General features: G+C 69.1%; 58 protein-coding genes and 1 tRNA gene (2 of these 59 only partly in view). 27 read left to right on the top strand and 32 right to left on the bottom strand.

What is annotated here, in order from left to right; all coding sequences use genetic code 11:
• Positions 1 to 191: the 5' end (the start) of an aminopeptidase P family protein gene (locus DRW48_RS01200; RefSeq protein WP_114074821.1), read on the bottom strand. 1,030 nt of this gene lie to the left of the window's left edge; only the first 191 of its 1,221 coding nucleotides appear in the window; it begins with the start codon at positions 189 to 191; its stop codon lies beyond the left edge, outside the window.
• Between the two features lie 277 nt (positions 192 to 468).
• Between DRW48_RS01200 and DRW48_RS01195 the strand changes: the two genes are divergently transcribed.
• The 4 genes from DRW48_RS01195 (at position 469) to DRW48_RS01180 (ending at position 5,565) form a co-directional block, all read left to right on the top strand.
• A complete protein-coding gene (locus tag DRW48_RS01195; protein WP_114074820.1) occupies positions 469 to 2,100 on the top strand; it encodes an MFS transporter in 1,632 nt (543 codons plus the stop codon).
• A gap of 122 nt (positions 2,101 to 2,222) precedes the next feature.
• The gene (locus DRW48_RS01190) at positions 2,223 to 3,170 is read left to right on the top strand and encodes an ABC transporter permease (RefSeq protein WP_114074819.1); all 948 of its coding nucleotides are present in this window, start codon (positions 2,223 to 2,225) and stop codon (positions 3,168 to 3,170) included.
• On the top strand, positions 3,167 to 3,982 hold the full coding sequence (locus DRW48_RS01185; RefSeq protein ID WP_114074818.1) for an ABC transporter permease: 816 nt from the start codon (positions 3,167 to 3,169) through the stop codon (positions 3,980 to 3,982). The genes DRW48_RS01190 and DRW48_RS01185 overlap by 4 nt, the downstream gene beginning before the upstream one ends.
• The gene (locus DRW48_RS01180) at positions 3,979 to 5,565 is read left to right on the top strand and encodes an ABC transporter ATP-binding protein (RefSeq protein WP_114074817.1); all 1,587 of its coding nucleotides are present in this window, start codon (positions 3,979 to 3,981) and stop codon (positions 5,563 to 5,565) included. The genes DRW48_RS01185 and DRW48_RS01180 overlap by 4 nt, the downstream gene beginning before the upstream one ends.
• 14 nt (positions 5,566 to 5,579) lie before the next feature.
• Here DRW48_RS01180 and DRW48_RS01175 read toward each other — a convergent pair whose 3' ends face one another.
• Complete coding sequence (locus DRW48_RS01175) at positions 5,580 to 8,057, bottom strand: lytic transglycosylase domain-containing protein (RefSeq protein WP_114074816.1); 2,478 nt, start codon at positions 8,055 to 8,057, stop codon at positions 5,580 to 5,582.
• A 126-nt stretch (positions 8,058 to 8,183) separates the two neighbouring features.
• Here DRW48_RS01175 and dapA point away from each other — a divergent pair, with 126 nt between their 5' ends.
• The 7 genes from dapA (at position 8,184) to DRW48_RS01140 (ending at position 13,545) form a co-directional block, all read left to right on the top strand.
• Positions 8,184 to 9,059: a 4-hydroxy-tetrahydrodipicolinate synthase gene (gene dapA / locus DRW48_RS01170; protein WP_114074815.1), complete on the top strand. Its 876-nt coding sequence runs from the start codon at positions 8,184 to 8,186 to the stop codon at positions 9,057 to 9,059.
• 101 nt (positions 9,060 to 9,160) lie between these two features.
• Positions 9,161 to 9,655 (top strand): crossover junction endodeoxyribonuclease RuvC, encoded by a 495-nt coding sequence (ruvC, locus tag DRW48_RS01165; protein ID WP_114074814.1) that lies wholly within the window; start codon positions 9,161 to 9,163, stop codon positions 9,653 to 9,655.
• The gene (gene ruvA / locus DRW48_RS01160) at positions 9,652 to 10,323 is read left to right on the top strand and encodes a Holliday junction branch migration protein RuvA (protein WP_114074813.1); all 672 of its coding nucleotides are present in this window, start codon (positions 9,652 to 9,654) and stop codon (positions 10,321 to 10,323) included. Before ruvC ends, ruvA begins: the two co-directional genes overlap by 4 nt.
• 2 nt (positions 10,324 to 10,325) lie before the next feature.
• On the top strand, positions 10,326 to 11,177 hold the full coding sequence (locus DRW48_RS01155; protein ID WP_114074812.1) for a M48 family metalloprotease: 852 nt from the start codon (positions 10,326 to 10,328) through the stop codon (positions 11,175 to 11,177).
• A gap of 85 nt (positions 11,178 to 11,262) precedes the next feature.
• A complete protein-coding gene (gene ruvB, locus DRW48_RS01150; RefSeq protein WP_114074811.1) occupies positions 11,263 to 12,285 on the top strand; it encodes a Holliday junction branch migration DNA helicase RuvB in 1,023 nt (340 codons plus the stop codon).
• On the top strand, positions 12,278 to 12,691 hold the full coding sequence (locus tag DRW48_RS01145; protein ID WP_114074810.1) for a PaaI family thioesterase: 414 nt from the start codon (positions 12,278 to 12,280) through the stop codon (positions 12,689 to 12,691). The genes ruvB and DRW48_RS01145 overlap by 8 nt, the downstream gene beginning before the upstream one ends.
• Positions 12,688 to 13,545 carry an NAD(P)H-binding protein gene (locus tag DRW48_RS01140; protein ID WP_114074809.1) on the top strand — a complete coding sequence of 286 codons (858 nt, stop codon included), beginning with the start codon at positions 12,688 to 12,690 and terminating at the stop codon, positions 13,543 to 13,545. Before DRW48_RS01145 ends, DRW48_RS01140 begins: the two co-directional genes overlap by 4 nt.
• 3 nt (positions 13,546 to 13,548) lie before the next feature.
• Here the strand turns inward: DRW48_RS01140 and DRW48_RS01135 are convergent, their stop codons facing one another.
• The 7 genes from DRW48_RS01135 to DRW48_RS01105 form a co-directional block, all read right to left on the bottom strand.
• Positions 13,549 to 14,670 carry a cation diffusion facilitator family transporter gene (locus DRW48_RS01135; RefSeq protein ID WP_114074808.1) on the bottom strand — a complete coding sequence of 374 codons (1,122 nt, stop codon included), beginning with the start codon at positions 14,668 to 14,670 and terminating at the stop codon, positions 13,549 to 13,551.
• Positions 14,667 to 15,560 (bottom strand): methionyl-tRNA formyltransferase, encoded by an 894-nt coding sequence (gene fmt, locus DRW48_RS01130; RefSeq protein ID WP_114074807.1) that lies wholly within the window; start codon positions 15,558 to 15,560, stop codon positions 14,667 to 14,669. The genes DRW48_RS01135 and fmt overlap by 4 nt, the downstream gene beginning before the upstream one ends.
• A 37-nt stretch (positions 15,561 to 15,597) precedes the next feature.
• Positions 15,598 to 16,095: a peptide deformylase gene (gene def, locus DRW48_RS01125; RefSeq protein WP_114074806.1), complete on the bottom strand. Its 498-nt coding sequence runs from the start codon at positions 16,093 to 16,095 to the stop codon at positions 15,598 to 15,600.
• Complete coding sequence (locus DRW48_RS01120) at positions 16,092 to 16,598, bottom strand: peptide deformylase (RefSeq protein ID WP_114074805.1); 507 nt, start codon at positions 16,596 to 16,598, stop codon at positions 16,092 to 16,094. The genes def (DRW48_RS01125) and DRW48_RS01120 overlap by 4 nt, the downstream gene beginning before the upstream one ends.
• 80 nt (positions 16,599 to 16,678) lie before the next feature.
• On the bottom strand, positions 16,679 to 17,428 hold the full coding sequence (locus DRW48_RS01115) for a class I SAM-dependent methyltransferase (protein WP_114074804.1): 750 nt from the start codon (positions 17,426 to 17,428) through the stop codon (positions 16,679 to 16,681).
• Positions 17,425 to 17,985, bottom strand: coding sequence for a L,D-transpeptidase family protein (locus DRW48_RS01110; protein ID WP_241963324.1), 561 nt, complete (start codon positions 17,983 to 17,985; stop codon positions 17,425 to 17,427). Before DRW48_RS01110 ends, DRW48_RS01115 begins: the two co-directional genes overlap by 4 nt.
• On the bottom strand, positions 17,982 to 19,166 hold the full coding sequence (locus tag DRW48_RS01105; protein ID WP_114074803.1) for a MalY/PatB family protein: 1,185 nt from the start codon (positions 19,164 to 19,166) through the stop codon (positions 17,982 to 17,984). The genes DRW48_RS01110 and DRW48_RS01105 overlap by 4 nt, the downstream gene beginning before the upstream one ends.
• 105 nt (positions 19,167 to 19,271) lie before the next feature.
• On the opposite strand from DRW48_RS01105, the gene def (DRW48_RS01100) reads away from it, so the two are divergent.
• The 3 genes from def (DRW48_RS01100) (at position 19,272) to DRW48_RS01090 (ending at position 21,904) form a co-directional block, all read left to right on the top strand.
• Positions 19,272 to 19,793 (top strand): peptide deformylase, encoded by a 522-nt coding sequence (gene def, locus DRW48_RS01100; protein WP_114074802.1) that lies wholly within the window; start codon positions 19,272 to 19,274, stop codon positions 19,791 to 19,793.
• Positions 19,794 to 19,904: 111 nt separating this feature from the next.
• Positions 19,905 to 20,753, top strand: a complete 849-nt coding sequence (prmC, locus tag DRW48_RS01095) for a peptide chain release factor N(5)-glutamine methyltransferase (protein ID WP_114074801.1) — start codon at positions 19,905 to 19,907, stop codon at positions 20,751 to 20,753.
• Positions 20,754 to 20,974: 221 nt separating this feature from the next.
• Positions 20,975 to 21,904: a DUF4167 domain-containing protein gene (locus tag DRW48_RS01090; protein ID WP_114074800.1), complete on the top strand. Its 930-nt coding sequence runs from the start codon at positions 20,975 to 20,977 to the stop codon at positions 21,902 to 21,904.
• Positions 21,905 to 21,938: 34 nt separating this feature from the next.
• Here DRW48_RS01090 and rsmA read toward each other — a convergent pair whose 3' ends face one another.
• From rsmA to lptF, 6 genes are all read right to left on the bottom strand, one after another.
• On the bottom strand, positions 21,939 to 22,802 hold the full coding sequence (rsmA, locus tag DRW48_RS01085) for a 16S rRNA (adenine(1518)-N(6)/adenine(1519)-N(6))-dimethyltransferase RsmA (RefSeq protein ID WP_114074799.1): 864 nt from the start codon (positions 22,800 to 22,802) through the stop codon (positions 21,939 to 21,941).
• Positions 22,799 to 23,770, bottom strand: a complete 972-nt coding sequence (gene pdxA / locus DRW48_RS01080; RefSeq protein ID WP_241963323.1) for a 4-hydroxythreonine-4-phosphate dehydrogenase PdxA — start codon at positions 23,768 to 23,770, stop codon at positions 22,799 to 22,801. Before pdxA ends, rsmA begins: the two co-directional genes overlap by 4 nt.
• Positions 23,771 to 23,834: 64 nt before the next feature.
• Complete coding sequence (locus tag DRW48_RS01075) at positions 23,835 to 25,187, bottom strand: peptidylprolyl isomerase (RefSeq protein WP_114074797.1); 1,353 nt, start codon at positions 25,185 to 25,187, stop codon at positions 23,835 to 23,837.
• 35 nt (positions 25,188 to 25,222) lie between these two features.
• Positions 25,223 to 27,610 (bottom strand): LPS-assembly protein LptD, encoded by a 2,388-nt coding sequence (locus tag DRW48_RS01070; protein WP_162784654.1) that lies wholly within the window; start codon positions 27,608 to 27,610, stop codon positions 25,223 to 25,225.
• Complete coding sequence (gene lptG / locus DRW48_RS01065) at positions 27,607 to 28,704, bottom strand: LPS export ABC transporter permease LptG (protein WP_114077265.1); 1,098 nt, start codon at positions 28,702 to 28,704, stop codon at positions 27,607 to 27,609. Before lptG ends, DRW48_RS01070 begins: the two co-directional genes overlap by 4 nt.
• Positions 28,701 to 29,849: an LPS export ABC transporter permease LptF gene (lptF, locus tag DRW48_RS01060; RefSeq protein ID WP_114074795.1), complete on the bottom strand. Its 1,149-nt coding sequence runs from the start codon at positions 29,847 to 29,849 to the stop codon at positions 28,701 to 28,703. Before lptF ends, lptG begins: the two co-directional genes overlap by 4 nt.
• Positions 29,850 to 30,040: 191 nt before the next feature.
• Here lptF and DRW48_RS01055 point away from each other — a divergent pair, with 191 nt between their 5' ends.
• The gene (locus tag DRW48_RS01055) at positions 30,041 to 31,705 is read left to right on the top strand and encodes a leucyl aminopeptidase (protein ID WP_114074794.1); all 1,665 of its coding nucleotides are present in this window, start codon (positions 30,041 to 30,043) and stop codon (positions 31,703 to 31,705) included.
• Positions 31,705 to 32,196, top strand: a complete 492-nt coding sequence (locus DRW48_RS01050; RefSeq protein ID WP_114074793.1) for a DNA polymerase III subunit chi — start codon at positions 31,705 to 31,707, stop codon at positions 32,194 to 32,196. Before DRW48_RS01055 ends, DRW48_RS01050 begins: the two co-directional genes overlap by 1 nt.
• 1 nt (position 32,197) lies before the next feature.
• Here the strand turns inward: DRW48_RS01050 and DRW48_RS01045 are convergent, their stop codons facing one another.
• Entirely contained in the window at positions 32,198 to 32,779 is a 582-nt protein-coding gene (locus DRW48_RS01045; protein WP_114074792.1) for a retropepsin-like aspartic protease family protein, read from the bottom strand.
• A gap of 188 nt (positions 32,780 to 32,967) precedes the next feature.
• On the opposite strand from DRW48_RS01045, the gene DRW48_RS01040 reads away from it, so the two are divergent.
• The 4 genes from DRW48_RS01040 to DRW48_RS01025 are packed head-to-tail and all read left to right on the top strand — an operon-like array spanning position 32,968 to position 35,537.
• Entirely contained in the window at positions 32,968 to 33,267 is a 300-nt protein-coding gene (locus DRW48_RS01040; RefSeq protein ID WP_114074791.1) for a twin-arginine translocase TatA/TatE family subunit, read from the top strand.
• A gap of 15 nt (positions 33,268 to 33,282) precedes the next feature.
• A complete protein-coding gene (tatB, locus tag DRW48_RS01035) occupies positions 33,283 to 33,798 on the top strand; it encodes a Sec-independent protein translocase protein TatB (protein WP_114074790.1) in 516 nt (171 codons plus the stop codon).
• Positions 33,799 to 33,804: 6 nt separating this feature from the next.
• Positions 33,805 to 34,698 (top strand): twin-arginine translocase subunit TatC, encoded by an 894-nt coding sequence (tatC, locus tag DRW48_RS01030; RefSeq protein ID WP_114074789.1) that lies wholly within the window; start codon positions 33,805 to 33,807, stop codon positions 34,696 to 34,698.
• The gene (locus tag DRW48_RS01025) at positions 34,695 to 35,537 is read left to right on the top strand and encodes an ATP-binding protein (protein ID WP_114074788.1); all 843 of its coding nucleotides are present in this window, start codon (positions 34,695 to 34,697) and stop codon (positions 35,535 to 35,537) included. Before tatC ends, DRW48_RS01025 begins: the two co-directional genes overlap by 4 nt.
• Positions 35,538 to 35,540: 3 nt before the next feature.
• Here DRW48_RS01025 and DRW48_RS01020 read toward each other — a convergent pair whose 3' ends face one another.
• The 3 genes from DRW48_RS01020 to DRW48_RS01010 all read right to left on the bottom strand — a co-directional run bounded on the left by DRW48_RS01020 (position 35,541) and on the right by DRW48_RS01010 (position 37,069).
• Positions 35,541 to 35,873: a VOC family protein gene (locus tag DRW48_RS01020; protein WP_338418427.1), complete on the bottom strand. Its 333-nt coding sequence runs from the start codon at positions 35,871 to 35,873 to the stop codon at positions 35,541 to 35,543.
• Between the two features lie 80 nt (positions 35,874 to 35,953).
• The gene (locus tag DRW48_RS01015) at positions 35,954 to 36,358 is read right to left on the bottom strand and encodes a group III truncated hemoglobin (RefSeq protein WP_114074787.1); all 405 of its coding nucleotides are present in this window, start codon (positions 36,356 to 36,358) and stop codon (positions 35,954 to 35,956) included.
• Positions 36,359 to 36,409: 51 nt separating this feature from the next.
• Positions 36,410 to 37,069, bottom strand: coding sequence for an arylesterase (locus DRW48_RS01010; protein WP_114074786.1), 660 nt, complete (start codon positions 37,067 to 37,069; stop codon positions 36,410 to 36,412).
• A 138-nt stretch (positions 37,070 to 37,207) separates the two neighbouring features.
• Between DRW48_RS01010 and DRW48_RS01005 the strand changes: the two genes are divergently transcribed.
• Positions 37,208 to 37,777: a L,D-transpeptidase gene (locus DRW48_RS01005; RefSeq protein WP_114074785.1), complete on the top strand. Its 570-nt coding sequence runs from the start codon at positions 37,208 to 37,210 to the stop codon at positions 37,775 to 37,777.
• A gap of 7 nt (positions 37,778 to 37,784) precedes the next feature.
• Positions 37,785 to 38,846: a tRNA 2-selenouridine(34) synthase MnmH gene (gene mnmH, locus DRW48_RS01000; protein ID WP_114077263.1), complete on the top strand. Its 1,062-nt coding sequence runs from the start codon at positions 37,785 to 37,787 to the stop codon at positions 38,844 to 38,846.
• Here the strand turns inward: mnmH and DRW48_RS00995 are convergent.
• The 8 genes from DRW48_RS00995 to DRW48_RS00960 all read right to left on the bottom strand — a co-directional run bounded on the left by DRW48_RS00995 (position 38,843) and on the right by DRW48_RS00960 (position 46,252).
• Positions 38,843 to 39,649 carry a purine-nucleoside phosphorylase gene (locus DRW48_RS00995; RefSeq protein WP_114074784.1) on the bottom strand — a complete coding sequence of 269 codons (807 nt, stop codon included), beginning with the start codon at positions 39,647 to 39,649 and terminating at the stop codon, positions 38,843 to 38,845. The two genes, mnmH and DRW48_RS00995, sit on opposite strands and share 4 nt — an antisense overlap.
• The gene (locus tag DRW48_RS00990) at positions 39,649 to 40,614 is read right to left on the bottom strand and encodes an ABC transporter permease (protein WP_114074783.1); all 966 of its coding nucleotides are present in this window, start codon (positions 40,612 to 40,614) and stop codon (positions 39,649 to 39,651) included. Before DRW48_RS00990 ends, DRW48_RS00995 begins: the two co-directional genes overlap by 1 nt.
• Positions 40,614 to 41,693 (bottom strand): ABC transporter permease, encoded by a 1,080-nt coding sequence (locus DRW48_RS00985; RefSeq protein WP_241963424.1) that lies wholly within the window; start codon positions 41,691 to 41,693, stop codon positions 40,614 to 40,616. The genes DRW48_RS00990 and DRW48_RS00985 overlap by 1 nt, the downstream gene beginning before the upstream one ends.
• A 148-nt stretch (positions 41,694 to 41,841) precedes the next feature.
• Positions 41,842 to 43,449 carry an ABC transporter ATP-binding protein gene (locus DRW48_RS00980; RefSeq protein ID WP_114074781.1) on the bottom strand — a complete coding sequence of 536 codons (1,608 nt, stop codon included), beginning with the start codon at positions 43,447 to 43,449 and terminating at the stop codon, positions 41,842 to 41,844.
• Positions 43,449 to 44,438, bottom strand: coding sequence for a BMP family lipoprotein (locus DRW48_RS00975; RefSeq protein ID WP_114074780.1), 990 nt, complete (start codon positions 44,436 to 44,438; stop codon positions 43,449 to 43,451). The genes DRW48_RS00980 and DRW48_RS00975 overlap by 1 nt, the downstream gene beginning before the upstream one ends.
• 79 nt (positions 44,439 to 44,517) lie before the next feature.
• Positions 44,518 to 44,988 (bottom strand): GNAT family N-acetyltransferase, encoded by a 471-nt coding sequence (locus tag DRW48_RS00970; RefSeq protein ID WP_241963322.1) that lies wholly within the window; start codon positions 44,986 to 44,988, stop codon positions 44,518 to 44,520.
• Positions 44,989 to 45,006: 18 nt separating this feature from the next.
• Positions 45,007 to 45,699: a tRNA (adenosine(37)-N6)-threonylcarbamoyltransferase complex dimerization subunit type 1 TsaB gene (gene tsaB, locus DRW48_RS00965; protein ID WP_114074779.1), complete on the bottom strand. Its 693-nt coding sequence runs from the start codon at positions 45,697 to 45,699 to the stop codon at positions 45,007 to 45,009.
• Entirely contained in the window at positions 45,692 to 46,252 is a 561-nt protein-coding gene (locus DRW48_RS00960) for a NifU family protein (protein ID WP_114074778.1), read from the bottom strand. The genes tsaB and DRW48_RS00960 overlap by 8 nt, the downstream gene beginning before the upstream one ends.
• 265 nt (positions 46,253 to 46,517) lie before the next feature.
• On the opposite strand from DRW48_RS00960, the gene DRW48_RS00955 reads away from it, so the two are divergent.
• A complete protein-coding gene (locus DRW48_RS00955; protein WP_114074777.1) occupies positions 46,518 to 47,324 on the top strand; it encodes a sugar transferase in 807 nt (268 codons plus the stop codon).
• Here DRW48_RS00955 and truA read toward each other — a convergent pair.
• From truA to DRW48_RS00935, 4 genes are all read right to left on the bottom strand, one after another.
• The gene (gene truA / locus DRW48_RS00950; protein ID WP_114074776.1) at positions 47,321 to 48,100 is read right to left on the bottom strand and encodes a tRNA pseudouridine(38-40) synthase TruA; all 780 of its coding nucleotides are present in this window, start codon (positions 48,098 to 48,100) and stop codon (positions 47,321 to 47,323) included. The two genes, DRW48_RS00955 and truA, sit on opposite strands and share 4 nt — an antisense overlap.
• A gap of 25 nt (positions 48,101 to 48,125) precedes the next feature.
• The gene (locus DRW48_RS00945) at positions 48,126 to 49,121 is read right to left on the bottom strand and encodes a 5-bromo-4-chloroindolyl phosphate hydrolysis family protein (protein WP_114074775.1); all 996 of its coding nucleotides are present in this window, start codon (positions 49,119 to 49,121) and stop codon (positions 48,126 to 48,128) included.
• 156 nt (positions 49,122 to 49,277) lie between these two features.
• Positions 49,278 to 49,351: transfer RNA gene (locus DRW48_RS00940), tRNA-Gly, on the bottom strand.
• A 133-nt stretch (positions 49,352 to 49,484) separates the two neighbouring features.
• A complete protein-coding gene (locus DRW48_RS00935; protein ID WP_114077261.1) occupies positions 49,485 to 50,492 on the bottom strand; it encodes a YeiH family protein in 1,008 nt (335 codons plus the stop codon).
• A gap of 94 nt (positions 50,493 to 50,586) precedes the next feature.
• On the opposite strand from DRW48_RS00935, the gene DRW48_RS00930 reads away from it, so the two are divergent.
• Positions 50,587 to 51,489, top strand: coding sequence for a LysR substrate-binding domain-containing protein (locus tag DRW48_RS00930; RefSeq protein WP_114074774.1), 903 nt, complete (start codon positions 50,587 to 50,589; stop codon positions 51,487 to 51,489).
• On the opposite strand, the gene DRW48_RS00925 is transcribed toward DRW48_RS00930, so the two are convergent.
• Positions 51,443 to 52,366, bottom strand: coding sequence for a LysR family transcriptional regulator (locus DRW48_RS00925; protein ID WP_114074773.1), 924 nt, complete (start codon positions 52,364 to 52,366; stop codon positions 51,443 to 51,445). The two genes, DRW48_RS00930 and DRW48_RS00925, sit on opposite strands and share 47 nt — an antisense overlap.
• Positions 52,367 to 52,461: 95 nt before the next feature.
• Here DRW48_RS00925 and cuyB point away from each other — a divergent pair, with 95 nt between their 5' ends.
• The 3 genes in view from cuyB to cuyA (DRW48_RS00910) are tightly spaced (at most 28 nt apart) and all read left to right on the top strand, a layout consistent with a single transcriptional unit that may run on beyond the window.
• The gene (gene cuyB, locus DRW48_RS00920) at positions 52,462 to 53,241 is read left to right on the top strand and encodes a cysteate racemase (RefSeq protein ID WP_114074772.1); all 780 of its coding nucleotides are present in this window, start codon (positions 52,462 to 52,464) and stop codon (positions 53,239 to 53,241) included.
• 3 nt (positions 53,242 to 53,244) lie between these two features.
• Complete coding sequence (gene cuyA / locus DRW48_RS00915) at positions 53,245 to 54,279, top strand: D-cysteate sulfo-lyase (RefSeq protein WP_114074771.1); 1,035 nt, start codon at positions 53,245 to 53,247, stop codon at positions 54,277 to 54,279.
• 28 nt (positions 54,280 to 54,307) lie between these two features.
• Positions 54,308 to 54,323 carry the 5' end (the start) of a D-cysteate sulfo-lyase gene (gene cuyA, locus DRW48_RS00910; protein ID WP_114074770.1) on the top strand. Its footprint extends 1,073 nt past the window's final position, so only the first 16 of its 1,089 coding nucleotides appear in the window; the start codon lies at positions 54,308 to 54,310; its stop codon lies beyond the right edge, outside the window.

Raw genomic sequence — 54,323 nt, 5'->3', positions numbered from 1 at the left:
TAGAGAAACCCCGAATAATAGGCGATGTTGTGCATCGAGGTCAGGACCGCGGCATCGAGGCCGTCGCGGGCGAGGATCTCGCGCAGGCCCTTGAGGCGGGCGTCATACTCCGCCGGAGCAAAGGGCAGCTTTGCCTTTTCGCCGTTGTGAAAGCGGTACATTTCCGGACGGGCGGTGGATGGGTTAGGCATGTGCATGGATCCCCAGGAAAGGGCGGGGCGGATGGAGAGCCCCGAAAGACCTCCCGGCGTGCAGGACTATAGGGCCGGAAAGATGCGGCGACGCCATCGCCGCGGCCCATGCGGCCAGCTAGCCGGGGCGGCGGCCCACGCGCAAGCACGATGATAGTAGGGGCGCGGAGTTGGTACGATTGCACCCCCGGTAGCGCCTTGGTCCGCCACAGGAGTTCTGGGCCGTTGCACACCGGCGGGCTGCGCCATATCGTCGCCCGACCAACGCAGGTGAGCCGTGTCCGAGCGCCATTCCGTTTTCTACCCCCTGCGGTATCGAGAATACCGGGCCTTGTGGGGCGCGTCGGTGCTGTCCAACTTCGGCGGTCTGGTGCAAGGGGTCGGCGCCGCCTGGCTGATGACCCAGTTGACCACCTCGGCGACGCTGGTTGCGCTGGTGCAGGCCTCTACAACGCTGCCCTACATGATCTTTGCGCTGATGGCGGGGGCGCTAGCCGATCTGTTCGACCGCCGGGCCCTGATGCTCGCAGCGCAGGCCTTCATGCTGCTCGCCTCGATCACGCTGGCGGTGATCGGCTGGACCGGCGGCCTGACGCCCTGGCTGCTGCTGTCGCTGACCTTTCTGATTGGGGTCGGCGCCGCGATCTATAACCCGCCCTGGCAGGCGAGCATGGGCGATCTGGTGCCGCGCGCCGAATTGCCCTCGGCGGTGACGCTGAACTCGGTCGGGTTCAACCTGATGCGCGGTGTCGGTCCGGCGGCGGGTGGTCTGATCGTCGCTGCCTGGGGGGCGGCGGCTTCGTTCACCGTTAACGCGCTCAGCTACCTGCCGCTGATCTTCACGCTGCTGCGCTGGCGGCCGCCGGCGCAAGCCCGCAGTGTCGCTGCGCGCGAGCCATTCCCCAGCGCGGTCCGCGCCGGGCTACGCTACGTCGCCCTGTCGCCGAACCTGCTCCGTGTCCTCGGCCGGGGCGGGCTGTTCGGGTTCGCCGCAATCTCGGTCCTGGCGCTTTTGCCGCTGGTGGCGAAATCGCACACCGAGGGCGGCTCGCTGCTCTATGGTCTGCTGCTGGGCTGCTACGGCCTTGGCGCGATCATCGGCGCGGTGCTGAACCCCCCGATGCGCGAGCGTTTCGACAACGAGACAATCGTTCGCCTCGCCTTTGCCGGCTTTGCGCTGGCGGCGACGGTGCTCGCCACGACCGGAAGCGTCTGGCTGCACGCTCTGGCGCTGCTGCCGGCCGGGGCCGCTTGGGTCCTTGCGCTGTCCCTGTTCAACGTGACCGTACAACTGTCGACGCCCCGCTGGGTCGTGGCGCGGGCATTGGCGCTGTACCAGACCGCGACCTTCGGCGGCATGGCTGCGGGCAGCTGGTTGTGGGGTTGGATCGCCAATGGCTATGGCTGGCAAACCTCGCTGTTGGCTGCCGCCGTCGTCTTGTTCGCTGGGGCGCTGGTCGGCTTTTGGTTCCGCGCGCCCGAGTTCGGGGCCGCGAACCTCGACCCGCTGAACCAGTTTCGCGCCCCGGCGCTGGGCCTCGACCTGCGAGGCCGTTCCGGGCCGCTGTTGATCATGGTCGATTACGAGATCAACCAGGGCGACGTGCCTGAGTTTCTGCGCCTGATGCAGCAGCGCCGCGCCATCCGCCGCCGCGATGGCGCGCGCGGCTGGACCCTGTTGCGCGACATTGAGCAGCCATCGACCTGGGTCGAGAGCTTTCACATCGCCACCTGGGACGAATATGTGCGCCACAACCTGCGTCGCACAACGTCGGAGGCCGAGGTCACCATCGCGCTGCGCGCGCTGCATCGCGGGACCGGCGATCCCATCGTCCACCGCATGATCGAGCGCCGCACTGTCCCCGCGCATGAGGACGTGCCGCTGGTCGGCAAGGCCGACGTCCTGTGACTGGCCTCTCCGGCACCTCACGCTGCGCTTTTCCCGATACCAGGGTCGTGGGTGGCCTCGCGATGCCGATGCCGATGCCTATGCCGGTGCGCGCAGGCCAGAACACGGACCGGCCCTGAGCCATGGGCCGCTATGTCCTGCGCCGGGCGCTGTCGCTGATCATCAGTCTGCTGGTGGCATCGGTCGCAATTTTTTCCATCGTCGCGCTGGTGCCTGGCGATCCCGCCAGCTTCATGCTGGGCACCGGCGCGCAGCCTGACACGCTGGCGGCGCTGCGCGCGCAACTCGGCCTCGACCAGCCATGGCCACTGCGCTACGCGGCATGGATCGGCGGCATCTTGACAGGCGATCTGGGCACCAGCTTTACCTACAAGACCCCGGTCGCGGCGCTGCTGGCCGACCGTATCGTCGTCTCCCTGCCACTCGCTTTGATGGCGTTAGCGCTGGCCGTGGTGATTGCCTTTCCCATTGGCATGATCGCGGCCGCGCGTCGCGGCCGGGCAGCGGATGTGGCGGTCATGGGCGGCACTCAGTTGGGCATCGCGGTGCCGAACTTCTGGTTCGCCATGATCCTGGTGCTGATTTTTGCGGTCAAGCTGCGCTGGCTGCCAGCCGGCGGCTTTCCTGGCTGGGATCACCCCCTCGCCGCGCTGCGCGCGCTGCTACTGCCGGCCATTGCGCTGGCGCTGCCGCAGGCCGCGATCCTCGCGCGGGTGCTGCGCAGCGCCCTGATCGAAACGATGGGTCAGGACTACATCCGCACCGCGCGGGCCAAGGGCCTCAGCGCCGGGCAGGCGCTGCGCCGGCACGGGCTGCGCAACGCCATGATCCCGGCGCTGACCATCATCGGGTTGCAATTCAGCTTTCTGCTGGCCGGCGCCATCATCATCGAGAACGTGTTTTACCTGCCCGGCCTCGGCCGCCTGATCTTTCAGGCGATCACCCAGCGGGACCTGATCGTGGTGCAGTCGGCCGTACTGGTGCTGGTCACGGCCGTCATCCTGATCACCTTCCTCACGGACCTGGCGTACGCCGCTGTGGACCCCCGCCTGCGTAGGGGCCGAACATGAGGTGGGGGTTGATCCTTGGCGCTGCGCTTGCCGGGCTGGCGCTGGCGGCGGCGTTGGTCTCGTTCGTCTGGACGCCCTATTCGGTCGAGGCGCTGGATATCGCCGGCAAGCTGAAGCCCCCGTCCGCGGCACATTGGCTGGGGACGGACCAGTTGGGGCGGGACATCCTCAGCCTCGCCATGGCCGGGGCGCGGACCTCTCTGGCGGTGGCGCTGGTTGCGGTCGGCATCGGCATGGGCGCGGGCGTGCCGCTGGGCCTGACCGCCGCTGCCCATCGCGGCGGCTGGCTAGACGAGGTCATCATGCGCGGCGGCGATCTGATCTTTGCCTTTCCAGCGCTGGTGATCGCCATCCTGATCACTGCGGTGTTCGGCCCTTCGGCAGTCAACGCGATCATCGCCATCGGCATTTTCAACATCCCGGTGTTCGCGCGCGTCGCCCGGGGCGGCGCGATGCCGCTTTGGACGCTGGATTTCACCCGCGCGGCCGAGGTCGCCGGCAAGTCCCGCGCCCGCATCAGCGCCGAGCATATCCTGCCCAACATTGCCAATCTGCTGATCGTGCAGGGCACGATCCAGTTCAGCCTCGGGATCCTGGCGGAGGCCGGGCTCAGCTACGTCGGCCTCGGCGCGCAGCCCCCGACCCCTAGTTGGGGCAGGATGCTAGCAGAAGGGCAGACCATGGCGATGATGGCGCCGCATGTGGCGCTGATCCCGGGCCTCGTGATCGTGCTGACGGTGCTGGGTCTGAACCTGCTGGGTGACGGGCTGCGCGACGCGCTGGACCCGCGGCTGCGGGCGCGAAGCGCATGACCGGCGAGCCGACGTCAGGCGACCCGCTGCTGGACATCCGCGGACTGTCCGTTGCGATCGGCGGCCGGCCGGTGCTGGACGGGGTCGACCTGGCCCTGCGTCGTGGCGAGGTGCTGGGGCTGGTGGGCGAAAGTGGCTCCGGCAAGTCGATGACTGCGCTTGCGATCATGGGGCTGCTGCCCCCCGGAGCCGAACGGCGCGGGCAGGCCCTGCTGGGCGAGACCGACCTGCTGGCGCAGGACGAAGCCACCCTTTGCCGCCTGCGCGGCCGTCGTATGGGCATGATCTTTCAGGAGCCGATGACCGCGCTGAACCCGCTGATGACCATCGGCGATCAGGTGGCCGAAGTGCTGCGCCTGCACCGCGGCCTGCCGCGCGCGGCGGCGCTGGCCAAGGCCCGCGACAGGCTCGACCGGGTCGGCCTGCCCGGGCCGCGCTTCCACCTCGGGCTGTGGCCGCACGAGCTGTCGGGCGGCCAGCGTCAGCGCGTTGCCATTGCCATGGCCATCGCCCTGCGGCCCGACCTGCTCATCGCCGACGAGCCGACCACCGCGCTTGATGTCACCACGCAGGCGCAGATCCTCGATCTGCTGGCGGGACTGGTTCGGGACGAGGGGATGGGCCTGCTGCTGATCACACATGACCTCGCGGTGGTTGCAGGCCGAGCGGACCATGTGGCTGTCATGCAATCGGGGCGCGTCGTCGAGGCCGGTCCGACCGAGGCGCTGTTCCGCCGCCGCAGCCATGCCTACACCCGCGCGCTGTTTGCCGCCTCGACCCACATGCCCGCGCGCCACGCGGCCCCGGACCCGGCCGTGCCCCTGCTGGAGGTGCGGGGTGCGGTCCGCGAATACCGGCTGGCGCGCGGCGCCTTGCGCGCGGTCGATGGGGTCAGCCTGACGGTGAACGCGGGCCAGTCCGTCGGCCTCGTCGGCGAGAGCGGGTGCGGAAAGTCCACCCTGACCCGCGCGATCCTCGGCCTCGATCCGCTGCAGGGCGGCGAGATCCGGCTGGGCGGGGTGCCGGTGGCGGCCGGACACCAGATGCCGCGAGGGCTGCGGGCGCGGATGCAGGTGGTATTTCAGGACCCCTTCGCCAGCTTCGATCCGCGCTGGCGGGTCGAACGGCTGGTGGCAGAGCCGTTTCACCTGACCGGCCGCCCCCCAGACTGGCGCGCCCGGGTCGCCGCCGCGCTGGCCGAAGTCGGCATTGCACCGGATAGCGGAAAGCGTTTTGTGCACGAGTTTTCTGGCGGACAGCGCCAACGCATCGCCATCGCCCGCGCGCTGATCATCCGCCCCGCGCTGATCGTGCTGGACGAGGCGGTCAGTGCGCTCGACGTGCGCGTGCGCGCGCAGGTGCTGGACCTGCTGGCCGCGCTGCGCGCCAGCCATGGGCTGTCTTACCTGTTCATCAGCCACGATCTGGGCGTCGTCCGCGCGATCACCGACCATGTGCTGGTGATGGAGAAAGGCCGCATCATCGAGGCCGGCCCAACCGAGGCGGTCCTGTCCGACCCGCAAGACGTCTATACTCGCAAGCTGCTTGCCGCGACGCCGCGCATTCCTGACGGTTGGATCTGAAGCAGGGCGTCCGCCTACTGGGGCGGCGGCGGGATGGAGGGCAGAGTTTTCACACTCGGGTTCTGCACCTGCAGCAGGGCGGCCGGCGCGGCGCGGTCTGCTGCTGAGGGCGTTGCGGCCTGCCGCTCGTCCATCGCAACGCTCGCGCCGGTTTCGCGGGCGGCTGGCGTAGGCCGGGCGGTTGAGACAGGCACAGGGGGCGCCGTCGCGGCAGAGGCCGTCGGTGCGGCGACTGACTGGACAGAAGCCGTCGAACCGGTGGTCGCCGGGGCAGCAGCCGAAGCAGAAGCCGGTGGGGCAGGCGCAGCGGGAGTAGCGGCAGCCGAAGCCGCTGGTTCAGCAGTAGTCGGGGCGGCAGCCTCGACCGCCCCACCCTCAGCAGCGCCAGCTGCCGCGGGGGCCGCCGGATCGCCCATCACCGCCTCGCGCGCGGCCCAGATCACGCCGCGCGGGTTTGGCGGCGGGGGCAGCGAGGCGGTCAACGTCAGGATCGGGCGGGGGATGGGGATGCTGACCACGCCGCCGCCGGTCAGGTCCTCGGTCGGGGTCAGCGGCACCGGCGCGCCCGCGATCCGGGCGCGATAGATCGGCAGCGCCTCGGCCACGCGCATCACGTAGTTGCGGGTCTCGTCAAAGGGGATCGCCTCGACCCATTCCACCGGATCGGCGCCGGAGCGGATCTCGCCCAGCGATTTCAACCACTGTGCCGAACGCCCGGGTCCGGCGTTATAGCCCGCCGCGACCAATGCGATCGATGGGCCATAGCGGGCGCGCAGCCGCGCCAGATAGGTCGCACCATAAAGGGCGTTGTAGTCCGGGTTGCGCGACAGCTGGTCGAGATCGAAGGGCAAGCCGACCTCGACCGCAATCTCGCGCGCGGTGGCGGGCATGACCTGCATCAGCCCGCGCGCCCCGACGCCCGAGGCTGCACGCGGGTTGAACTCGGATTCGCGCCGGGCAATCGCCAGAGCCAGTTCGGGCGGGATGCCCAGGTCATCGGCCTCCAGCCCCGTCAGCGGGAACAGCGCGGCAGGATAAACCGCGCCCTTTTGCGCGGCCACCTTGGCCAGGCGCAGGGAATGGTGGGTCTGGCGAAACTCGGCCATCAGGCGCGCGAGGCGGCCGATGTCCTCGGCCGAGGCGGTCTCGCTGACCTGCAACAGGAACCGCTGGGCAAGGTCCGGCTGGCGGGCCAGCATCAGCCAGATCGCCGCCTGCACGCGATCGTCGCGCAGCACCGCGCTGGCGCGCCAGTTGGGCAGCGCGGAAGGGCCGCCCCCGACCAGCTGCGGGTCCATCGGCACGCCCGCCGCCTCGGCCGCGAGTTGGCCATACCATGTCGTCTGATGGGTCGCCGCCCGCCGCATCAACGCGTCGGCGCCCGGCTGGTCGCCCCTACGCGCCGCGGTCAGTGATTGCCAATAGAGCGCGCGCGACTGGGTGATTGCGGCGGCAGAGCCGGCGCCCAGAGCTTGGAACCGCGCCGCGGCCGCTGGCCAGTCGCCGGCGCGATAAGCAGCATACCCAGCCAGCCATTCCAGATCGGTCCACAACGGATCATCTGTTTTCAGCCAGTGGCCCGATGCCAACTGTTGCGCGCGCTTCGGATCGCCGGCGCGCAGTGCGGCACGCGCATAATCGGCGCGGACCCGCGCCCATAGTGCCGGATCACGCAACGCCTCGGCAGAGGTGGACTGCGCCAGCATCAGCGCCTCGGCCTCGGCGCGGTCCTTGGCTTTCACCGCGGCGCGGAAATGGTCCAGCGCAAGGCCGGCGTCCTCGCGTGCCCAGCGCGGCAGTTGGGTCAGCCGCAGGGCGAGGTTCGGCACCGTGCCTGCCTGCAGGTCGGCGCGCAGCGTGGCGAGCGCGCGGTCGTCACCGGTCAGGCGCGGCAGCATCCGCCGCGCGGCCTGCCATTCGCCACGATCCAGCAGGGCGGCGGCGCGGGCCTTGTTCTGCGCGGCCAGCACCGCCCCCCATTCCGCCAGCAGGGCAGACTCGTCCTGAGGCGACAGGGCGCCCGCGCCGCTGGCCCAGAGCGCGGCGAGCCGCGCGCCGGCAGCCTCGCGGCCCTTCGCGGCGCTGAGCGCGGCGATCAGGCGCCGCATTCCGGTCCCGGTCAGGGGCGCGTCCTCGCCGAACCATGCCAGCACCTCGGCCGCAGGCGCGGTGGCAGGGATGGCCGCCGCCTCGGCCCGCTCGCGCATCAGTGCGAGGCCAGGCCAGTTGGGGTGGCGGTGCATGAAGTCGGTATATTCGGCCAGGCTGCCCCGCCCCGCGCGCAGCTGGTGCCAAGCGACGATGTCGGCCGCCAGCGGCCCCGACGCGCGGGCCGCGTCCTGCGCCCCTGCCCAATCGCGGGCGGCGATATCAGCCATCGCACGGCGCAGCGCCACCGCATCCTCGGCCCGCGCCGCCGGCGGGGCGGCGGCACCAAGGATCACGGCAAGCCCGCAGGCAAGTCCGGCGGATCTGAGGCCAAGCGAGCGCATCGGGTCATTGTCGGGCGGCGGCAGGCCGGGGGCAACTCACATCTTCACCAGCCCGCGCGACTGCGCGGCTTGGCAAGGGCCGCGTCGGGGTCTAGGGAAACCCGTACGCCAAACGGAGCCAGCGTCATGTTCAAGGGTTCGCTTCCCGCCCTCGTCACCCCGTTCACCGAGGACGGAGAGCTGGACCTCAAATGCCTCGAGGCGCTGGTCGAATGGCAGATCGCCGAGGGCAGCCACGGCCTTGTCCCGGTGGGCACCACCGGCGAGAGCCCGACCCTGACCCATGACGAGCATCGGCTGGTCATCGCCGAGGTGGTTCGCATCGCCGCCGGGCGTGTGCCGGTGATCGCCGGCGCCGGCTCGAACAGCACGCGCGAGGGCATCTCGCTGATCCAGTACGCGCAGGAGGTCGGTGCCGACGCCGCGCTGGTCGTCACGCCCTATTACAACAAGCCGACGCAGGCAGGCTTGATCGCGCATTTCACCGCGCTGCACGACGCCAGCGATCTGCCGATCATCATCTACAACATCCCCGGCCGCAGTGTCGTCGACATGATGCCCGACACGATGGGCGAACTGGCCCGGCTGCCGCGCATCATCGGTGTCAAGGATGCCACGGGCAAGCTGGAGCGGGTGTCGTGCCAGCGCATGAGCTGCGGTCCGGATTTCGTCCAGCTGTCGGGCGAGGACGGAACCGCGCTGGGCTTTAACGCCCACGGGGGCGTCGGTTGTATCAGCGTCACCGCCAATGTCGCGCCGCGCCTCTGCGCCGAGTTCCAGGAGGCGACCTTGCGCGGCGATTACGCTGCCGCCCTGGCGCTGCAGGACCGGCTGATGCCGCTGCATGTCGCGATCTTCCTCGAACCGGGGCTGGTCGGGGTGAAATATGCCCTCAGCCGCATTGACCGCTGCAATCCGCGCGTCCGCCTGCCGCTGGTCGCTCTGACGGAGGAGACCAAGGGCCGGATCGACGCGGCGATGGAATTTGCCGGGCTGATCTGAGGCAGAACGGTTGGGGGCGTCCGCGCCTGCCGCTGACCCCTACCCAAATGTTCACGCTTCGTGCTAGCCTACGGCAAAACAAGACCAGTTGGGGGCAGCAGATGCGCGTCTTGGGGATCGACCCTGGCTTGCGGAACATGGGCTGGGGGGTGATCGCGGTCGATGGCCCGCGGCTGACCCACATTGCCAATGGCGTGATCCGGTCCGAGGCGGGCGATCTGGGGGCGCGGCTGGTCACGCTGTATCGCGGCCTCTGCGCCGTCATTGCCGCCCATGCGCCCGACGCGGCGGCCGTCGAGCAGACCTTTGTCAACAAGGACGCAACCGGCACGCTGAAGCTGGGGCAGGCGCGCGGCATCGCCATGCTCGCCCCGGCCGAAGCCGGCCTTGCGGTCGGGGAATATGCCCCCAACGCCGTGAAAAAGGCGGTGGTCGGCGTCGGCCACGCGCAAAAGGGTCAGATCGAGCATATGGTCCGCTTTCAGCTGCCGGGGATCGTGCTGGCCGGACCGGACGCGGCCGATGCGCTGGCCATCGCAATCTGCCACGCCCACCACCTGCAGGGCCGCGCACTACGCATCAAGGTGGTCGCATGATCGGCCGCATCGCCGGGATCATCTTGCACCGTGCCGCCGATCACGTGCTGATCGACGTGCGCGGCGTCGGCTATATCGTGCATGTCAGCGAGCGCACCGCTGCAAGCCTGCCGCGCGTGGGCGAGGCGACCGCGCTTTATACCGATCTGCTGGTGCGCGAGGATCTGTTGCAGCTGTTCGGCTTTGCCTCGCTGCTGGAAAAGGAATGGCACCGTCTGCTGACCTCGGTCCAGGGGATCGGGTCAAAGGCCTCGCTGGCGATCCTCGGCACGCTCGGGGCCGAGGGGCTGGGCCGGGCCATCGCGCTGGGCGACTGGGCGGCGGTGCGCAAGGCGCCGGGCATCGGCCCCAAGCTGGCGCAGCGGCTGGTGCTGGAGTTGCGGGACAAGGCGCCACAGGTCATGGCCATGGGCGGCGCGCTGACGGTCGATCTGGGCGCACCGGTGATCGAGGCTGACGGTCCCGCGCCTGCGACGCCCCCGCGCACCACGCCTGCCCCGAAAGGGAACGCCAATGCTTCGGCCGAGGCGCTGTCGGCATTGTCCAATCTGGGTTATGGTCCGTCTGAGGCCGCCGCGGCGGTGGCCGAGGCCGCCCAGGCGGAACCCGAGGCCGCGACCGCGGCGTTGATCCGCGCCGCCCTGCGGCTGCTGGCACCAAAGGAATAGTCATGGGAAACGCGCGCACCTTCATCCTGATGGCCGTGATGACGGCGCTGTTGATGGGCCTTGGCGCGCTGTTGGGCGGCCGCGGCGGGATGATGTTTGCGCTGCTCTTTGCAGGCGCCACGAACCTCTGGGCCTGGTGGAACAGCGACAAGGCCATGCTGCGCCAGAACGATGCGGTCGAACTGACGCCCGAGAGCGGCGGCGATCTGCTGGCCTTGGTCCGGGAGCTGGCCGACAACGCCGGCCTGCCGATGCCGCGCGTCTACCTGCTTCCGACGGACCAGCCGAACGCCTTTGCCACCGGCCGCAACCCGGCCAATGCGGCCCTCGCCGTGACGGCCGGGCTGGTGCGCCTGCTGCCGCGCGACCAATTGGCGGGGGTGATCGCCCATGAGTTGGCGCATGTGCGCAACCATGACACGCTGACCATGACGGTGACCGCGACCATGGCCGGCGCGATCTCGATGCTGGGCAACATGGCGATGTTCTCGCGCAACAATCGCGGCGGGGGGCTGCTGGCGATGCTGGTGGCCCCGCTCGTCGCGGGGCTGGTGCAGATGGCCATTTCCCGCACGCGCGAGTTCGAGGCGGATCGCGAGGGCGCGGAAATTGCCGGGCAGGCGCGCCCGCTGGCCGGCGCGCTGGCCAGCATTGCCTCGGCCGCCGGGCAGGTGCCCAACCTCGCGGCTGAGCGCAACCCGGCCTCGGCCGCGATGTTCATCATCAATCCCCTGACCGGCGGCCTGCGCGGCCTCTTTGCGACCCATCCCCCGGTGGAAAAGCGGATCGCGCGGCTGGAGGCGATGGATTTGCCGGCGCAAGGCATCAGCGGCTTTCCGCGGGTGGGCAGGTGATGCCCGCTAAGCTCTCGGATCGGGCGGGATGTGCGCCTTGCGGACAGGTCGATAGCGCCATCCTGGGGGGGACACCCTGCCGCCCATGCTGAACCCGGTCCTTTCCCCCGAGCCACTCGAGACCGACAGCGAAGATCGCGCGCTGCGACCGCAGAACCTGGACGAGTTCATCGGTCAGGCCGAGGTGCGCGCCAACCTGAAGGTGTTCATCGAATCCGCCCGGCGGCGCGGCAAGGCGATGGACCACACCCTGTTTCACGGCCCTCCCGGCCTCGGCAAGACGACGCTCGCGCAAATCATGGCGCGCGAGCTTGGGGTCAGCTTCCGCATGACCTCTGGCCCGGTCCTTGCCCGCGCCGGCGATCTGGCGGCAATCCTGACCAACCTTGAGGCGCGGGACGTCCTTTTCATCGACGAGATCCACCGCATGAACCCGGCGGTCGAGGAGATCCTGTATCCGGCGATGGAGGATTTCGAGCTGGACCTGGTCATCGGCGAAGGGCCGGCGGCGCGCACCCTGCGGATCGAGCTGCAGCCCTTTACGCTGGTCGGGGCGACCACGCGGATGGGCCTGCTGACCACCCCGCTGCGCGACCGCTTTGGCATCCCGACGCGTCTGCAATTCTACACCATCCCCGAGCTTGACATGATCGTCAGCCGGGGCGCGCGTCTGCTCGGCGTGCCCGCCGCGCCCGAAGGTACGCTGGAGATCGCGCGCCGCGCGCGCGGCACCCCGCGCATCGCTGGCCGTCTGCTGCGGCGGGTGGTGGACTTTGCGTTGGTTGAGGGCGACGGCACGCTGACCCGCGCCATTGCCGACCGGGCGCTGACCCGGTTGGGGGTGGATCATCTGGGCCTCGACGCCGCCGACCGGCGCTACATGACGCTGATGGCCGAGCATTATGGCGGCGGCCCGGTCGGAATCGAGACGCTGTCCGCCGCGCTGTCCGAAAGCCGCGACAGCATCGAGGAAGTGACCGAACCCTATCTGCTGCAACAGGGACTGATCCAGCGCACGCCCCGCGGGCGCATGCTGGCGCAGGGAGGCTGGCGGCACCTCGGGCTGGACGCGCCGAAAACCGCGCAAGGGGCGCTGTTCGATGAGTGATTTCGACCCCGCCCCCATCCGCGCCAGTTTTGCGCGGCAGTCGATGATGACCACCCTTGGCGCGACGATGGAGGAGGTCGAGCCCGGCCGGGTGGTCATTCAGGCCGAGGCGGCGCCGCATCTGGCCCAGCAGCAGGGATTTGCCCATGGCGCGCTGACCTTCGCCATTGGCGATTCGGCCGCCGGCTATGCCGCGCTGACGCTGATGCCGCCGGGCACCGATGTTCTGACCATCGAGATGAAGATCAACATGCTCGCCCCGGCGCGGGGGCTGCTGCGGGCCGAGGGCCGGGTCATGCGTGCAGGCAAGCGAATCGTCGTCGTCACGGCCGAGGTGACTTCGGGCGGCAAGTCCGTTGCCCTCATGCAGGGCACCATGATCCCGGTCGAGGGACCAGCGGCATGATCGTGGTCACCGGCGCGACCGGGCGGCTGGGCGGGGGCATCGTCGCCGCGCTGCTGGCGCGGATGCCGGCCGAACAGATCGGTGTCAGCGCGCGCGATCCGCTGGCCGCCACTGACTTGGCCGAACGCGGGGTGCGCGTGCGGTTCGGCGATTTCGCCGAGCCCGACTCGCTGGGCCCGGCATTCGAGGGTGCGCGCCAATTGCTGCTGGTATCCTCGAACGCCGAGGCACAGGGTGGCGATGCCGTGGCGCAGCATCGGGACGCGATCGCGGCCGCAATGGCCGCAGGGGTGGAGCGCATCGTCTACACCAGCCATATGGGCGCCAGCGCAACCTCGGCCTTTGCGCCGATGCGCGGCCATGCCGCGACCGAGGCGCTGCTGGCGCGCTCCGGCCTGCGCTGGACGGCGTTGCGGAATGGCTTTTACGCCAGCACCGTGCAGGCGATCCTGCAGACCGTGCCGGGCGATCTGATCGAGACGCCGCAGGACGGCAAGGTGTGCTGGACCGCCCATGCCGATCTGGCCGATGCCGCCGCCGCCGTGCTGCTGGACGAAGGCCGGTTTGACGGCCCCACACCGCCGCTGACCGCCGCCGAGGCGCTGGACTTCGCCGACATCGCGCGAGTGCTGACCGGCCTGCGCGGCAGTCCGGTGGTCTGGAAGGCCATTCCCGATGATGCGTTGCAGGCCCGGCTGCGCGGGCTTGGCGTTTCTGACCGGGTGATCGACGTTATGCTGGGGCTTTATCGCGCCGCGCGCGCGGGCGATTTCGCGGCAACAGACTCGACGTTGGGTGCACTGATCGGACGGCAGCCGAGGACGCTGGCCGAGGTGCTCGCCCGGCCGGTTTAGAGTTCAGTGATCCACCGCGGCGATCCGGCCGGGCGGGTCAACCTGGACCGTCACGTGATCGATGCTGTAGCGCTGGCGCAGATGCGCGGTGACGATCTGTGGCAGTTGCAACGGATCGACTGACCCATCCGGGCAGACATGGATCGTGGCAATGCTCTGCTCGTCTGTCAGCGTCCAGGCGTGGAAATGCCCCGCCTCGGCCACACCGCCCAACGTCGCGACCTCGGCCTCGGCCGAGGCGGCGTCGACCCCGCGCGGGGTCGCCTGCAGCAGGACATCGATCGCATCGCGCACCAGGCCCCAGGCCGAGCGCAGGACCAGCACCGCCACCAGCACCGACAGCGCCGGGTCCAGCCACAAGCGCCCGGTCAGCATGATGCCGATGGCAGCGGCGATGGCGCCGACGCTGCCCAGCAGATCACCCAGCACATGCAGATAGGCCCCGCGCAGGTTGGCGTCGTGGCCCTCGCCGCGCGATAGAACCACGGCCCCGATGATGTTGACTATCAGCCCGACCACCGCCACGGCCAGCATCGGCCCGGCCATGACCTCGGCCGGGTGGCGCAGGCGGGCGATGGCCTCCCATGCAATCCAGGCAACCAGGACCAGCAGGGCGACGCCATTGGCAAGCGCCGCCAGCACCCGCACCCGGTGAAAACCGTAGGTCCGCCGCCCGTCCGCGCGCCGCGCCGCCAGCCGATAGGCCATCAGCGCCAGCAGCAGCGCAGCGGAGTCCGAGATCATGTGCCCCGCATCCGCCACCAGCGCGAGCGATCCCGACAGCCAGCCGCCAATTGCCTGCACCAGCGCGTAGCTGGCGGTCAGAGCGAGGATGATGGCCAGCCGCCGCTCGTTCGCCGCGGTCACGCGCGGGGCGTGGCTGTGGCCGTGATGATCGTGGCCGTGGCCATGCCCGTGGTCGTGCGGATCACCGCCTGTTGCGGAGCCATGGGTATGGCCGTCACGGGCGCATCCGGTGCCATGGGCGTCGCCCACATGAGCATATCCGGGTCCGGGCTCGGCACGAGCGTCGTGACCCGAAGCACCATGGGGGTGGCCGTCATGGCCATGCCCCTCATGCCCATCGCCGGCGTCGTGGCCGTGGCGGGTGCGAGGGCCGCTCATTGCAGGACCCCGGGCGTGGCCCAGCCGCGCAGGACCTCGGCCGCGAGCGTGGCGCGCTTGCCCTCGCGCTGCGCCTCCAGCACCTCGATGGCACCGGTGCCACAGGCGATTTTCAGGCCATCCAGCATCGTCCCGGGCGCACCGCTGCCGGGTACGACGCGCGAGCGCAGCAGCTTGAGCCGCTCGCCTCCCGCCATGGTCCAGGCGCCAGGGAAGGGCGACAGGCCGCGGATCAGCCGGTCCACCTCGGCCGCCGGACGGGACCAGTCGATCCGCGCCTCGGCCTTGTCGATCTTGGCTGCATAGGTGACGCCCTCGGCAGGTTGCGGCACTGCCGGCAGGGGCAGGCGATCCAGTACATCGACGATCAATTCCGCCCCCATGGCCGAAAGCCGATCATGCAGATCGGCGGTGGTGTCCTGCGGACAGATTGTGGTGCGCGCCTCGGCCAGCACCGGGCCGGTATCGAGGCCGGCCTCCATCTGCATGATGGCGACCCCGGTCTCGGCATCGCCGGCAAGGATCGCGCGGTGGATCGGTGCGGCGCCGCGCCAACGCGGCAGCAGCGAGGCGTGGATGTTCAGGCACCCGAGACGCGGGGCGTCGAGGATCGCTTGCGGCAGGATCAGGCCATAGGCCGCGACCACCGCGACATCTGCGCCCAGTGCGGCGAATTCAGCCTGCGCCGGGGCGTCGCGCAGCTTGGCCGGGGTGCGCACCTCGATCCCAAGCGCCTCCGCCGCGCGTGCGACGGGCGAGGGTCGTGGCACCTGTCCTCGGCCCGCCGGGCGCGCCGGCTGGGAATAGACGCAGACGACGTCATGCCGGGCGGCGAGGGCGCGCAGGGCAGGGACGGTGAAATCGGGCGTTCCCATGACGATCACTCGCATACGGTGTCCCCCAAGCGATCCTCGCGGCGGCGCCCCTTCACTTGCGGCCCAGTTTGGCCGAGCGGGCCACCAGCATCTTGCGCCGCAGGGGGGACAGGTGATCGACATACAACTTGCCATTCAGATGGTCGATCTGGTGCTGGACGCTGGTCGCCCAGAGACTGACGAAATCGCGCTCCTCGACCTCGCCCTGATCGTTGAGGAACCGCACGGTGACTGCGCGCGGCCGCTCGATCCGGGCCGAGACGCCGGGCAAATGCGGGCTCGCCTCGTCATGAGCGCGGCTGTGGATGCTGGCGTGCAGCACCTCGGGGTTGGCCATGCGTACCGCTTGCCCGCGCTTTTCGCTGGCATCTACCACCGCAAGGCGCAGCATGATCCCGATCTGCGGCGCGGCGAGGCCCACTCCGGGCATCGCCTCCATCGTGTCGATCATGTCATCCCAGATCATGCGCACGGTTTCGGTGACCTCGGCCACCGGCTCGGCCGGGCGGCGCAGGCGCGGATCGTCATAGGGCAGCACGGGGCGGATCATGCTTCGGCATCCTCGGGGCGCTCGTGATCGAGGATCAGGATTCCGTCCAGATGGTCGTATTCGTGCTGAGCGCAGGTGGCGGCAACGCCGGTGAGGCGCTGACTGCGGCGGTTGCCGGCGAGGTCGGTCCAGTGCAGCGTCACCTCGGCCGGGCGGGTCACGAGGACCGGGTGGTCGGCGATTGACAGGCAGCCCTCGGACCGGGTCACGGTCTCGGCCGAGGGATCGCTGAGCGCGGGGTCGAGGGCGATCAACGGTGCCGGGCTACCGGACTTCCAGTCGACATCCATGACGAACATCCGCCACGGCAAACCGAGTTGCGGCGCGGCGAGGCCACGGCCCGGCGCAGCATACATGGTGGCGAGCATGTCCAGCGCGAGCGCTTCCGGATCATCCGGCAGGCCGACACAGACTTGGCGCAACGCGGGGTCGGGATATTGCACGACGGGCCGAACGGCGCCGGATGTCGGGGGCGGGGGGCAGTCTGGCAGCGCGTCGCTCATGACGCGGTTTTGCCATGGAAGCCGCGTTGAGGGAATGACCGCCGCTGTCGCAACCGGGATTAAAATGGGGGACCGAGGCCTCAGCCGATCCGGCCGGCCCTGACCGCAATCGGAAATCGCAGGTGCACCTCGCTGCCCGCGGCCGCGCGGACTGCGGCGGCAAAGGCGTCGATGCCGGCGCCGTCACCGGCGGCGCGGGCCCGGCGAGTGCCGGACCAGGTCTCGACATAGCCGGACAACTGCTCGGCGGGCCAGCAGACCTCGATCGCCAGCCGTGGCAGATCGACGGGCGGGAAGGGGAAGGGCAGGTCGCGATAGCCTGTCTCGACATGGATACGCTCAGCCGGCCAATGGCCGGCGACGACGTCGCGCAGGCGGGCAAAGGCCGGGGCGAGGGGGCCATCCACCTCGGCCGGGCCATAGCTTGCCAGGGCCAGCAGCGCGCCGGGGCGGGCGATGCGCACGGCCTCGGCGTAAAAGCGCGGCAGGTCGAGCCAGTGGGCCGCCTGCGCGACGGTGATCAGCGCCGCCGTGCCGTCGCACACCGGCAGCGCCTCGGCCGCCGCTGCCGCGTAGATTACGCCGGCCGCTGGTTCGGCTGCCGCCAGCTGGTCGGGTGAGACATCAAAGCCGAGGACGCAATCGAACAGCGGCCCGAGTTGCGTCGTCAACTGGCCGCTGCCGCAGCCGACATCGACGGCAAGGCTGCGTTTGGGCGCCGCCGCCGCCAAAGCTTCGGCCATGGCGCGCGGCCAGCGCGGGCGAAAGGTGGCGTAATCGGCGCCCCCGGTGCTGAAATGCTGGCGTGCGGCGTCTGAGGGCGTGGTCATGGCCGGATCTCGACTTCCGTGCCGACAGGGGTGGCGGCGAACAGCTCTTCGATCTCGCCGTCGGACAGGGCCACGCAGCCGTCGGTCCAGTCGGTCGTGATTCGATACCCCGGGGCGACGCGGCCATTGGGCTGGCCGTGGATGAAGATATCGCCGCCCGGATCGATGCCCGCGGCCTTGGCGCGCGCCCGCTCGTCGGGCTTGGGATAGTCGATGCCAAGGGACAGGTGGAACTGGCTGCGGTCGTTGCGGCGATCGACGTGGTAGATGCCTTCGGGCGTGCGGCCATCGCCCTGGCGCTGCTTGTCGCCCTCAGGCGACTTGCCCAGCGCCACGGTATAGACGCGGGCCGGCTTGCCGTCCTGTACCGCGATCAGCATCCGGTCGGACTTGTCGATCACGATTCGGTCGACCGTGCCCTTCAGCGGGCCCGAGGGCACGCTGATTTCCGGCGGACGCAGATCCGGCAACCAGTCCTTGAGATCGCCGGGCAGATCGACAAGGCCCTGCCAGAACGCCAGCAGCAGCCACATGGCGATGACCGCCAGGACGATCACTGCAGATCGGCAAAGGCTGCCTGCAGCCGCTCGACCGCCTCGGCCACGCGGGCGCGGGGCGTCGCGAGGTTGAAGCGCACGAAGCTCTCGCCGCCCGCGCCGAAGCTGCTGCCGTGGTTGGCGGCGATGCCGGCCTGACGCTCGATCCGGGCGTTGAATTCCTCGGGCGACATGCCGGTGCCCGACAGGTCGACCCAGGCGAGGTAGGTCGCCTGCAGCGGCATCGAGGAAACGCCGGGGATCGCATCGACCCCGGCGTCGAACAGCTGTCGGTTACCGTCGAGATAGGCGTTGAGGGCATCGACCCATGCCGCGCCTTCGGGCGAGTAGGCGGCGGTCACCATCGGCAGGCCGAACAGGCCCGGCGAGATGCCCAGTGCCATCATCTGTGCCGCATAGCGGGCCCGCAGGTCGGGATCGGTGATGATCGCGTTGCCGATGTGCGCGCCGGCGATGTTAAACGTCTTGGTCGCCGCGGTCAGCGTGACCAGCCGGTCGGCGATGTCCGGCGCGACCGTCGCGGTGACGTGATGCGCCGGGCTGCCGGGCAGCACCAGGTCATGGTGAATTTCGTCGCTGACAAGGATCAGGTCATGGGCGCGGCAGAAATCGGCGACCTCGCGCAGTTCGGCCTTGGACCAGACCCGACCGCCCGGGTTGTGCGGTGAGCACAGGATGAACATGCGCTCGCGTCCCGTTAGCACGCTCTCCCACGCCGGCCAGTCGAAATTGTAGCGGCCATCGTCGTTGGCCAGCGGCAGTTCGGTGACCGTGCGGCCCGAGGCTTTGATGATGCGGGCGAAGGCGTGATAGACCGGGGTGGTCAGGATCACCGCGTCATCCGGCTCGGTAAAGGCTTGGACGGCAAGGGCGGTACCGTTCACCAGCCCGTGCGCCGACAGAATCGCCTCGCGCGGGATGTCCCAGCCGTGGCGGTTGGCCATCCACCAGCGGATCGAGTCGAGATAGGGCGTATTCGCGCCCGGATAGCCAAAGATGCCGTGGTCGATGGTGTCCCGAAGCGCCGCCGTCACGGCGGCCGGCGGGCGAAAGTCCATGTCGGCGACCCACATCGCCAGCGCGTTCTGGTCGGGGACCGGATAATAGGACTTCATGTCGTCCCATTTGGAGCAGAGCGAGCCACGCCGCTCGATGATCTCGTCGAAATCCGGTTGCGCCATCCTGTCCTCCCAGCACGCATCTGTCCGGCCCAACGCGCAGGGCCGACAGGGCCGGAGGTTAGCGGGGTCGTTGCAGAAGGGAAATGGCTGGCCTAGATCACCGCCATGAATCTGCGCTCTATCCTGCTGCATCCCGACCTGCGCCTGCGCAAGACCTGCGCCGAGGTCGGCCGCGTGACCCCCGATATCGATGCGCTGGCCGCCGACATGCTGGCCACCATGTATGACGCCCCCGGCATTGGTCTTGCAGCGCCGCAGGTCGGCGTGCTGTCGCGCCTGCTGGTCATGGACTGCACCAAGGACCCCACGGCCGAGCGCCAGCCCATGGTCCTGATCGATCCGCAGGTCGAATGGTCGTCCGAGGCCCAGAACGTCTATGAGGAGGGCTGCCTGTCGATCCCGGACCACTACGCCGAGGTGACCCGCCCGGCGGAGGTCCGCGTGCGCTGGACCGGCCTCGATGGTGCCACGCATGAGCGCGAGTTCGACGGGCTGTGGGCGACCTGCGTGCAGCACGAGATCGACCACCTGAACGGCAAGTTGTTCATCGACCACATCGGCCCGATGAAGCGGCAGATGATTACCCGCAAGATGGAAAAGCTGAAGCGCGAAATGGCGCGCGGCTAAGCCTTGCATGCGGCGGGGCACGTTCGCCTGGCCTATCCTCACGCTGTTCTGCTCGCGCTTCCTCTTAATCCGCAACGGCCCTGGCCCGCTCCTGGGGATGTCTCTCGCACCATGACCCTGCCGCCCTACACCGTCGCCGATGCCCTGCGGCGTATTACCGCAGACCTGACCGAGGCTGCGATCCCGGACGCGCCCGGCGATGCCCGGCGGCTGATGGCCCACGCGCTAGGCTGCGATTCCGGGCGGCTGACGCTGCTGGCGCGCGACCCTTTGCCGCTGGAGGCGGCGGCCCGCCTCGATGCCGCGCTCAGCGCGCGGCTGGCGCGTCGCCCGGTGGCCCAGATCATCGGCCAGCGGCTGTTCTGGGGCCGGTCGTTTCGCGTGACGCAAGACACACTCGACCCCCGTCCGGAGACGGAAACCCTGATCGCCGCCGCGCTGGAGGCGCCGTTTTCGCGCCTTCTGGACCTCGGCACCGGGACCGGGGTGATCCTGCTGACGCTGCTGGCCGAACAAACCGACGCAACAGGGCTTGGCACCGACCGCTCGGCTGCCGCGCTGGCGGTGGCGCGCAGCAATGCGCAGGCGCTGGGACTGACCGACCGCGCTCGACTGATCGAGGCGGATTGGTTCGACGCAATAAACGGTCACTTCGATCTGATCATCTCGAACCCGCCTTACATCGCCGCCGATGAAATGCCCGGGCTCTCGCCCGAGGTTCGCCTATGGGAGCCGGCGATGGCCCTGACCGATGGAGGCGACGGCCTCGGCGCCTACCGCGCGATTGCCGGGGGGGCGGCGGCGCATCTGACCGGAGGTGGCCGCTTGCTGGTCGAGATTGGCCCAACGCAGACAAATGCGGTCGGAAAGCTGTTCGCGGAAGCGGGTCTGGTTCAGATCGCCACGCTCAAGGATCTGGACGGTCGGGACCGGGTGATAAGCGCCGTTTTGCCAGCCTAGGCGGGCGTTTTTCCGCCTCTGCGGCAAGATTCCCGCTTGCCAGCGCGCCGCCGGCGTGTTTACTCGGTCACGTGACGGGGGCGTATTCGCCCGCCGCACGGGTCTGCCGAAACGTGTGCCCAGGATGGCCGGGGGGTTGAACCCGGATCGCCTTGCATCATCCGCGCGGACCCGAACCTCCAGACCATTCCCGGCTGGACCTGACCTGAATTGACGAGCATATGAGATCATCCAAGTCCCGTTCGCGCAACAAGTCGAACCGCCAGCGTACGCTGGGCAATGTCGTCAACCGTGTCTTCGACAGTTCCGGTCCCGAAGGCAAGGTACGTGGCACCCCCCAGCAGATCATCGAGAAATATCTCGCGCTGGCGCGTGATGCCCAACTGAGCAACGACCGCGTAGCGGAGCAGAGTTTTTTCCAGCATGCCGAGCACTACACGCGGATGCTGGGCGAGGCGATGCGCGAGCAGGCCGAACGTCAACAGCAGCAGCCTTACGCCGGCAACGGCGGCCCGCAGCGCGACGACGATAGCGACGCCCCGCAGCCCCAACAGAACCATCAGCAACAAAATTCCCAACGCCGTGACGATGACCGCGGCGAGCGGCAGGACCGGGATCGCAACGACCGCCAAGACCGCAGCGACCGTCAGGACCGTAACGATCGGCAGGACCGCAACCGCCAGCCACGCCGCGACGATCAGCGCCGCGATGAGCAGCCGCGCCGGGACGACTACCGCGCGAGCGAATCCCGCCAGGACGATCTGCGCCAGGACGACCGTCGCGAGGACGTGGCGCGCCCGAACGACACCCGCGAGGAGTCGCGTCAGACCAGCAATCACCCGGCCGATACTGCCGAGGGCGAACTGCCTTGGCAGGGCTGGGCCGCGCGCAGTGCCGCGCCCGCTGATGTCGCCGAGGCCGCCCTGCCCGCTGCGCGCGAGCGCGACGAGGATAGCGGTCCGGTAGAGTTGCCCGAGAACCGGGTCGAGCAGGCGCCCGCCGAGGCCGCGGCCAGCGAAACTCCCGCTGCCGAGGATACCCCCGCGCCGGCGCCCCGTCGGGCCCCGCGTGCCGCCGCTGCGCCGCGCCGGACGCGCAAGCCTGCGCCTGCGAACGACGCGCCGCCGGCAGGTCAGGCCGCGTCGGAATAAGCCGTCCGAAACTACAGGAACCCCGCCGCGGCCCTCAGGTCGCGGCGGCGTTTTGGCGTGCGCGCGCGACTGTGCGGGCCAGGGCGCACCACGCCTCGATACCGATTTCCTCGGCGCGGGCGGTGGGGGGGATTCCGGCACCCAGCAGCAGATCTTCGATCCCGGGCGCGATGCCGCGCAGGCTGGCGCGCAGCATCTTGCGTCGCTGGTTGAACCCTGCGGCGACGATCTCGGACAGGATGCGCGGGTCGGCCGGAAAGCGCGGCTCGGGCAGGGCGCTCAGGTGCACGACCGCGGAATCGATCTTGGGCGCCGGGACAAATGCCTGCGGCGGCAGGGTCAGCACGATCCGCGCGTCAGTCCGCCACTGCGACAGCACCGCCAACCGGCCATAGGCTTTGCCCCCGGGCTTCGCCACGATCCGATCGGCGACCTCACGCTGGAACATCAGCGTCAGCGATTGCCAAAAGGGCGGCCAACTCGGCGGTGTGAGCCAGCGCACCAGCAACTCGGTCCCGACGTTGTAAGGCAGGTTGGCCGCAATGCGGATGGGCGGGTTCAGATATGCCAGCGGGTCGATCTGCAGCGCATCCCCCTGGATCACCTCCAGCCGGCCGGGATAAGCCTCCGCGATCTCGGCAAGCGCCGGCAGGCAGCGCGCGTCCTTTTCGATGGCCAGCACCCGGCGCGCACCCTCGGCCAGCAGCCCGCGGGTCAGGCCGCCGGGACCGGGCCCGACCTCCAGCACGTCGCAATGGCTCAGATCGCCCGCGGCTCGCGCGATGCGCGCTGTCAGGTTCAGGTCCAGCAGGAAGTTCTGGCCGAGTTGCTTTTTCGCCTGCAGGCCGTGCGCCGCGATAACCTCGCGAAGGGGCGGCAGCCCGTCGATTGCGCTCATGTCGTGGCCGACTCGCGGGCGCTCGCCCGGGCCCCGACCATGGCCCGCGCCATTCGCAGCGCGGCGATGATGCTGGCGGCATCGGCGCACCCCTGGCCGGCGATGTCGAAGGCGGTGCCATGATCCGGCGAGGTGCGCACGAAGGGTAGGCCCAAGGTGACGTTCACGCCGCCTGCGAAATCCAGCGTCTTGATCGGGATCAGGGCTTGGTCGTGATAGGCGCAGACCGCCGCATCATAGCGTGCGCGGGCCGGAGCGTGGAACATCGTGTCGGCGGGCAGAGGGCCGGTGAGGTCGAACCCCTCGGCCCGCAGCCGGTCCAGCAGCGGCGCCATCCAGTCGACCTCGGCCCGGCCCATCGCGCCGCCCTCGCCGGCATGGGGGTTCAGCCCGGCAACCGCGATGCGCGGGCGGGGCAGGGCGAAATCGCGGCGCAGACCCGCGTCGGTCAGGCGAATGGCGGCCTCCAGCGCGTCGGGAGTCAGCGCGGCGGGAACCTCGGACAGGGCGATATGGATTGTCGCGGGCACCACGCGCAGCGGCGGCTCGACGCTGGTCGAGGCGAGCATCATCGCCACCGGCACCCCGCCCGCCAGTTCGGCGAGGTATTCCGTATGGCCGGGAAAGGCGAAACCGGCGCCCTGCTTCAGTGCCAGCTTGTTGATCGGCGCAGTGACGATGCCGTCGGCAGCGCCGGACTGGGCCAGCGCAACAGCGCGGGCGATCACGTCGATCACGGCAGCCGCGTTGGCCGGATCAGGGCGGCCGGGCAGCGCCGGTCCCGGAAAATCATGGCGCAGCACTGCCAGCGTTCCGGGCGGGACCCGATCGCCGGGTGCCGCGACCTCTGCCCAGTTGGTACCGGACGGCAGATGCGCCGGATCGCCGAGCCAAGTGAAATCCTCGCCCGCGGCTCGGGCGAGGGGCGCGAGTTCTGGACCGATGCCCGCCGGCTCGCCGCAAGTCATGATCAGACGCGGCGGCGTTCGGTCAGGCGGGCGGGGCGGGACCAGATTTGCGGCCGGCACCGGGTCAGGGCCGGCGGATGATGGCATTGGCCCGCAGCTCGGCCAGCAGCGCCGCGGCCGAGGCCTCGACCTTGCGGTTGAAGAGCGCATCTCGCGCCTCGCCGGCGGAGGGCACCGGGCCAAAGCCATCGGCCTCGCCGGGGATGCCGACCTCGGCCGCACCGCCCGCGACGGGGGTGCCGGCCGGGGCCGCCGCCTCGGGCGCGGTTGCGCGGGGCGTCAGTGACGTGGGCAGGCCGGGGATCGGCGGGTTGTCAAAACCGCCATCGGCCTCGGCCAGCAGGGTCGGGGCGCGCTGGCAGAGCATCACCAGATCGACCGCGCCGCCGCGGTTGATGATCGCCGTCTCGTTCGGATCGAGGCGCGAGAGGACCTGCGCGATATCCCCGGGCACCGCGCCCGAGGCGACCGTCTGGCGCCGCACCGGCCGCCCGCGCGCCGCTGCCATCATCATGTCGCAGGTGTCGGACCGCGCCTGAATGGCGGCGGCATCGGCCGCGCTGGGCAGGGTCACGCGCTGGTACTCGACGGTCTCGGCCTTCGCGCCCGGACGCTGCACGCCGCGCGTGTCGCGCAGATAGAACAGCACCACGGCGCCCGGGATGGTCAGCGGCTGCGTGACCTGCCCCGGCTTCAGCGCCAGCAGGATCGGCGCCAAACCCTGCGGCAGGCGCGAGATGGGGGTCCAGTTCAGCCGCCCGCCATTGGGGGCCGAGGCAGTCGCCGAATAGCGCCGCGCAGCGGCGGCAAAGGCAGCCTCGCTGCCGATGGTGCGCGCCAACTCGTCCGCGCGGGCCAGCACCCGCGCCTCGCTGCCTTGCGGCGCGGGCATGATCAGCTCGGAAATCAGGACCTCGGAGACGCGCGGCTCTTCGATGGCGCGTTTGCGGGCCTGGGCGACTTCGCGGTCGCTGACGCTGACCGAGGGCGCGATGCGGGCCCGCAGGACCTCGCGCCACAAGGCGCCGGCAGTGACGAAGTCCCGGAAGGTCTGGGCGTCAATGCCGGCCCGCGCCAACTCGGCAGTGAAAGTCCCCGCGTCCATGTTGGCCCGGCCGGCGAATTCGGTCATCGCGGCCTGGATCTGCTGCTCGGTCACGGCGATGCCCATGCGCCGGGCCTCCTCGACCTCCAACCGCTCGTCGATCAGCGATTTCTCGGCGGATGCGGCGTCCGCGCCGGGGGCGCGCAGTGCCTGCATGAATCGCAGTCGCTGGTCCAACTCGTAGCGGGTTACGGCGCGGTCGTTGACGATCACCACCGGGCGCAGGTCCTGGGCCAAGGCCACGCTGGACAACGGGCCAGCGGGGGCCGCCAGCGCAAGGGCGGCAAGCCCGGCGAGAAGAAGATGGCGCATCGGCGGTGGCGTCCTTTCGTCGTTCGGACGCCAGATTAGCGCATGCACGAACGCCGCGCCACCGTGCCCGCAGCCCGGTCCGCATCGCTGCGGCCAAAGCCGCCGAGGCGCACGGACAGGTTGAACCCGGTGTCGGGCCGGCTGCCGGCCGGCAGGTCCCAGTCGCGGTCGACCTCGGCCTCGAGGCTGAGGCATTCGTTGCGCCAGCTTACCCCCAATGCGAGTTTTTGCGCCTGATCGAGCGACAGGTCATAGCGCCCGCTCGCCCGCGCCCACAGCCCCTCGCGGACCTGCCAGCCGGCGTCGAAACCGATCTGCGAGTTGCGGTCGGTGGTGTCGGTCGCGGCAACATGGGCAAAGCCGGCGGTCAGTTGCAGGTCCGGCCGCACCCAGCCGAGGCGCAGATCGCCCGAGGCCAGGTCGCCGTCCTCGTCCAGCACCGCCCGGCCGGCGGCGGCCAGGCCGCCGCGCTGCACGTTGGCCCCCAGCATCCAGTTCTGCGGGTCCTGCAACGGCGCGGCTGACGCCGGCATGCCGTCCTGGTCGTCGCGCCACAAATGCACCAGCGTCACCCCGACGCTGCCGCCGCCCGACAGCAGGCGCGTCCAGCCGACACCGGCGGCGGCGCGCAACCCGGTCTCGGTCCGGTCGCGTCCAGGCAGGCGGTTCAGCGCATAGATATTGCCCTCGTCCAACTCGGGGAAGACGCTGTCCTCGTTCGGGACCCGCAGCTCGTCCTGCGCGCTGCGACGGGGCGACCAGGCGAGGGCGAGCACCGGCTCGATAACATCAGCGCCCGCGCCCGCGCCGCGCACCAGCGGCCAGCGAAAGGTCAGCCCGACGGTCGGCTTGGCCCGTGCTGTCAGCCCTTGGGAATCGCGATCGTCGCTGATCTGCCAGGCATCGGCGTCCAGCCGCAGGGCGGCCTCGGCAAGAACCCCGCCCGCGAGCACCTCGCTGCGCTGCCAATCGAACCGCATCGAGGCGCGGGCCACGTCGCGGCCGAGATCGTCGAGGCCTGACGGCCGGCGGTGGCCGTGCAGCATCCAGCCGAGGGTGGCCCGGCCGCCGATCGCCGATGGCAGGGGCAGCACCTGTTGCCACTGGGCGTCCAGCACCTGTGTGGGCAGCAGGTCCTGGTCCTCACCCTCGCGCAGGGTGCGGTAAGCGCCGCCCGACAGCGCGATCAACTGCTCGCGGCGCACCCGCTGCAAGGTCACGCCGCTCCACAGCGTGTCCGCGTCGGTGATGCCGTAATCGTCCAGATAATCGCGGTCGGATGTCCATTGCAGTTGCGCGCCCAACTGGAAATCCTGGGGCAGCGCGAACTCGGCGGCAGCAAAGCTGTAGCCGCGGGTGCCATCCTTGAGGTCATCACGGCTGAGGGCGCCGCGCCATTCCAGCGCGCCATTGGCAAAGGCCTGGCGATAGCGGGTATTCAGCGTCGCGGTGCGGCTTGCGGCAAGGTAGGGTGCCAGCGTCAGGTCGGCGCTATCACCAAGGGTGCGGAACCACGGAACCTGCACCCCAAACCCGAGGTGCGAGGTCGTACGCAGGATTGGCGGCAGAAAGCCGGTCATCCGGTCGACGGTCGGATCGGGCGCGCTGATGGCGAAGGGCACCGCCGCCACCGGCAGGCCGAATGCGCGGAATTGCGGACGCTCGAAGGTCAGGCGGTGGGTGGCGGTATCATGGGTAATGCGCCGGGCCCTGATTTCCCACAGCGGCGTCGGGTTCGAGGCGCACACCCGGCAGGACGAGGCGGCGACCCGGTCAAGCACCGTGACGCGCCCACCTTCGCCATTCGGGCCGCTGTCGCGCACGCGGACCTCGGTCGCCGCCAGTTGCAATTCGCGCGCCAGCACCAGCCGTGCGCCGCGCAGGATGCCCTCGCGTAGCGTGGCATCCAGCGTGGCGGCATCGGCGATCAGCGCGGCTTCGCGGTCGGTGCCGCGATCGCCGGGGCGGCTGAGGTGGATCGGCCCCTCGATCCGCAGCCGGTCGGCGGCGCCGTCATACAGCACCCGCGGCGCGACCAGCCGGGTCCCCTGATACCACACCACCACCCCGCCCGAGGCCTCAAGCTGGCGATCGCCGCTGAGCGTGACCTGGTCGGCCAGCAGCGTTGCCTCGGCGCCTGGGCCAACGGGGCGTTCGGGCGTCGCATCGCCCAGCCGCGAGGCCGGGACGAACTGCGGCTGAATGGTCGCCTCGCTGCCGTCGGGCCGGGCCGACGGTCCCAGCGGCGCGGTCAGCGGCGCCAGCGCCGGGCCTCGCACCGCCTGCTGCGCCGCGACCGGAGGTGTCAGGGCGAGGGTGGCCAAGAGGCACAGGGCCAGCGGTCCGGTGATGTGTTGAGGAAAACGACTCGGCCGCCCGCAGGCGTGCGGGGTGGGGGCGACGGGCATCCGGGGCGTGCTCATCCGTCCTCCAGTCGTAACAGCCGGCCAAATGCCATCAACAGCCCGGCCGCGGGGGGTGCCCAGGCGGCCAGTGCCGCAGGAATTTCCCCATTATCCCCCAGAACCTGCGCCAGGTGACGCAGAAAAAACAGCCCCAGGCCCGCGCCAAAGGCAGACAGCACAATGGCCCCGGTTTTTCGGCCACGCAGGTGGCGCAGGCTGAAGGAGGCCGCGATCACTACCATCGCGGCCAGCAGGGCCGGGCGCGCAATCTCGGTTTGCAACCAGACGCGGTGGCGCCGCGCCGTAAAGCCGGCACGCTCGAGCCCGTCGATAAAGGCCGGCAGTTGCCAGATCGGCACCACCTCGGGGTCACCAACGCTCTCGCGGATGCGTGCCGCGGTCAGGTCAGAAGGCAATTGAAGGCTGGGGATCAGCTTTGCTGCGGCCTCTGGGTTGGGCTCGAGCAGGGGCCAGTCCTTGACGTCTGTCAGCGTCCACGCCCCGTCGCCGAGGGTCGCCTCGGCCGCCTGCAGACGGCGTGTCGGGCCGGCGGCGCTGTCAAAGATCAGGAAATCCGCGTCATGCAGCGTCGTCGCGTCGGTGCTGGTGCGGGCGGCACGGATCACGACCTGCCCCCCGCTGGGCAACGACTGGCGCAGCCAGACCGAACCTTCGCCCAGACTAAGTGTCTGCCCCCGGCCGCGGTCCAGCCGGTTGACCTCGGTATCATAACGCTTGGTGGTGGCTGCGACGATCGGGTTGAGGAGCGCGACCGAGACGATGCCGACCGCAATTGCCATGAACACGGGCGCGGCAACGAAACGCACGGCGGAGCGCCCCGATGCGCGGATCGCCACCAGTTCGGAATTGCGCGAGAGAGTCAGGCACATGCCGATGGCCGCCAGCAGCACGATCAGTGCCAGAATAGCGTAAAGGCGCGACGGCAGCATCAGCGCCGACAGCACGGCCGCGTGGCGCAGGCTGACGCCGCTTCCGGAAAAGCGCCGCATCTGCTCGATCATCTCGACAAAGAACAGGATCGCCGTGAAGCCTGCGAGGACGGTCAGGAACATCCGCAGAAACCGCATGGCGATATAGCGCGACAGGATCATGCGGGGGCCCCCTGTGCCGGTGCACCGCGACGCGGGCCGCGCGGCCGGCCGGCCAGCCACAGCGCGGCTGCCACCACCGCGCCGCCCAGCAACGGCGCCAGATAGACCGCAGGCCATGCCATCGCAGGATCGCGCGCGGCCATCGCCTCGCCACTGGTGGCGAGGAACTGAAGGCCGACCAGTGCACCAACAGCCAGCAGCATCTGCGGGCCGACGCCAAAACGGCTGTAACCCCCGATCAGCAGCACCGCAAAGCCCAACAGCGCTGCCACCGGAGCCAACAACGGCTGGGCCAGGCGCACATGCGCCTGCAGCCGCGCCTCGGCAGGGGTTGCGCGCGCGGAGGCCAGCAGAGCGTCGTCCGGGTTCAGCAGTCGCGGCGTGGAGTAATCGCGCAAATCGCCGCCGGCGGCGCGCCGGCCGCTGCCGATCAGGCCGCCGATGTCATAGGTCAGGTCGGCAAATCGCGTGATAGCAAGGCGCGTGTTGCCGTCCGCGCCCTTTTGGGCCTGCTGGGTCAGCCCCTTGACCATCACCAGCTTGGGCCCGGTGTCGGACTTGGCGATCAGCGCCTCCTCGGCCGTATAAAGCGTCGTGCGGGCCGGATCACGGCCATCCTCGATCAGTACGTCGTGCAGGGTGCCGTCGGCGGCGACGTCGCCAATGAACAGCGTCAACCCCTTGGTCGGGAACTGGAAGCTGCCCGAGCGCAGGAAGCGCGAGACGACATTCTGGGCGACCTCGGCCTGCCGGTCGGCCAGCCGCGCGCGCGCCATCGGCACCAGCCCGTGGACAAGCACGCCCACCATGATCCCAACCATCACGCCGAACACCAGCACCGGTCGGGCCATGCGCCAGGGCGACATGCCGGCGGCCTGCATGACGACAAGCTCGCTCTCGCCGGCGAGGCGGTTGGTGCCGTAGGCGCTGGCGGCAAAGCCCGCGACCGGCAGCACTAGCGAGATCACCAGCGGCAGCGTCAGGGCAGTGAACTCAAGCACCACAAGCGCGGTCTGGCCGTCAGCGATCAGCTGCTCGAACAGGACCACGGACCGATTCAGCCAGTAGACGGCGATCAGAACGAGCGCAAAGAACCCGAACAGTGCCGTGAATTGCGACAGGATGTAGCGGTCGATGCGCGGCACCGGGTTTCCTTGCGAATGGCCCTTGGTGCCTCATAGCCGCGGGGGGTGCGCAAGGGAAAGGCCCGTGGCCGGGTCGGCGGCGGGACGCCTGCGGGCCAGATCGCGCGAGCCTTGGGACCGCTGGCCTTGGCCGGATCACGCGATTAGGTTGCCGCTGACACGCGAACATTCCGACCGCAAGCGAGGCCCAGATGTCCCATCCCGTCGAGATCACCTTCACCGATGCCACTCCCGACGCCCTGCGCGAGCGTGCCGGCCGCATCGCGCTGATCGTGGACGAGCGTCGCCGACTTCCGGGCCTGCCGGGCGTGACCCGCGCGGCGGTGCAGCGCGCGCTCGAATCGCCGGCCTTCGCCAAGCTGAAGCCCGGCGCGGCGATGGAGATGGCCTTTCCCGCGGGCATGGCGGCTGAGGCCCTGCAACTGGTCTATCTGCCGCGCAAGGCGGATGTGCCGACGGCCCGCAAGGCTGGCGCGCAAATAGGCGCACGGATGGGTAAGGCGCAGGTGACTGTGCTGTCGTTGGGGCACCCGCGCGCCGCCGAGATCGCGCTCGGCATCGCGCTGCGCGGCTATGACTTCAATGCCTACAAGACCGCCGGGGCGATCGAGGCCGGAGACGAAGCCGCCGATGCCGGTCCCGCGCGCGAGATGACCCCGCAGGCAGTCTCGCCCACGGGACAGCCGCAGGATGCGGCCCTCGACGACGCGCAATCGGCTGACCGGCCCGCGGATGCTGCCAAGGACGCCCCCGCCGAGCCGCCGGCCCCGAACCGCGCCAGCGTCACCTTTGTCGCGCCCGACCCCGAGGCGCTGGCCCGCACCGCGACCGACGCCGCCGCCGTGGCCGAGGGCGTGTTCTTTACCCGCGATCTGGTGAACGAGCCTGCCAACGTGCTGACGACCAGCGATTTCGCCGACCGTCTGGCGGCGATGGAGGCGCTGGGCCTCGAGGTCGAGGTGCTGGAGGAGGAGGCGCTGGCGGCCCTCGGGATGCGGGCGCTGCTGGCCGTGGGGCAGGGCAGCGAGGCGCCCTCGAAGGTCGTGGTGATGCGCTGGAACGGCGCAGGCGATGACAGCGCGCCGCTGGCGCTGGTCGGCAAGGGCGTGGTGTTCGACACCGGCGGCATCTCGATCAAGCCGGCCGCCGGGATGGAGGAAATGACGATGGACATGGGCGGCGCTGGCGTCGTCGCCGGGGTCATGCGGACCCTTGCGCTGCGCAAGGCACGCGCCAACGTCGTTGGCCTCGTCGGTCTCGTCGAGAACATGCCCGACGGCCGCGCCCAGCGACCGGGCGACATCGTGCGCAGCATGAAGGGCGACACCATCGAGGTGATCAACACTGACGCCGAGGGACGCCTCGTTCTGGCCGACGTGCTCTGGTACGCGCAGGACCGCTTTGCCCCCTCGGCGGTGATCGACCTCGCGACGCTGACCGGGGCTATCATCATTGCGCTGGGCCATGACCGCGCGGGCGTCTTTGCCAATGACGACGCGCTGGCGAACGGCATCCTGCGCGCCGCCGAGGCCGAGGGCGAGGGCGCTTGGCGCATGCCGCTGGCCCCGTCCTATGACGAGCTGATCAAGTCCCGCCTCGCGGACATCAAGAACACGGGCGGCCGTCCGGCCGGCAGCGTGACCGCGGCCCAGTTCCTGCAACGCTTTATCCGCAAGGGCACGCCTTGGGCGCATATCGACATCGCCGGTGTCGCACTGCCGCCGGGCGAGACCGCGTTGGCGCCCAAGGGTGCGACCGGATGGGGTGTCATGACCCTCGACCGGCTGATCCGCGATCGCTGGGAATCCGGCAAGCCCGGCGCGGGCAGCAAGCCCGCGAAATCCGCCAAGGGCTGATGGGCGCCGCGCTGTTCTACCAGCTGACCCGGCAGCCGGCCGAGGACCTTGTCCCGATCCTGATCGACAAGGCCCTGGCCCAGGGCTGGCGGGTCGAGCTGCGGGGCACCGCGGAGGCGCGCCTCGCCCGTTTTGACGATCTGCTATGGGCAGGCGACGGCTTCGTGCCGCATGCCCGCGCGGGCGGGCCGCATGACGCCCGCCAGCCCGTGCTGCTGACGCTGGCGTCGGGCGCATCGGAAATGGCTACCAGCCCCGGACCTGCCGCGAATGCGCCCGATTGCATCGTCACCCTCGACGGGGCCGAGGTCAGCGCCGACGAATGCGGCCGGCTGGCCCGGGTGTGCATCCTGTTCGACGGCAGCGACAGCGCCGCCCTTGGACGGGCGCGAAGTCAGTGGCGAGGCCTGACTGCTGCGGGAGTCACTGCCGAATACTGGTCTGACGAATCCGGCGGCTGGCGCCGGCAGGCCCGGTCGGGCGAGCGCTGAGCTAGCGTTCCAGAATCAGGTGGTTTCCCTCGATGCTGACGCGGGCAAAGCGGCGCAGATAGGTCATGCCCATCAGCGACTGGTCGGTCTGACCCTCGATTACCATGGCTGGCACGTTCTCGTCGGTGATGCCGCCCAGCGTCAGCGTCTTCAGCGTGACCGGCGCGATTCCGGTCAACCCGTTCGCCGTGCGCGCCTGCCCCGTATAGACCAGCAGGGCCGGGTCGATGCCGATGCGGCGCGCATCCCGTGCCCCCAGCGCCAGCATCGATGCGCCGGTGTCGATCACGAAATCGACCTTTGTGCCGTTCACCTCTGCCGTGACGCGCGCGTGGCCGGCCGGGTCCAGGGGCACCTCCAGCCGGCGTCCGCTGTCGGTCACCTCCATCAGCGGGGCGCTGCGCTCCTGCATGTCCTGCCACAGCGCGGCAGCAGCGATGGCGCCGACGAAGATCAGGCCCCAGGCGGCCAACTGACGCAGGGTGCTGCCGGCGCGGGCGCGAAATTCGATGACGAGAAAGCCGCCAACGGCGATCAGCAACACCAGCAGATAGGCCAGCCGTCCGATGTCGTTTGCCGTCATGCCATCCTCTGCCGCTCGCCGTGATGTGATCGCCCGCCCCCTGCCATATGGGCAGATCGGGCCGCGACGCCAAGCTGCGACGCGCGGTTGGCCTTTGCATCGGCGCGCCAATAGCCCTAAATAGTGGACGCGTAATCAGGGGGCCTCGGGCCGCCCCGCCCGCCTCGGCCCCCGACAGGAGTTCAGTCATGCTCAACAATATCGGCCTTCCGGGCCTTCTGCTGATCGCCGTGGTCATCCTGGTCATGTTCGGGCGTGGCAAGGTCAGCTCGCTGATGGGCGAGGTCGGCAAGGGCATCACCGCCTTCAAACGCGGCGTCAACGACGGCGCAAAAGAATTTGACGATGCCGCGACCACCACCACGACGACCACCGAGACTCGCGTCATCACCCCCGCCGATGCCGAAGCCCGCGCGGCCGAGCGTGCCGCCGACCGGGTCAACCGGGCCGAGCCGCGCGACATCACGCCCGGCAGCGACCGCGTCTGACGACCGGGTCGGGCGATGTTCGATGTCGGCTGGGGCGAGCTGTTGCTGATCGGCGTTGTCGCGCTGATCGTCGTTGGCCCCGAGGATTTGCCGCGCATGTTCCATACGCTGGGACGGATGACGGCCAAGGCGCGCAGCATGGCGCGCGAATTCTCCAGCGCGATGGAAGACGCTGCCCGGGAAAGTGGCATCAAGGAGGCCGCGGATTCGCTCGGCGAGGTGAAGTCGCTGACCAGCAAGCGGGCGCTCGGCCTCGATGCACTGGATCGCGCCGCGGACCGGTTCGAGAAGTGGGACCCGAAGTTGCCCAGCACCCGAGGCTCGATCCGGCCTGACCCGGCAGCTGCCGCCGTAGCAGAATCGGCTGCCTCTACATCTACCCCCTCGATCGCCGCCCCAGCCGTCGCCTCGCCTGCGAGCGCGATGCCCGACGCGCCGGTCGCGAATGACATGCCCGCGCCCGAACACGGCGCCGAGGCACCGGGCCGACGCAGCCTCAAGGCTGTGCGCCGCAGCGACCTGAACGGCTGAGGAATCATGGCGCGCACGCCCAAGCCCGACGACATTTCCGACAGCTCCGCCCCGCTAATCGAGCATCTCAAGGAACTGCGCACCCGCCTGCTGTGGTCGATCCTCGCCTTTGTCGTGGCGATGGTGCTGTGCTTTTCCATCTGGAATCCGATTTTCAATTACATGACGCATCCTATCTGCGAGGCCCTTGGGCGGCGCGGACAGGATTGCGGCCTGATCCTGCTGAAGCTGCAGGAAGGGTTTTTCGTCGCCCTGCAGATCAGCTTTGTCGGCGGCTTCGCCCTGTCGTTCCCGGTGATCGGCTACCAGCTGTGGCGATTTGTCGCGCCGGGCCTCTACCGCTCGGAAAAGAACGCGTTCCTGCCGTTCCTTCTGGCCTCGCCGATCATGTTCTTTCTGGGGGCGGCCTTCGCCTATTTCGCCGTGCTGCCGGCGGTGTTCGATTTCTTCCTGACCTTCCAGCAGGGCCCATTGGTCACGCCGGCGGTTGAGGGCGCGCAGGACGCGGCGACTGCGGTGGCCGCAGGGACAGCGCGATCGCCCGTTGCCGGGATCGTCTTTCAGGGCTCGGTCGGGGAATACCTCTCGCTGACCATGCGCTTTATCATGGCCTTTGGCATCTGCTTCCAGTTGCCGGTGCTGCTGACCCTGCTCGGCAAGGCCGGCATCGTCAGCGCCGACGGCCTGTCCAGCGCCCGGAAATACGCTCTGGTGCTCATGCTGATCGTCGCGGCAGTGGTGACGCCCGGTCCCGACATGACCAGCCAGCTGATCATGTTTGCTGCGGTTTATCCCCTCTACGAGATCTCGATCATCCTGATCCGGCGCATCGAGCGGCGGCGCGAGGCTGACTTGCGCGCCCAGGGCCTGTGGGTCGAGGACGACGAGCCGAACGCATGACCGAAGTCGCGCTGGACCGCATCGCCGACGCGCTTGAGCGATTGGCGCCCGTGCCGGCCCCGGCGCCGGATTTCGACGCCGCGCCCGCCTTCATCTGGCATCCGGACCCCGACCGGCTGGAGCCGGTCGAGGCTGTCGCGGGCGTCGCCATCGAGCGCTTGGTCGGCATCGACCGCGCGCGCGACACGCTGCTGGCCAACACCATGCAGTTCGCGCGCGGCTATGCCGCCAACAACGCCCTGCTCTGGGGCGCGCGGGGCATGGGAAAATCCTCGTTGGTGAAAGCGGTCCACGCCGCGGCACTGGCCGAGGGCCTGCCGCTGGTTCTGGTCGAGATTGCGCGCGATGATCTCGGATCCGTCGGGCGGCTGCTGGCGCTGCTTGGCCGGGCGCGGGATCGCCGATTCCTGCTGTTCTCGGACGATCTGTCCTTCGCGGCCGAGGATGCGCAGTACAAATCTCTCAAGGCGCTGCTGGATGGCGGTATTGCCGGCCGCCCGGCCAATGTCATCCTCTACGCGACCTCGAACCGGCGGCACCTGATGCCGCGTGACATGATCGACAACGAGCGTGCGACCGCGATCCATCCCGGCGAGGCGGTCGAGGAGAAAGTCTCGCTGTCAGACCGCTTCGGCCTGTGGCTGGGCTTTCACCCTTGCAGCCAGGACGAGTACCTGGCGATGATCCGCGGCTATTGCGATGCCGTCGGTCTGGACTTGCCCGACGAGGTTATCCGCGCCGAGGCGATCGAATGGCAGGCGACGCGCGGTGCCCGTTCCGGCCGCGTCGCCTGGCAGTTCTTTACCGACCTCGCCGGCCGACACGGGATGGCGGCTTAGGGGTCAGTCCCCGGCCCAGACCGCCATCTCGCTGCCACCCGGCTCGCGAAAGTGGAACCGGCGGCCGCCGGGAAAGGCGTAGATCGGCCGGGTAATGACGCCGCCCGCGGCGGTGACATCGGCCTCGGCCGCCTCCAGGTCATGGGCCTTCAAGATCACCAGGGGCGCGGTTGTCGGCCCAGCGGCAATGCCGCCATCGATCCCGGCGTCCCGCAGTTCCTGATATTCGGGCCCGTAGTCGTTGAAGTCCCAGCCGAAGGCGCGGGCGAGAAAGTCCTTTGTCCTGGGCATGTCGGGCGTGGTGAACTCGACATAGTCGATTTTCAACGGCGTCATGTCATCCTCCGCACTTGTTCACGTCTTGTTCTAGACCCTCAGAGGGTCGCGAGGCAAGCGGGCAGGGCTGTGTGTCGCCGTCAGCGCAGGATCGGCGGGCCCGGCGGTCGCGGGCGGCTGTCCTCGACCCCCATGCGCAGGCCCGCGCCGATACGGTGGGCCAGGCGCGACCAGGCCTGCGCCGGCTCCTGGGGCAGGGTGCGACGCAGAGTCTCGTCGAACAGCATCAGCCAATGCGGGAAATGCGCAGGCGCGACGTCTCCGGCGGTGCGGTGGACCTGCATCGGATTGCCGTCATAGCCGCCCTCCGCCAGGATCGCATTGCGCCAGAACCGCGCGATCTTCGCCTCGTGCGCGGGCCAGTCGGCGACGTGCCCGGCGAACACCGGGCCCAGGATTTCGTGCCGGCGGATGGCCGCGTAAAAGGTCGCGACCACGCGGTCGATCTGTTCCGGGGTGACGTCAAAGCGCGACAGGTTGGCCATGCCATGATGATGGGGGTCCCGCCGCAGCGGTGCAAGCGCGCGCGGCCCGGATCAACTGCGGCGCCGCGCCGCGGCCTTTTGCACCAGCGCCAGCACCACCGGGCCGGCCAGCTCGACCATCGTGGCAACGCCCTTGGGCGAAGCGTGCAGCCGGTCGGCCTGCAGATAGGCGGGCCGTTTTGCGACGGGGGCGGCCCGGATCGTTGCGTAAAGGTCGGGCACCAGCGGCACACCGTGGCGCGCGGCAACCTCGGCCCACATTGCGTCCCAGCGGGCCCGAAACGCCCGATCGCCGGTCGCGTGGATGCCGAGCAGCGCCACGGGACGGCCACCCTCCGCCGCCGAGTCGATGATGCTGTCGAGGTTGCGTGCCGCCCGCTCTGGCCCGAGGCCCATCAGCATGTCGTTGGCGCCCAGCTCGACCAACACGGCGTCGGGCTGAGTCCGCAACGCCCAACCGATGCGCACCCGGCCGCCATAGGTCGTGTCCCCCGACAGCCCGCCGTTGATCATCTGCACGGGCGGGCCTCCATGGTCGGCCAACCACGCGCCGAGCCGTGGCACAAAACCTTGATCGGGCGCCAACCCAAAGCCGGCGGTCAGGCTGTCGCCAAAGGCAAGCAGGCGCACCGGCGCCGGCGCCACGGCATATGCAAAGCCAGGCGCGGCCACCGCCGCGCCGAGGCCAAATGTGAAACTGCGTCGATCCATGGCCGCACGATGACCGGCAGCGAACGAATCAGCAATGCCACGCGGTCGCGAGATGGCGCGACTCACGCGGCTTTGTCTTGCGGGGCAGGGCCAAACCGGCTAGCCGCTGCTACAAAACGATCTGAAGGGACACGTGACATGGATCGCCGCCACCTGCTGATGATGACTGTGCCCGCGCTGCTCGCTCCATCGGCGCTGCTGGCCAAGACCAAGGCGCCTGCCGCCAAGGCCGCCGCCGATCCCTATGCCCCGACCGAGGTCGCGATCCGTCCTGATTTCGAGGTCGGCTCGATCGTCGTCGTGTCCAAGGATTTCTTCCTCTATCACGTTATCGCCCCCGGCGTCGCGGTTCGCTATGGCGTCGCGGTCGGAAAGGCGGAGCTGGTCTGGAAAGGCCGCGCCACGGTTGGCCGCAAGACCGAATGGCCCAGCTGGAAGCCCACCCCGGCCATGGTCAAGCGCAGCCCCGACCATTACGCGAAATACGCCGAGAACGGGATGCCGGGCGGTCCGACCAACCCCCTCGGCGCGCGGGCGCTGTATCTGTTCGATGCCAATGGCAACGACACCTCGATCCGCATCCACGGCACAACCGAGCCGAACAGCATCGGCCATGCCGTCTCGAACGGTTGCATCCGCATGCGCAACCCGGCGGTGATCGCGCTGTTCGACCAGGTTCCGATCGGCACCCCCGTCTACGTCTACTGAGGTGACGCTGACCCGCCGCCCGCCGGCCTCGGTCGATACGGGCGCGGGTTTCGACACCATCATCGACGTCCGCACCCCGGCCGAGTTCGCGCAGGACCACCTGCCCGGCGCGATCAACCTGCCGGTGCTCAGCAACTCTGAACATGCCGATGTCGGGACACTTTACCGCGCCTCGCCGTTCGAGGCGCGCAAGGTGGGCGCGGCGATGGTCGCAGCCAATGCCGCGCGTCATATCGCCGGGCCGGTTATGGCCGGTCTCGGCGGGGGCTGGCAGCCGCTGGTCTATTGCTGGCGCGGCGGCATGCGCTCGGGCGCATTCGCGACGATCCTGGATCAGATCGGCTGGCGCGTCACGGTCCTCGATGGCGGCTACAAGGCCTGGCGAAGATTGGTCGTGGCGCGCGTCGCCGATACACCGATCACTGCGCCAGTCTGGGTGCTGGATGGCGATACCGGCAGCGGCAAGACCGCGGTGCTGACGGCCATGGCGCGCCGCGGCGTGCAGGTCATCGATCTGGAGGCGCTCGCCAACCATCGCGGCAGTCTGTTCGGCGCAATGCCCGGCGGCCAGCCGTCACAAACGCTGTTCGAGAGCCGCCTTGCTGCCGCGCTCGAGGCGGTGGACCCGACCCGGCCGCTTGTGTTCGAGGCGGAATCGTCGCGCATCGGCGAGCGCCATCTGCCGAAGGCCGTCTGGGCCGCAATCGCCGCCGCCCCGCGCCTGCGCCTGCAGGTGCCGCGCCCGGCCCGCGCGGCCTTTACCGCCGCCACCTACGCCGAGACCGGCTGCGATCTCGAGGGAATCAGCGCCATCCTTGACCGCCTCGCGCCTTCCCACCCGCGCGAGCGGATCGCCGAATGGCGGACATTGGCCGCCGCACGCGACTGGGCCCCGCTGGCCGAGGGGCTGATGGCCGATCACTATGACCCGCGCTACCGCAAGCATCGCGAGCGATATGCTGATCGGGAAACCGGAGTGATCGCGGTTGATGCGTTGGATCCCCTCGGGATCGAGGCCGCGGCCGATGCCGTTTGCGCGGCGATCGCCCAGGCAACCGAGAGGGCCTAACCGGGCAGTCCATCCCGCAGAAGCTGCCGCAGCACCTGCTCCAGCTTGGCCGCACCGACCGGGGCCATGGCCTTGGTGTGATCATGGCTGATGGATTCGTCCGAAAGGCCCGCGCCCATGTTGGTGATGACCGACACGCCGGCGCAACGCAGGCCCAGGAACCGCCCGAGGATGACCTCGGGCACGGTCGACATGCCGACCGCGTCCGCGCCCAGCACTCGGGCGGCTCGGATCTCTGCCGGGGTCTCGAAGCTGGGGCCGCTGAACCAGCAATAGGTCCCGCCGGGCAGCGGAACGCCCGCCGCCTCTGCTGCCGCCCGCAAGCCGGCGCGCATGCCCCGGTCATAGGCCTCGGTCATGGGAACGAACCGCGCGTCCGACGGCTCGCCGATCAGCGGGTTGGTGCCGGCAAAGGCAATGTGGTCGTCGATCAGCATCAACCCGCCCGGCGGGATGTCAGGCCGCAGGCTGCCCGCCGCATTGGTCAGCAGCAGGCGCGTGCAGCCCAGTGCCCGGATGACCTCCAGTGCAGGGCGCATGACCGCCGGCCCGCCCCCTTCATAATAATGCGCGCGCCCGCCGAGAATCGCGACCCGCCGCCCCTCCAGCTGGCCGACCGCCAGCACCGGGTTGTGGCCGCTGACCCCGGCATGGGGAAACCCCGGCAGGTCGCTGTAGGGGATCGCCTCGCCCTCGACCGCGGCCGCCAGATGGCCGAGGCCGGAGCCGAGGATCAGGGCCAGCTCTGGCGGCGCGTCGCCGCAGCGCGCCCGGATCAGGGCCGCGGTATCATCGGCGCGCATCAGCGTTCCTTCACGTATGGCTGGCCGCCCGCGCGCGGTGGAATGGCACGACCGACAAAGCCGGCGAGGATGATCACAGTCAGGATGTAGGGCAGGGTGTTCATGAACATCGAGGGGATCGTCAGCGGGCCAAGGCTGATCTCCGGGTAGCGGTTGGCCAGTGCCTCGAGCAGGGCGAAGAGGAAGGTCGCGCCCAGGGCGGGCCAAGGGCGCCACTTGGCAAAGATCAGCGCCGCGAGCGCGATGAAGCCTCGCCCGGCAGTCATCTCCTTGACGAAACCTGCCGACAGTCCGGTCGCAAGATAGGCCCCGGCAAGGCCGCACAGCAGCCCGGCGATGGCGACCGCGCCGTAGCGCAACCGCACAACCGACACACCCGCGGTATCGACCGAGGCCGGGTTTTCACCGACCGCCCGCAGCCGCAGGCCAAAGCGCGTGCGATAAAGCAGCCACCATGTCAGCGGCACAGCCAGGAAGGCGACATAGACCAGCGGCGTGTGCCCCGAGATGACCTCGCGGTAGAGCGGCCCGAAGATCGGGACCCCCGCCAGCGCATCCGCGCCCGGCAGCGTCACCGGCGAGAACCGGGCCCCCCCTTCCAGCGCCGGGCTGCGTCCCCCGAGGCCGAACCATTTCTGTCCGAGCAGCACCGTCAGCCCGCTGGCCAGAAAGTTGATCGCAACGCCCGAAATCAGCTGATTGCCGCGAAAGGTGATCGAGGCGAGGCCGTGAACCAGCGCCATCGCCATCGCCCCGCCAATGCCCGCGGCCAATCCCAGCCACACATTGCCGGTGACATAGGCGACCGAAGCCGAGGTAAAGGCGGCCATCAGCATCTTGCCTTCGAGGCCGATGTCGAACACGCCCGAACGTTCGGAATAAAGACCGGCAAGGCAAGCCAGCAGCAACGGCGTCATCAACCGCACTGCGCTGTCGAGAACCTCGAGTGCGATGGAGTAGTTCATCAACCGCGCCCCCGGTTCAGCCACAGCCGCTCCAACGGCATGCGCACCAGATTGTCGAGCGCGCCGGTGAAAAGGATCACCAGCGCCTGGATGACGGTGATCAGTTCGCGCGGGATAGTGGTCCATAGGGCCAACTCGCCCCCGCCCTGGTAGAGGAAGCCGAACAGCAGCGCCGCCAGCAGGATGCCGAAGGGATGGTTGCGGCCCATCAGCGCGACAGCGATGCCGATGAAGCCAGCGCCCTCGACCGCGTTCAGCACCAGCCGCTCGCTCTCGCCCATGACGTTGTTGATCGCCATCAGCCCGGCCAGCCCGCCCGAGATCAGCATGGCGACAACCGTGATCCGCGTCGGCGAAATGCCGGCATAGAGCGCCGCCTTTTCCGACCGGCCAAAGGCGCGGATCTCGTATCCCAGCCGGGTGCGCCAGATGAGCAGCCAGACGAGAACGCAGGCCCCGAGCGCGATGAACAGGGTGACGTTGGCTGGGGTATTCTTGCCCCATGCGAACCCGAGGCTGGCCGCGATCTCGCCCAGCTTAGGCAGATGCGCCGCTTGCGGAAAGCGGGCCGAGGCCGGGTCCATGCTGCCCACGGGGCGCAGGATGTTGACCAGCACATAGTTCAGCAGCGCCGCGGCGATGAAGTTGAACATGATCGTCGTGATTACGATATGGCTGCCGCGCCGCGCCTGCAGCCATGCCGGGATCAGCGCCCACAAGGCGCCGAACGCGGAAGCGCCGACCATCGCTGCGGGAAGTGCCAGCGCCCAATGCGGCCATGGCACCGCCAGCAGAACCAGCGCGACCCCGAGGCCGCCCATCGCGGCTTGCCCCTCGCCGCCGATGTTGAAGAGGCCTGCGTGATAGGCCACGGAGACCGCGAGCCCGGTGAAGATGAAGTTGGTGGCGTAATAGAGGGTGAAGCCCCAGCCGTAGCTGGACCCAAGGGCGCCGGTCACCATCACCTTCAATGCCGCCCAGGGGGATTCGCCGATCAGGAGGATCACCACGGCGCTGATGGCAAAGGCGAGCAGCAGCGAGATGACCGGCACCAGGACGGCGTCGGCCCATGGCGGCAGGCCCTGCCGCACTGCGCGCGGCGGCGCAGGTGGCGCAGGATCGAGTTGCGGCGAGGCGGCGCGTTGAACGCTGTCGGTCATGTGACGGGCCGCTCCGGCATCTGGATCATCTGTCTTGCGGGGTTGCCTGGGGCAGGGGCGGGAAGGGTCATGCCGCGCCCCGCTCGGCGCCCGCCATCATCAGGCCCAGCTCCGTGGCATCGGTGGTGCCGGCATCGCGCTCGCCCATGATGCGGCCGTCGAACATCACCACGATGCGGTCGGACAGGGACATGATCTCGTCCAGTTCGACGCTGACCAGCAGGATGGCGGCGCCGGTGTCGCGCAGAGCGACGATCTGGCGGTGGATGAACTCGATGGCGCCGATATCCACGCCGCGTGTTGGCTGGCCGACCAGCAGCAGGCGCGGTCCGCGCTCGATCTCGCGGGCGCAGATCAACTTTTGCTGGTTGCCGCCGGAGAAATTCTTGGCGGGCAGGTTGCAGTCGCGGGGGCGGACGTCAAAGCGCTCCATCTTGCCCGCGGTGTCGCGGCGGATGGTATCGTTGTCCATCAGCAGGCCGCCCCAGCGGGCGTCGCGATGCTCGCCGAAGATGGCGTTCTCCCAGGCGGCGAAATCCATGATCAGGCCCTCGGCCTGGCGGTCCTCGGGGACATGGCCGATGCCGGCGGCGCGCCGAGCGGCGGCATCGGCGCCGCGGCCGATCAGCGGCAGGGGCCGGCCACCCACATGGATCTGGCCGCTGGCCTTGCTGGCGACCTCGGGGAAGCCGCCCAGCAATTCAAGTAGTTCGGTCTGGCCGTTGCCGCTGACGCCGGCGATGCCGACGATCTCGCCGGCGCGCACTGTCAGGTCGATCCCGCGCAGCCGTTCGACGCCGTCGGGGTCGATCAGGCGCAGGTCCCGCACCTCCAGAACCGGCGGGCCCGGCTGGGCGGGGGCCTTGTCGACGCGCAGCAGCACCTTGCGGCCCACCATCAGCTCGGCCAGCTCGGCCGGAGAGGTTCGGGCGGTCTCCAGCGTCGCCACCATCTCGCCTCGGCGCATGACGGAGACGTTGTCTGTGATCTCCATGATCTCGCGCAGCTTGTGGGTGATCAGGATGATCGTTTTGCCCTCGTCCCTGAGGCCGCGCAGGATGCGGAACAGGTGGTCGGCCTCGGGCGGGGTCAGAACGCCGGTCGGCTCGTCAAGGATCAGGATGTCGGCCTGGCGGTACAGCGCCTTGAGGATCTCGACCCGTTGCTGGTGGCCGACGGACAACTCGTCCACGACCTCGCCGGGATCGACGTTCAACTCGTAATCGCGCGCCAGACGCGTCAATTCGCCCCGCGCCCGGGCCAGCGAGCGGGCGAGCCAAGGGCCGTCCTCAGCCCCGAGGATGACGTTTTCGAGGACGGTGAAATTGCGCACCAGTTTGAAATGCTGGAACACCATGCCGATGCCCGCCCGGATCGCGGTCTGGCTGTCGGCGATGGTCAGGGGCTGGCCGCCGACCCGGATCTCGCCGGCGTCGGGACGGTAAAAGCCGTAGAGGATCGACATCAGGGTGGATTTGCCGGCGCCGTTCTCGCCGACAATGCCGTGGATCGTGCCACGCTGGACGGTCAGGTTGATGTCGCGGTTGGCCTGCACGGGGCCAAAGGCCTTGGAAATGCCTATCAGCTCGATCGCTGGCGGCACGTCCACGCGAACGAGGTCGGGGGCGGACGTTGCCGCCGCCCCCGCATTGCCGGGCAGGTCCTGCGGGGCCATCAGCTGGCCGGGCAGGTGTTGTCGCTCATGTAATCGTGGACCTTGACCTCGCCGGACTTGATCTTGGCGGTGGCTTCCTCGACGGCCTTGGTCATCTCGGGTGTGATCAGGGCCTTGTTGTTGTCGTCGATGGCAACGCCGACCCCGTCGGAGGCGAGGTCCATGACCCGCGTGCCCGGCTTGACGTCGGCACCCGCCTTGAACGCCTCGTAGACGGAGTTGTCGACGCGCTTGATCATCGAGGTCAGCACCTTGCCCGGGTGCAGGTGGTTCTGGTTGCTGTCGACGCCGACCGACAGGATGCCCTCGTCCGCAGCGGCCTGCAGCACGCCGATCCCGGTGCCACCGGCGGCGGCATAGATCACGTCGGCCCCTTGCGATTTCTGCGCTTTGGCCAGCTCGCCGCCCTTGACCGGATCGTTCCAGGCGGCGGGCGTCGTGCCGGTGTAGTTGACCAGGACCTTGCCGTCCGGCTTGACCGACTTGAAGCCTTCGGCATAACCGCATTCGAACTTGTGGATCAGGGGGATGTCCATCCCGCCGACAAAGCCGACGGTGCCGGTCTTGGAGGCCATCGCGGCCAGAACGCCGGCCAGGTAGCTGCCTTGCTCTTCGGTGAAGACGACGGACTGGACGTTCGGCTGGTCGACCACGGTATCGACGATGACGAACTTGGTGTCCTTGTAGTCGGGCGCGACCTTGTTCAGCACGTCGCCAAAGGCAAAGCCGGTCATGACGATGGGGTTGGCGCCGGTCTCGGCAAGGCGGCGCAGGGCCTGCTCGCGCTGCGCCTCGGACTGCATCTCCAGTTCCTTGTAGGTGCCGCCGGTTTCGGCCTTCCATTTCTCGGCGCCGTGGAAGGCGGCCTCGTTGAAGGATTTGTCGAACTTGCCGCCAAGATCATAGATCAGCGCCGGATCGGCAGCTGCGGCGACGGCACTCAGCGCGAGGCCGGCGACGCCCGCCAGCAAGGTTTTCGTGATCGTCATGGGCCAAACCCTTCCCGAGGTGACCGCGGGTCTGAGGCCCGCCTGAATAGAGGGATTTGGTCGAAGCGATCGCAGGCGGTCAATCGGAATCTTGGCCGGCACCGAGCGCCAGACGCAGGATCAGCGCGTCCAATCCCTTGCCGTAATAGCCAGGACGGCGGCCAGCCTGAGTCCAGCCCGCGGCCGCATAAAGCGCCCGCGCCGCGGCATTATCCTCGGCCACCTCGAGAAAGGCGCTGAGCGCCCCTTGCCCCTTCGCCGCGTCGGCAAATCCGCGCACGAGCCGAGCACCAAGGCCGTTGCGCCGGGCCCCCGGCGCGACGGCGAGGGTCAGCAATTCCGCCTCACCGGCAATCACCCGGCCGAGCAAGAAGCCGTCGCTCCCTCCCAGCGCGATGGCACCGGGACCTGCGAGGGCAGAGGCGATGGAGGCCGCGCTCCATGGCGCCGGGGCACCGGTAAAGCAGCGCGCGTGCAGCAGCGCGAGTTGCTGGGGATCAAGGTCATCCCCGGTGAGCACCATTTGGGAAAGGCTGCGGTCCTCCGTCATCGGCCCCTGCCGCTCACATCAGCGCGCGGCATCTGTGGGCTGAGAAGGCGCGGCCAAACCCGGCAGGATCACCGGACCAGGGTCCCGCGACGGCGCGGCATCGGCCGGGCGCACGTAGATCGGCGCTGGGCGGGGTCCCGGCTCAACCCGTCGCGCAAGGGCCTCGCGGGCGATGCCTACGGCCAGCGTTTCGGGGTTGGGCGGGGTGCAACTGCCCGGCTCGATCCGCATCGGTTCCGGGGCGCCGCTGGCGGGGAAGTCCTGCACGGCACGTTCGCCCGTCCTCAGGGGCAGCATAACTCGGACAAGGCCATTTGTATCGAGGGAAACCGGCGTGGACAGGTCGGCACCGGCAGACGGCCCGTTTGCGGGCCCGGGGTCGTCCTTCACGTTGCCTCCCGCCGCCAGTGCTTCGAGACCGCTCACCCCGATCGCCGGGATTCCCAGCCCCAGGGCCAGCCCGCGCGCCGCCGACACAGCAATGCGCGTGCCGGTAAAACTGCCCGGGCCAATGCCGACCCCGATCACGTCAAGCTGCGCCCAGCCAAGCTGGGCTTCGGCCAGCAGCGCCTCGAGCAGCGGCATCAGCGCCTCGGCCTGACCCTTGGCCATGGGCTCTGCCCGGACTGACAGCACACGCTCGCCGGACAGCAAAGCGGCCGCGCAATGCGCGGCCGATGTATCAAAGCCAAGGCAGATCGGGTCAGGCAACCGGCCGCACCTCGAGCACCTCGGGGATGTAGTGCCGCAGCAGGTTCTCGATCCCCATTTTCAACGTCAGCGTCGAGGACGGGCAGCCCGAGCAGGCGCCCTTCATGTGCAGGTAGACGATGCCGCGGTCAAACCCGTGAAAGGTGATGTCACCGCCATCCTGCGCCACGGCGGGGCGGACGCGGGTATCGAGCAGTTCCTTGATCTGGACGACGATCTGGTCGTCCTCCGGATCATGCGAGACATTGGCGACCGCCTCGTCGCCCAGGGTGACGACCGCGGGCTCGCCGGACTGGTAATGCTCCATGATGGCGCCCAGAACGCCCGGCTTGATGTGGTCCCAAGGGGCCGCATCTTCCTTGGTCACGGTGACGAAGTCCGAGCCGAGGAACACGCCGCTAACCCCGGGGACCCGGTAGATGCGCATCGCGAGGGGCGAGTTTTCCGCCACCTGGGGCGTGGGGTAATCCGCCGTGCCATCGACCAGCACCGGCTGACCGGGCAGAAACTTCAACGTCGCCGGGTTGGGGGTGGTTTCGGTTTGAATGAACATCGCGGGCCGCCTTTCATGTTGACGATGATATGTGTCCACCGGCGCTGCAGGTCAAGGCGAGGGCGGGGCGGGCGAGGTTTTGGAGCATTCGCCTGCGATACCGCGCCTGACGTCATTCCCTGCATCGGTGTAAAGGGCGTGCCGATGGCCAAGCCGATGTGACCGAATGGGCCCACCCGCGGACACAGCTGCGCGAGCGCTGGTTTTCTTTGTTCCGCCAAAGTGGTATTCAAATAGCTGAAATCGCGCAGCGTCGGGGGACCGGTTGACCATCCAGCATGATTGGCACGGTTCCGATCGGGGCAAGGCTGCGACCGTCAAGGCCGTGGACTGGTCATGGCCCGGCGCCGCGCCGCGTGCAGCCGACAGCCTCGCCCTTCGGCCCCATGCCATCGCCTCGCGCGTGGACTGGGCCAAGCGCTTGTTTGACATCGTTTTTGCCCTGCTGCTCCTGATCCCGCTTTCGGTGCTTATGCTTGCGGTAGCGGTTTTGCTCGCCATCCGGCAAGGGCGCCCGATCCTTTATGCCGCGCCGCGCATGAAAAGCCCGACCGAGGAATTCACGCAGTGGAAGTTCCGCACAATGGCGTGTGATTCTGCGGACAGCGGCGCATCGGGTGCGCACAAGAACTGGCGCATCACCCGCATCGGCCGCGTTCTGCGCCGCACCCGCATCGACGAACTGCCGCAACTGTTCAACATCCTGCGCGGCGACATGAGCTTTGTCGGACCGCGCCCGCCTCTGCGCGAATATGTAGACCGCTTCCCGCTGTGCTATGCTCGCACGCTGCAATCGCGCCCGGGCGTCACCGGCCTCGCCACGCTGATTTATCACCGGTACGAAGACCGCATCATGGCTGCCTGCGAGACCGCCGAGGCGACCGAGGCGGCCTATTACCGCCGCTGTCTGCCTATGAAGTTCAGGATCGACACCCTCTATCAGCAGCGTCACAGCCTGCGGCTCGACCTGTGGATCATCTGGCAGACGGTCATGACCGTGCTGACCAACGCTGATGTCGGCACCCGCAAGCGCCGCGGGCTGGCCCGCGCCAGGGCGCGGCGGAGGGCCTAGCCCGCAAACGGATCGACCGGGTAGGCGACGCCGGTCAGTGCCAGTCCCCCGGGCGGACAGACCGGCCCGCAGGCCGCGCGGTCGCGCGCCGCCAGCGCCTCGGCGATCCGGTCCGGTGGCCATGCCCCGACGCCCACCCGCTCAAGCGAGCCGACGATGCTGCGCACCTGGTTGTGCAAGAAGCTGCGAGCCGCGAGGCGCAGTTGCACCTCGACCCCGTAGGGGCGCGGCACGGCGGTGATCGCGATCTCGTCCAGGGTCTTTTCTGGCGAGGCCGCTTGGCACATGGCCGATCGGAAGGTGGTGAAATCGTGCCGCCCGATAAGATGTGCCGCACCAGCCCGCATCGCCGCCAGATCGAGTGGCTGGCGGATGTGCCAGACCTGGCCCGCATCCAGTACCGGCGGCGCGCGCCGCGACAGGATGCGGAACAGGTAGCGCCGGCCGATGGCGGAAAAACGGGCGTTGAAATCGTCGGTCACCAAGCTGGCGGCGATGATCGCCACCGGATCGGGACGAAGATGGGCGTTCAGGGCGGCGGCGAGGCGGAACGGATCCCATTCCCGCGCCAGATCGGCATGGGCGACCTGCCCGCTGGCATGAACGCCGGCATCGGTGCGCCCGGCCGCCGCGATCCGTGCGCCGGCCGCGAAACCCGGATCAATCCGGGCCAGCGCGGCTTCGATCCGGCCTTGCACGGATGGCTGGCCTTGCTGCGCTTGCCAGCCGGCGAACGGGCGACCGTCGTATTCGATCAAGAGGGCGTAGCGCGGCATTAGTGGCGCACTGGGACGGCCAGCCTCACTGCCTGACCTTGTCGGCGGGGGTGCGCAGCAATTCGTCCAGGGTGACGGCGCGCTGATCCTCGACCTGAGCCGTCGTAGGCGCCACTGCAGCAGCATCGATTCCGCCCGAGGGGGCGGCCAGCCCCTCACGCGCCAGACGCTCGCGCAGTACGCTGATCTCGATAGACATGTCGGTTCGGCCGCCCTCGATCATCCGGGCTGAGCGTGCGGCGAATTCGGTCGTCAGATCGCCCATCAAAGCCTGCCAGGCGCCGCGGGACGCGGAATCGCGGGTGCGGGCAAAGATGTCGGCGAACTTGATCGTCGCATCGCGCGCGCCCAGCAGCCAGACGCCCAGATAGCGCCGGGCCGAGGCCAACTCGGTCGGGTTGTCCTCAAGCCGGCCGAAAAGGCCGCGGGCGGTCGCGGCGAAACGCGCGACTTCGTCCTCGATGGCGGGATCGCCGGTGCGCTGCACGGCGGTCTGCATTGCGGCAAGGTGGGCCTCGGCCTCGGCGATGATCCGGGCGATGCGGTCCTGCTGGAACGCGTCGGTATCGGACATGCCCTTGTCGCGCATCGGATCGCCGCCGAAGGACAGCCAGTGCAGCGCGCCGCCGACCAAGCCGATGATGCCGGCCCCGGCCAGCGCACCCGGCTCGGCCGCGCCGATAGCAAGGCCGAGGCCGGTCAACACACCGCCGAAGAGCTTGCGCGGATAGGCCGGGCGACGGGCGACGCGGCGGGCATCATAGGCCGCCTCGGCCTGCAATCCTTCCCGGGTCAGCATCATGCCGGCGGCGATGATGCCAAAGCCGGCGAAATTGGCGGCCATGCCGGCGGGGTCCTGAAAGAACGCAGTCATCAGCAGCGGCGAGGCTGCGGCCGTGATCCATGCGGTCCGCGATTCCAACCGGTGGCGCAGATGACCTGGGGCCGCGCGCAGCGGTACCGATGCCTCCTCGGGCTCTTTCGCCCCGGGCGAGAATTGCCCCCCGAACCGCACCGCCATGGCTCAGCCCGCCCCGAACAGCGCGGCGTAAAGCGTCAGCCCGACAAGCAGGACAAAGGACAGGCGGCTTTTTGTGGTGGGGGACATCTCGCCTCCAGGCGGCAGAGTTGCCGGGCATAAAGGGCGGCCCGCGGCCATCACGGCGCCAAGGGGGAATGGAGCGGGCGGCGGGAATCGAACCCGCGTCTCTTGCTTGGAAGGCAAGGGTCTTACCATTACACAACGCCCGCGTCGCCCGGGATATATGTCGCGTGCGGCAGGGGTGCAAGCGTCGCGCGATGGCGGACCGGATGCCGGCAGATTAACGCAAATGCGCCCGGTCTCGGCCGGGCGCGGGGAGCGCAGGGAACGGTCGCCCGACCTCTACATGACGGTCTTTACGAGCAGCAGCGAGACCGTCGTGACGAAGCCCAGACCGAACAGTCCCAGCATCAGCGGCTTCAGGCCGCGGTTGCGCAGCTGGCGCAGGTCCATGCCGAGGCCCATCGCCGCAAGGCCGGTGACCATGCAGAAGGCCGAGGCGAGCGACAGGTGAGGGCGCGTCCAATCGGGCACGATGCCGGTGCTGTTGATCCCGACAAGGACCAGGAACCAGATCACGAACCACGGAAACGGTGCCTGCGCAGCGGTGCGGCGGCCGGTGCGGGCAAAGGCGGTCATGGTGATTATCAACGGCGCCAGCAGCATGACGCGGATCAGCTTGGTCAGTGTCCCGACCTGCCCGGATTCCACCCCGCGCTGGAAGGCGGCTGCGGTGACCTGGGCGACCTCGTGGATGCTGGCGCCGGTCCAGACGCCGAATTGCGGCGTCGAAAGCCCCAGCACCGGGGCCAGCAGCGGCAGGGCCAGCATGGCGATGGTGCCGAACAGGGTCACGCAGGCGACGGCGTAGCCCACGTCCTCTTCCTCGCCGCGCGCGACGGCGTTCGCGGCGACAATGGCCGAGGCGCCACAGACCGAGGTGCCTGCAGCGATCAGCTGTGACAGCGGCAACGGCACGCCGATCAGGCGGCCGACGCCGACGACCGCCGTATAGGTCGCGGCGAGGGTCAGGCCGGCGACGAGCAGCGGCGCGAGGCCAAGACTGATGATCGCGGTGAGCGTCACCTGGGCCCCAAGCAGGATGATCCCCAACCGCAGGACCGGGCGGGTCGCAAAGCGCAGGCCGGGCGTGAACTGCTCGCCCGGTGCGACCAGCAGCCGGATGGCGATGCCGACGAAAACCGCGACCAGCATCGGACTGAGCGCGCCGATGCCGGTCATGCTGCGCAAGGTCAGCGCAGCGGCGGCGATGGCGCCCGCAAGGGCCAGGCCGGGCACTTTTCCGCCCCAGAAGGTTGCAGGTAAAATATTCTCGTTTGCGGCGCTCATTTGGAAAATCCTTTCGACAGCCATCCGCTATCGCGGCAGCCACCGATCGGTCCAACGAATTGCATTTCACAAACCGTTCGTTATTAACGATTGAATGACCATCGAGCAGTTGCGCATTTTTCTGGAGGTCGCGCGCCTCAGCCACGTCACCCGCGCCGCCGAGGTTCTGGGCCTGACGCAATCTGCGGTCAGCGCAGCGATCATGGCGCTCGAGGCGCGCCACGGCGTTGCGCTGTTCCACCGCGTCGGCCGCCGGATCGAGATCACCCCCGCAGGTACCGTCCTGATCGACCATGCCCGCCAGATCCTGCGTCAGATGGCCGAGGCGGAGGCGGCGCTGAACGACAGCAGCGGGCGGATCGCCGGACCCTTGCGGGTGCAGGCCAGCCAGACCGTCGCCAGCTATTTCCTGCCGCCGGTGCTCGTCGCCTATCGCTCGCGCTATCCCGATGTCTTGCTGGGCTTTGCCGATGGCAACACGGCCTCGGTTGCGCAGGCGGTCGCGGATGGCGAGGCCGACCTCGGGGTAGTCGAAGGGCTGGTGCTGCGGCCCGAGATCGAAGTCACACCGTTGATTTCGGACCGGCTGGCGGTGCTGGTCGGGCCGCGCCACCCTTGGGCCGATGGTCGGCGGTTGCGGAAGCCGGACCTCCAGGCCGCGTCATGGGTGCTGCGCGAAGCCGGGTCGGGCACGCGCGCCGCCTTTGATGCGGCGCTGGCTGCCGAGGGGATCGACAGCGCGCAACTGGCGGTGACACTGGAGTTGCCGTCGAACGAGGCCTGCATCGCAGCCGTCGAGACGGGTCACGCAGCGACAGCGATTTCCGAGCGCGCGGCTGCAGCCTACCTGGCGCAGGGGCTGATCATCGCCGCCGGCCATGATTTTGCCCCGCGTTGGTTCACTTTATTGCGGCACAAGGACCGAGCGCCGGGGCCAACGGCGCGCGCGTTCATGGAGATGGTCCGCGCTTACGCGGACGGCGAGGGTTTGGACTGACTGCCGGCACTCCCGATGCTTTCTGGAACGGCACGGGCGCCCCTTCGGGCTGGCAGAGAAGGATGGTCAGCGGGGCCGCCAGATCGTCATTCGCCAGCCGGCACAGCCGGCCCGAGGCGATATCCTCGGCCACGACTCGTTCTGGCAGCCACGCCAGGCCGCCGCCCAGCAGCGTTTCGGTCCGCAGCGAATCGACCAGCGCCGTCTGATAGACCAGCCGCACCGGCCGTTGCTGTTCCAACTTGGCGACGAGGGCCTCGGACAGGCGGCCCAGGAACGAATGCTTGTGATAGCCCAGCAGCGGGACAGGCTGGCCCCCCGGCCCCGGCGGCGCGGCGATCCAGTCCAGCCCGGGCGCATGGACCGGGATGAAGCGATCCTCGCCGATCACGGTCGAACTGATGGCCTGCCCGTCCAGATCGCTCGCCTCGGCGGCATGTTGGTAGCAGATCAGGAACTGGCAGGCGCCGTTCATCAGCATCGCGACGCATTCGTCGAGGTCGGCCGCGACCACAGAAGGGATCGCCTTCTCCGCCGCTGCGCAGCCGCGCCACCACAAGGGGAAAAAGCCGGCGGCCAGCGAATGCGGCATGGCAAAGCGCGCCACCCCGTCCGCCTGCCCACGCGCCCGCGCTGCCCGCCGGCTGCGATAAAGGTCGGCGACCACCTGTTCGGCGACCGGCAGGAAGGCGGTCCCGGGATCTGTCAGCGAGACCGGATAGCTGCTGCGATCGAACAGCGTCTGACCGTACCATTCCTCGAGCGCGCGCACCCGCCTGCTGAGGGCAGGCTGAGTCACATGGCGCAGCCGCGCGGCAGCAGAGAAGTTACGGGCCCGGGCGACCGCGACGAAATCTTCCAGCCAGTTCAATTCCATGGCGCGCCCCTTTTTCGCGCGTTATGCGGAAACGGAATAGTTTTGTCAAAAAGCGGCATTGGACGGCGCGGCGCCATCGCCCATAGTTTGCGCCGATGGAAAAAGCTTCCCTCGGCAAACATCTGACGCTGGGCGTTATCGGCGGCATGGGGCCGACGGCCAGCCTCGATTTCCTGTCCAAGCTGATCGCGGCCACACCTGTCACCTGTGAGCAGGACCACATCCGCGTCATTCTGGACAGCAATCCCAAGGTACCCGAACGCAACCAGGCGATCAGTGCCCAAGCGCGGGGCGAGACTCCCGAACTGGGCGATCCCGGCCCGGAGCTGGCGGCCATGGCGCGGGGCCTGCAGGTGGCCGGGGCGGATTTTCTGATCATGGCATGCAACACCGCCCATGCCTTCGCGCCGGAGATCAAGGCGGCGATCACCATTCCATTTGTCAGCATGGTGGACGAGACGGTGGCCCACGCCGCGGCGACCGCTCGCGGTGCGGTCGGAATCCTGGCCACGCAAGGCTGCGTCGACGCCGCCCTTTACCAGACCGCACTCGATGGTGTGGGCATCAAGGCGATCGTACTGGAGCCGGAGGCCCAGGCACGCTTCATGGAACTGCTGCACGAGATCAAGCTGGGCGACCTGTCGGGCCGTGTGCGCGCCGGCATGGCCGAACTTGGCCGCAGCCTGATCCGTCGCGGGGCCGGTGCTATCATCGCCGGCTGCACCGAGGTCCCTTTGGTGCTGAGCCAGGACGATATCGAGGTTCCGCTGCTCGACAGCACCGACCATCTTGCGCGGCGCTGCGTGCGCTACGCTCGCGGCATTGAGCCGTTGCCCAAGCCGCTGGCCCCCATCCGCAACAATGCAAAGGTCTGAGCAATGCATCTGTCCCGCTTTCCGCGCGTGCGCATCGGCCATTCGAACACGCCCCTTGAACCGATGCCGCGGCTCAGCGCCGAGTTGGGCGGCCCGGATCTTTGGATCAAACGGGACGACTGCACGGGCCTGGCGACGGGGGGCAACAAGACCCGCAAGCTGGAGTTTCTGATCGCCGACGCGCTGGAGCAGGGCGCCGACACGGTGATCACCCAGGGCGCGACCCAGTCCAACCACGCCCGTCAGACGGCCGCGGCCGCCGCCAAGGTCGGCCTTGCCTGCGTCATCCTGCTGGAGGACCGGACGGGCTACACCGACGCCGCCTATACCGGCTCGGGCAACGTGCTGCTGGATCATATCCTCGGAGCGCCGACGCGCACCTATCCGGGCGGCACCGATATGGCCGCCGCGATGGAGGAAGTTGCCGAAGAACTGCGCGGCAAAGGGGCCAAGCCCTACGTCATCCCCGGAGGCGGCTCGAACCCGGTCGGCGCACTGGGCTATGTCAACTGCGCGATCGAGTTGGTGGCGCAGGCGCACGAGATGGGCCTGCGCATCGACCACCTGGTCCATGCCACCGGCAGCGCCGGCACCCAGGCGGGACTTGTCGCCGGCCTCGAAGGGATGCGCAGCGGGATTCCCGTCCTCGGGATCGGCGTCCGGGCGCCGAAGGAAAAGCAGGAAGAGAATGTCTACAAACTGGCGGCCGCCACCGCCGATCTGCTGGGCATCCCCGGCGCCATTGCGCGCGAATCCGTGCGCGCGAATTGCGATTATGTCGGGCAGGGCTACGGCATCCCGACCGACGGCATGGTCGAGGCAGTGGCGATGCTGGCCCGGACCGAGGGCGTGTTGCTGGACCCGGTCTATTCGGGCAAGGGCATGGCTGGCCTGATCGACCTGTGCCGCAAGGGACATTTCAAGAAGGGCGAGAACGTGGTGTTCCTGCACACTGGCGGCGCAGTGGGCCTCTTCGGCTATGTCGACGCCTTCACTCACGTGCAGCCCGACTTCGACAGCACCGTCGCCCATAGCTGATCCGCTTTCCGAACCCGCGAGTGATTCCATGACCAATGACCTGC

The sequence above is a fragment of the Paracoccus suum genome (assembly GCF_003324675.1).
Lineage (GTDB): Bacteria > Pseudomonadota > Alphaproteobacteria > Rhodobacterales > Rhodobacteraceae > Paracoccus > Paracoccus suum.
Note: the sequence above shows the minus strand (reverse complement) of the source record. Positions and strands in the feature narration are given on the sequence as shown.

Coding starts and splice junctions, on each gene's coding strand:
- DRW48_RS01020 (WP_338418427.1), bottom strand. CDS start 35,873: ATGACGCCGTTGAAAATCGACTATGTCGAGTTCACCACGCCCGACATG.
- ruvC (WP_114074814.1), top strand. CDS start 9,161: ATGCGCGTCTTGGGGATCGACCCTGGCTTGCGGAACATGGGCTGGGGG.
- DRW48_RS01140 (WP_114074809.1), top strand. CDS start 12,688: ATGATCGTGGTCACCGGCGCGACCGGGCGGCTGGGCGGGGGCATCGTC.
- DRW48_RS01135 (WP_114074808.1), bottom strand. CDS start 14,670: ATGAGCGGCCCTCGCACCCGCCACGGCCACGACGCCGGCGATGGGCAT.
- DRW48_RS01115 (WP_114074804.1), bottom strand. CDS start 17,428: ATGACCACGCCCTCAGACGCCGCACGCCAGCATTTCAGCACCGGGGGC.
- DRW48_RS00990 (WP_114074783.1), bottom strand. CDS start 40,614: ATGAACTACTCCATCGCACTCGAGGTTCTCGACAGCGCAGTGCGGTTG.
- lptG (WP_114077265.1), bottom strand. CDS start 28,704: ATGATCCTGTCGCGCTATATCGCCATGCGGTTTCTGCGGATGTTCCTG.
- truA (WP_114074776.1), bottom strand. CDS start 48,100: ATGCCGCGCTACGCCCTCTTGATCGAATACGACGGTCGCCCGTTCGCC.
- DRW48_RS01015 (WP_114074787.1), bottom strand. CDS start 36,358: ATGGCCAACCTGTCGCGCTTTGACGTCACCCCGGAACAGATCGACCGC.
- fmt (WP_114074807.1), bottom strand. CDS start 15,560: ATGCGAGTGATCGTCATGGGAACGCCCGATTTCACCGTCCCTGCCCTG.
- DRW48_RS01105 (WP_114074803.1), bottom strand. CDS start 19,166: ATGGCGCAACCGGATTTCGACGAGATCATCGAGCGGCGTGGCTCGCTC.
- DRW48_RS01045 (WP_114074792.1), bottom strand. CDS start 32,779: ATGACGGCAAACGACATCGGACGGCTGGCCTATCTGCTGGTGTTGCTG.
- tatC (WP_114074789.1), top strand. CDS start 33,805: ATGGCGCGCACGCCCAAGCCCGACGACATTTCCGACAGCTCCGCCCCG.
- pdxA (WP_241963323.1), bottom strand. CDS start 23,770: ATGACTTGCGGCGAGCCGGCGGGCATCGGTCCAGAACTCGCGCCCCTC.
- dapA (WP_114074815.1), top strand. CDS start 8,184: ATGTTCAAGGGTTCGCTTCCCGCCCTCGTCACCCCGTTCACCGAGGAC.
- DRW48_RS01175 (WP_114074816.1), bottom strand. CDS start 8,057: ATGCGCTCGCTTGGCCTCAGATCCGCCGGACTTGCCTGCGGGCTTGCC.
- tatB (WP_114074790.1), top strand. CDS start 33,283: ATGTTCGATGTCGGCTGGGGCGAGCTGTTGCTGATCGGCGTTGTCGCG.
- DRW48_RS01075 (WP_114074797.1), bottom strand. CDS start 25,187: ATGCGCCATCTTCTTCTCGCCGGGCTTGCCGCCCTTGCGCTGGCGGCC.
- def (WP_114074802.1), top strand. CDS start 19,272: ATGAATCTGCGCTCTATCCTGCTGCATCCCGACCTGCGCCTGCGCAAG.
- DRW48_RS01180 (WP_114074817.1), top strand. CDS start 3,979: ATGACCGGCGAGCCGACGTCAGGCGACCCGCTGCTGGACATCCGCGGA.
- DRW48_RS01055 (WP_114074794.1), top strand. CDS start 30,041: ATGTCCCATCCCGTCGAGATCACCTTCACCGATGCCACTCCCGACGCC.
- ruvA (WP_114074813.1), top strand. CDS start 9,652: ATGATCGGCCGCATCGCCGGGATCATCTTGCACCGTGCCGCCGATCAC.
- DRW48_RS00945 (WP_114074775.1), bottom strand. CDS start 49,121: ATGGCGGTGCGGTTCGGGGGGCAATTCTCGCCCGGGGCGAAAGAGCCC.
- rsmA (WP_114074799.1), bottom strand. CDS start 22,802: ATGAGCGCAATCGACGGGCTGCCGCCCCTTCGCGAGGTTATCGCGGCG.
- DRW48_RS00995 (WP_114074784.1), bottom strand. CDS start 39,649: ATGCGCGCCGATGATACCGCGGCCCTGATCCGGGCGCGCTGCGGCGAC.
- DRW48_RS00930 (WP_114074774.1), top strand. CDS start 50,587: ATGACCATCGAGCAGTTGCGCATTTTTCTGGAGGTCGCGCGCCTCAGC.
- DRW48_RS00970 (WP_241963322.1), bottom strand. CDS start 44,988: ATGACGGAGGACCGCAGCCTTTCCCAAATGGTGCTCACCGGGGATGAC.
- DRW48_RS01120 (WP_114074805.1), bottom strand. CDS start 16,598: ATGAGCGACGCGCTGCCAGACTGCCCCCCGCCCCCGACATCCGGCGCC.
- cuyB (WP_114074772.1), top strand. CDS start 52,462: ATGGAAAAAGCTTCCCTCGGCAAACATCTGACGCTGGGCGTTATCGGC.
- DRW48_RS01190 (WP_114074819.1), top strand. CDS start 2,223: ATGGGCCGCTATGTCCTGCGCCGGGCGCTGTCGCTGATCATCAGTCTG.
- DRW48_RS01050 (WP_114074793.1), top strand. CDS start 31,705: ATGGGCGCCGCGCTGTTCTACCAGCTGACCCGGCAGCCGGCCGAGGAC.
- def (WP_114074806.1), bottom strand. CDS start 16,095: ATGATCCGCCCCGTGCTGCCCTATGACGATCCGCGCCTGCGCCGCCCG.
- DRW48_RS01005 (WP_114074785.1), top strand. CDS start 37,208: ATGGATCGCCGCCACCTGCTGATGATGACTGTGCCCGCGCTGCTCGCT.
- DRW48_RS01185 (WP_114074818.1), top strand. CDS start 3,167: ATGAGGTGGGGGTTGATCCTTGGCGCTGCGCTTGCCGGGCTGGCGCTG.
- DRW48_RS00960 (WP_114074778.1), bottom strand. CDS start 46,252: ATGTTCATTCAAACCGAAACCACCCCCAACCCGGCGACGTTGAAGTTT.
- DRW48_RS00980 (WP_114074781.1), bottom strand. CDS start 43,449: ATGGCCCCGCAGGACCTGCCCGGCAATGCGGGGGCGGCGGCAACGTCC.
- DRW48_RS01090 (WP_114074800.1), top strand. CDS start 20,975: ATGAGATCATCCAAGTCCCGTTCGCGCAACAAGTCGAACCGCCAGCGT.
- DRW48_RS00935 (WP_114077261.1), bottom strand. CDS start 50,492: ATGAGCGCCGCAAACGAGAATATTTTACCTGCAACCTTCTGGGGCGGA.
- cuyA (WP_114074771.1), top strand. CDS start 53,245: ATGCATCTGTCCCGCTTTCCGCGCGTGCGCATCGGCCATTCGAACACG.
- DRW48_RS00925 (WP_114074773.1), bottom strand. CDS start 52,366: ATGGAATTGAACTGGCTGGAAGATTTCGTCGCGGTCGCCCGGGCCCGT.
- DRW48_RS01025 (WP_114074788.1), top strand. CDS start 34,695: ATGACCGAAGTCGCGCTGGACCGCATCGCCGACGCGCTTGAGCGATTG.
- prmC (WP_114074801.1), top strand. CDS start 19,905: ATGACCCTGCCGCCCTACACCGTCGCCGATGCCCTGCGGCGTATTACC.
- DRW48_RS01070 (WP_162784654.1), bottom strand. CDS start 27,610: ATGAGCACGCCCCGGATGCCCGTCGCCCCCACCCCGCACGCCTGCGGG.
- ruvB (WP_114074811.1), top strand. CDS start 11,263: ATGCTGAACCCGGTCCTTTCCCCCGAGCCACTCGAGACCGACAGCGAA.
- DRW48_RS01040 (WP_114074791.1), top strand. CDS start 32,968: ATGCTCAACAATATCGGCCTTCCGGGCCTTCTGCTGATCGCCGTGGTC.
- DRW48_RS01010 (WP_114074786.1), bottom strand. CDS start 37,069: ATGGATCGACGCAGTTTCACATTTGGCCTCGGCGCGGCGGTGGCCGCG.
- DRW48_RS00975 (WP_114074780.1), bottom strand. CDS start 44,438: ATGACGATCACGAAAACCTTGCTGGCGGGCGTCGCCGGCCTCGCGCTG.
- DRW48_RS01155 (WP_114074812.1), top strand. CDS start 10,326: ATGGGAAACGCGCGCACCTTCATCCTGATGGCCGTGATGACGGCGCTG.
- DRW48_RS01145 (WP_114074810.1), top strand. CDS start 12,278: ATGAGTGATTTCGACCCCGCCCCCATCCGCGCCAGTTTTGCGCGGCAG.